Annotated in this window: 52 protein-coding genes, 1 tRNA gene and 2 pseudogenes (2 of these 55 running past the window's edge); 29 read left to right on the top strand and 26 right to left on the bottom strand. The window is 67.0% G+C overall.

Translation table 11 applies throughout. From position 1 onward, the window contains the following. The 3 genes from CVUC_RS11020 to CVUC_RS11010 form a co-directional block, all read right to left on the bottom strand. Positions 1-218, bottom strand: partial view of a 50S ribosomal protein L25/general stress protein Ctc gene (locus CVUC_RS11020; RefSeq protein WP_010918373.1) — the 5' end (the start) only. 376 nt of this gene lie to the left of the window's left edge; the window shows 218 of its 594 coding nt (coding positions 1-218); the start codon lies at positions 216-218; the stop codon falls past the left edge of the window. A 157-nt stretch (positions 219-375) separates the two neighbouring features. Further along, the gene (locus CVUC_RS11015; RefSeq protein WP_096032413.1) at positions 376-1,452 is read right to left on the bottom strand and encodes a hypothetical protein; all 1,077 of its coding nucleotides are present in this window, start codon (positions 1,450-1,452) and stop codon (positions 376-378) included. Between the two features lie 230 nt (positions 1,453-1,682). Further along, positions 1,683-2,621 (bottom strand): ribose-phosphate pyrophosphokinase, encoded by a 939-nt coding sequence (locus CVUC_RS11010; RefSeq protein ID WP_010918375.1) that lies wholly within the window; start codon positions 2,619-2,621, stop codon positions 1,683-1,685. 186 nt (positions 2,622-2,807) lie between these two features. Between CVUC_RS11010 and CVUC_RS11005 the strand changes: the two are divergent. Further along, positions 2,808-2,963 (top strand): annotated as a pseudogene (locus CVUC_RS11005) (hypothetical protein); the annotation flags it as partial. A 48-nt stretch (positions 2,964-3,011) separates the two neighbouring features. On the opposite strand, the gene CVUC_RS19725 reads toward CVUC_RS11005, so the two are convergent. Further along, on the bottom strand, positions 3,012-3,179 hold the full coding sequence (locus CVUC_RS19725; protein WP_125469915.1) for a CopG family antitoxin: 168 nt from the start codon (positions 3,177-3,179) through the stop codon (positions 3,012-3,014). A gap of 3 nt (positions 3,180-3,182) precedes the next feature. Further along, a pseudogene (locus tag CVUC_RS20415) lies at positions 3,183-3,275 on the bottom strand (polyphenol oxidase); the annotation flags it as partial. A gap of 117 nt (positions 3,276-3,392) precedes the next feature. Here CVUC_RS20415 and CVUC_RS11000 point away from each other — a divergent pair. After that, positions 3,393-4,031 (top strand): glutathione S-transferase family protein, encoded by a 639-nt coding sequence (locus tag CVUC_RS11000; RefSeq protein WP_096032414.1) that lies wholly within the window; start codon positions 3,393-3,395, stop codon positions 4,029-4,031. Between the two features lie 53 nt (positions 4,032-4,084). Here the strand turns inward: CVUC_RS11000 and pgeF are convergent, their stop codons facing one another. The 3 genes from pgeF to lgt are packed head-to-tail and all read right to left on the bottom strand — an operon-like array spanning position 4,085 to position 6,913. Next, positions 4,085-4,870, bottom strand: a complete 786-nt coding sequence (pgeF, locus tag CVUC_RS10995; RefSeq protein WP_096032415.1) for a peptidoglycan editing factor PgeF — start codon at positions 4,868-4,870, stop codon at positions 4,085-4,087. Then, complete coding sequence (locus CVUC_RS10990) at positions 4,867-6,018, bottom strand: class I SAM-dependent methyltransferase (RefSeq protein WP_096032416.1); 1,152 nt, start codon at positions 6,016-6,018, stop codon at positions 4,867-4,869. The genes pgeF and CVUC_RS10990 overlap by 4 nt, the downstream gene beginning before the upstream one ends. Next, entirely contained in the window at positions 6,005-6,913 is a 909-nt protein-coding gene (lgt, locus tag CVUC_RS10985) for a prolipoprotein diacylglyceryl transferase (protein ID WP_096032417.1), read from the bottom strand. The genes CVUC_RS10990 and lgt overlap by 14 nt, the downstream gene beginning before the upstream one ends. A gap of 114 nt (positions 6,914-7,027) precedes the next feature. Here lgt and CVUC_RS10980 point away from each other — a divergent pair, with 114 nt between their 5' ends. From CVUC_RS10980 to CVUC_RS10945, 7 genes are all read left to right on the top strand, one after another. Then, complete coding sequence (locus CVUC_RS10980) at positions 7,028-7,285, top strand: accessory factor UbiK family protein (RefSeq protein ID WP_012639990.1); 258 nt, start codon at positions 7,028-7,030, stop codon at positions 7,283-7,285. A 130-nt stretch (positions 7,286-7,415) separates the two neighbouring features. Beyond that, positions 7,416-7,922 (top strand): YbjN domain-containing protein, encoded by a 507-nt coding sequence (locus CVUC_RS10975; protein WP_010918381.1) that lies wholly within the window; start codon positions 7,416-7,418, stop codon positions 7,920-7,922. A gap of 180 nt (positions 7,923-8,102) precedes the next feature. After that, positions 8,103-8,885, top strand: coding sequence for a pyrroline-5-carboxylate reductase (gene proC / locus CVUC_RS10970; RefSeq protein ID WP_096032418.1), 783 nt, complete (start codon positions 8,103-8,105; stop codon positions 8,883-8,885). Positions 8,886-8,953: 68 nt separating this feature from the next. Further along, on the top strand, positions 8,954-9,490 hold the full coding sequence (locus CVUC_RS10965; RefSeq protein WP_010918383.1) for a TetR family transcriptional regulator: 537 nt from the start codon (positions 8,954-8,956) through the stop codon (positions 9,488-9,490). 349 nt (positions 9,491-9,839) lie between these two features. After that, entirely contained in the window at positions 9,840-10,358 is a 519-nt protein-coding gene (gene rplJ, locus CVUC_RS10960; RefSeq protein WP_096032419.1) for a 50S ribosomal protein L10, read from the top strand. Positions 10,359-10,403: 45 nt separating this feature from the next. Beyond that, positions 10,404-10,787, top strand: a complete 384-nt coding sequence (gene rplL, locus CVUC_RS10955; RefSeq protein WP_096032420.1) for a 50S ribosomal protein L7/L12 — start codon at positions 10,404-10,406, stop codon at positions 10,785-10,787. A 359-nt stretch (positions 10,788-11,146) separates the two neighbouring features. Then, a complete protein-coding gene (locus CVUC_RS10945; RefSeq protein WP_096032421.1) occupies positions 11,147-12,037 on the top strand; it encodes an RDD family protein in 891 nt (296 codons plus the stop codon). A 22-nt stretch (positions 12,038-12,059) separates the two neighbouring features. On the opposite strand, the gene hfsI is transcribed toward CVUC_RS10945, so the two are convergent. Beyond that, a complete protein-coding gene (gene hfsI, locus CVUC_RS10940; protein ID WP_010918387.1) occupies positions 12,060-13,382 on the bottom strand; it encodes a polysaccharide biosynthesis protein HfsI in 1,323 nt (440 codons plus the stop codon). 126 nt (positions 13,383-13,508) lie between these two features. On the opposite strand from hfsI, the gene CVUC_RS10935 reads away from it, so the two are divergent. From CVUC_RS10935 to CVUC_RS10915, 5 genes are all read left to right on the top strand, one after another. Continuing rightward, on the top strand, positions 13,509-14,531 hold the full coding sequence (locus CVUC_RS10935; RefSeq protein WP_164468267.1) for a WD40/YVTN/BNR-like repeat-containing protein: 1,023 nt from the start codon (positions 13,509-13,511) through the stop codon (positions 14,529-14,531). A gap of 42 nt (positions 14,532-14,573) precedes the next feature. After that, on the top strand, positions 14,574-14,732 hold the full coding sequence (locus CVUC_RS10930) for a hypothetical protein (protein WP_096032422.1): 159 nt from the start codon (positions 14,574-14,576) through the stop codon (positions 14,730-14,732). 466 nt (positions 14,733-15,198) lie between these two features. Continuing rightward, positions 15,199-19,269, top strand: a complete 4,071-nt coding sequence (gene rpoB, locus CVUC_RS10925; protein ID WP_010918390.1) for a DNA-directed RNA polymerase subunit beta — start codon at positions 15,199-15,201, stop codon at positions 19,267-19,269. Between the two features lie 113 nt (positions 19,270-19,382). Beyond that, positions 19,383-23,573, top strand: a complete 4,191-nt coding sequence (gene rpoC / locus CVUC_RS10920) for a DNA-directed RNA polymerase subunit beta' (RefSeq protein ID WP_010918391.1) — start codon at positions 19,383-19,385, stop codon at positions 23,571-23,573. Positions 23,574-23,791: 218 nt separating this feature from the next. Next, positions 23,792-25,588, top strand: coding sequence for a methyl-accepting chemotaxis protein (locus tag CVUC_RS10915; protein ID WP_096034722.1), 1,797 nt, complete (start codon positions 23,792-23,794; stop codon positions 25,586-25,588). 28 nt (positions 25,589-25,616) lie between these two features. Here the strand turns inward: CVUC_RS10915 and CVUC_RS10910 are convergent, their stop codons facing one another. From CVUC_RS10910 to CVUC_RS10900, 3 genes are all read right to left on the bottom strand, one after another. Beyond that, on the bottom strand, positions 25,617-27,077 hold the full coding sequence (locus CVUC_RS10910) for a DUF1593 domain-containing protein (protein ID WP_096032423.1): 1,461 nt from the start codon (positions 27,075-27,077) through the stop codon (positions 25,617-25,619). Between the two features lie 84 nt (positions 27,078-27,161). Further along, on the bottom strand, positions 27,162-28,034 hold the full coding sequence (gene hemF, locus CVUC_RS10905; protein WP_096032424.1) for an oxygen-dependent coproporphyrinogen oxidase: 873 nt from the start codon (positions 28,032-28,034) through the stop codon (positions 27,162-27,164). Positions 28,035-28,164: 130 nt separating this feature from the next. After that, positions 28,165-28,230, bottom strand: a complete 66-nt coding sequence (locus CVUC_RS10900) for a hypothetical protein (protein ID WP_024265562.1) — start codon at positions 28,228-28,230, stop codon at positions 28,165-28,167. A 63-nt stretch (positions 28,231-28,293) separates the two neighbouring features. Here CVUC_RS10900 and CVUC_RS10895 point away from each other — a divergent pair, with 63 nt between their 5' ends. Beyond that, positions 28,294-28,602 (top strand): DNA-binding protein, encoded by a 309-nt coding sequence (locus tag CVUC_RS10895; RefSeq protein WP_096032425.1) that lies wholly within the window; start codon positions 28,294-28,296, stop codon positions 28,600-28,602. Here the strand turns inward: CVUC_RS10895 and CVUC_RS10890 are convergent. Both CVUC_RS10890 and phaR read right to left on the bottom strand, forming a co-directional pair. Then, a complete protein-coding gene (locus tag CVUC_RS10890; RefSeq protein ID WP_010918396.1) occupies positions 28,599-28,922 on the bottom strand; it encodes a hypothetical protein in 324 nt (107 codons plus the stop codon). The two genes, CVUC_RS10895 and CVUC_RS10890, sit on opposite strands and share 4 nt — an antisense overlap. A gap of 48 nt (positions 28,923-28,970) precedes the next feature. Next, positions 28,971-29,621, bottom strand: coding sequence for a polyhydroxyalkanoate synthesis repressor PhaR (gene phaR / locus CVUC_RS10885; RefSeq protein WP_010918397.1), 651 nt, complete (start codon positions 29,619-29,621; stop codon positions 28,971-28,973). A 215-nt stretch (positions 29,622-29,836) separates the two neighbouring features. Here phaR and CVUC_RS10880 point away from each other — a divergent pair, with 215 nt between their 5' ends. From CVUC_RS10880 to CVUC_RS10865, 4 genes are all read left to right on the top strand, one after another. Continuing rightward, positions 29,837-31,012: an acetyl-CoA C-acetyltransferase gene (locus CVUC_RS10880; protein ID WP_096032426.1), complete on the top strand. Its 1,176-nt coding sequence runs from the start codon at positions 29,837-29,839 to the stop codon at positions 31,010-31,012. A 70-nt stretch (positions 31,013-31,082) separates the two neighbouring features. Then, positions 31,083-31,805, top strand: a complete 723-nt coding sequence (locus tag CVUC_RS10875) for a beta-ketoacyl-ACP reductase (protein WP_010918399.1) — start codon at positions 31,083-31,085, stop codon at positions 31,803-31,805. A gap of 123 nt (positions 31,806-31,928) precedes the next feature. Then, a complete protein-coding gene (locus CVUC_RS10870) occupies positions 31,929-32,711 on the top strand; it encodes a DUF4908 domain-containing protein (protein ID WP_012639994.1) in 783 nt (260 codons plus the stop codon). Positions 32,712-33,050: 339 nt separating this feature from the next. After that, positions 33,051-34,040, top strand: coding sequence for a LacI family DNA-binding transcriptional regulator (locus CVUC_RS10865; protein ID WP_205685765.1), 990 nt, complete (start codon positions 33,051-33,053; stop codon positions 34,038-34,040). 207 nt (positions 34,041-34,247) lie between these two features. On the opposite strand, the gene CVUC_RS10860 is transcribed toward CVUC_RS10865, so the two are convergent. The 3 genes from CVUC_RS10860 to gloB form a co-directional block, all read right to left on the bottom strand. Next, positions 34,248-34,688, bottom strand: a complete 441-nt coding sequence (locus CVUC_RS10860; RefSeq protein ID WP_096032428.1) for a hypothetical protein — start codon at positions 34,686-34,688, stop codon at positions 34,248-34,250. Between the two features lie 255 nt (positions 34,689-34,943). Beyond that, positions 34,944-35,414, bottom strand: coding sequence for a cupin domain-containing protein (locus CVUC_RS10855; protein WP_096032429.1), 471 nt, complete (start codon positions 35,412-35,414; stop codon positions 34,944-34,946). Continuing rightward, positions 35,411-36,160, bottom strand: a complete 750-nt coding sequence (gloB, locus tag CVUC_RS10850; protein ID WP_096032430.1) for a hydroxyacylglutathione hydrolase — start codon at positions 36,158-36,160, stop codon at positions 35,411-35,413. The genes CVUC_RS10855 and gloB overlap by 4 nt, the downstream gene beginning before the upstream one ends. Before the next feature lie 65 nt (positions 36,161-36,225). Between gloB and CVUC_RS10845 the strand changes: the two genes are divergently transcribed. The 3 genes from CVUC_RS10845 (at position 36,226) to CVUC_RS10835 (ending at position 39,051) form a co-directional block, all read left to right on the top strand. Continuing rightward, entirely contained in the window at positions 36,226-37,032 is an 807-nt protein-coding gene (locus CVUC_RS10845) for a class I SAM-dependent methyltransferase (RefSeq protein WP_012639996.1), read from the top strand. Positions 37,033-37,104: 72 nt separating this feature from the next. Further along, a complete protein-coding gene (locus tag CVUC_RS10840; RefSeq protein WP_010918409.1) occupies positions 37,105-37,449 on the top strand; it encodes a P-II family nitrogen regulator in 345 nt (114 codons plus the stop codon). An 84-nt stretch (positions 37,450-37,533) separates the two neighbouring features. After that, positions 37,534-39,051 (top strand): phospholipase D-like domain-containing protein, encoded by a 1,518-nt coding sequence (locus CVUC_RS10835; protein ID WP_010918410.1) that lies wholly within the window; start codon positions 37,534-37,536, stop codon positions 39,049-39,051. On the opposite strand, the gene CVUC_RS10830 is transcribed toward CVUC_RS10835, so the two are convergent. The 3 genes from CVUC_RS10830 to metX form a co-directional block, all read right to left on the bottom strand. Further along, complete coding sequence (locus tag CVUC_RS10830; RefSeq protein ID WP_096032431.1) at positions 39,008-39,787, bottom strand: endonuclease/exonuclease/phosphatase family protein; 780 nt, start codon at positions 39,785-39,787, stop codon at positions 39,008-39,010. The genes CVUC_RS10835 and CVUC_RS10830 overlap by 44 nt on opposite strands. Next, on the bottom strand, positions 39,784-40,449 hold the full coding sequence (metW, locus tag CVUC_RS10825) for a methionine biosynthesis protein MetW (protein WP_096032432.1): 666 nt from the start codon (positions 40,447-40,449) through the stop codon (positions 39,784-39,786). Before metW ends, CVUC_RS10830 begins: the two co-directional genes overlap by 4 nt. Before the next feature lie 127 nt (positions 40,450-40,576). Next, a complete protein-coding gene (metX, locus tag CVUC_RS10820) occupies positions 40,577-41,725 on the bottom strand; it encodes a homoserine O-acetyltransferase MetX (RefSeq protein ID WP_096032433.1) in 1,149 nt (382 codons plus the stop codon). A gap of 77 nt (positions 41,726-41,802) precedes the next feature. On the opposite strand from metX, the gene CVUC_RS10815 reads away from it, so the two are divergent. From CVUC_RS10815 to CVUC_RS10795, 5 genes are read left to right on the top strand one after another with little or no spacing between them, the layout of a single operon-like run. Beyond that, positions 41,803-42,315 (top strand): SixA phosphatase family protein, encoded by a 513-nt coding sequence (locus CVUC_RS10815; RefSeq protein ID WP_096032434.1) that lies wholly within the window; start codon positions 41,803-41,805, stop codon positions 42,313-42,315. Next, positions 42,312-42,656 (top strand): DUF952 domain-containing protein, encoded by a 345-nt coding sequence (locus tag CVUC_RS10810; RefSeq protein ID WP_096032435.1) that lies wholly within the window; start codon positions 42,312-42,314, stop codon positions 42,654-42,656. Before CVUC_RS10815 ends, CVUC_RS10810 begins: the two co-directional genes overlap by 4 nt. Then, positions 42,653-43,711 carry a quinone-dependent dihydroorotate dehydrogenase gene (locus CVUC_RS10805; RefSeq protein WP_096032436.1) on the top strand — a complete coding sequence of 353 codons (1,059 nt, stop codon included), beginning with the start codon at positions 42,653-42,655 and terminating at the stop codon, positions 43,709-43,711. Before CVUC_RS10810 ends, CVUC_RS10805 begins: the two co-directional genes overlap by 4 nt. Continuing rightward, complete coding sequence (locus CVUC_RS10800; RefSeq protein WP_096032437.1) at positions 43,708-44,445, top strand: TVP38/TMEM64 family protein; 738 nt, start codon at positions 43,708-43,710, stop codon at positions 44,443-44,445. Before CVUC_RS10805 ends, CVUC_RS10800 begins: the two co-directional genes overlap by 4 nt. 9 nt (positions 44,446-44,454) lie before the next feature. Further along, a complete protein-coding gene (locus CVUC_RS10795; RefSeq protein ID WP_010918418.1) occupies positions 44,455-45,960 on the top strand; it encodes a sensor histidine kinase in 1,506 nt (501 codons plus the stop codon). Between the two features lie 59 nt (positions 45,961-46,019). Here CVUC_RS10795 and ggt read toward each other — a convergent pair whose 3' ends face one another. After that, the gene (gene ggt / locus CVUC_RS10790; protein WP_096032438.1) at positions 46,020-47,762 is read right to left on the bottom strand and encodes a gamma-glutamyltransferase; all 1,743 of its coding nucleotides are present in this window, start codon (positions 47,760-47,762) and stop codon (positions 46,020-46,022) included. Positions 47,763-48,015: 253 nt separating this feature from the next. Between ggt and CVUC_RS10785 the strand changes: the two genes are divergently transcribed. After that, positions 48,016-48,092: transfer RNA gene (locus CVUC_RS10785), tRNA-Arg, on the top strand. 221 nt (positions 48,093-48,313) lie between these two features. On the opposite strand, the gene manD is transcribed toward CVUC_RS10785, so the two are convergent. The 5 genes from manD to CVUC_RS10760 form a co-directional block, all read right to left on the bottom strand. Beyond that, a complete protein-coding gene (manD, locus tag CVUC_RS10780; RefSeq protein ID WP_010918420.1) occupies positions 48,314-49,525 on the bottom strand; it encodes a D-mannonate dehydratase ManD in 1,212 nt (403 codons plus the stop codon). A gap of 122 nt (positions 49,526-49,647) precedes the next feature. After that, a complete protein-coding gene (locus CVUC_RS10775) occupies positions 49,648-51,960 on the bottom strand; it encodes a GH92 family glycosyl hydrolase (RefSeq protein ID WP_096032439.1) in 2,313 nt (770 codons plus the stop codon). Further along, the gene (gene nagA / locus CVUC_RS10770; RefSeq protein WP_096032440.1) at positions 51,932-53,095 is read right to left on the bottom strand and encodes an N-acetylglucosamine-6-phosphate deacetylase; all 1,164 of its coding nucleotides are present in this window, start codon (positions 53,093-53,095) and stop codon (positions 51,932-51,934) included. Before nagA ends, CVUC_RS10775 begins: the two co-directional genes overlap by 29 nt. After that, positions 53,095-54,171, bottom strand: a complete 1,077-nt coding sequence (locus tag CVUC_RS10765; RefSeq protein WP_096032441.1) for an SIS domain-containing protein — start codon at positions 54,169-54,171, stop codon at positions 53,095-53,097. Before CVUC_RS10765 ends, nagA begins: the two co-directional genes overlap by 1 nt. A 37-nt stretch (positions 54,172-54,208) precedes the next feature. Beyond that, the gene (locus CVUC_RS10760) at positions 54,209-55,114 is read right to left on the bottom strand and encodes a GntR family transcriptional regulator (RefSeq protein ID WP_096032442.1); all 906 of its coding nucleotides are present in this window, start codon (positions 55,112-55,114) and stop codon (positions 54,209-54,211) included. 79 nt (positions 55,115-55,193) lie between these two features. Between CVUC_RS10760 and ptsP the strand changes: the two genes are divergently transcribed. Further along, positions 55,194-56,163, top strand: the 5' end (the start) of a protein-coding gene (gene ptsP, locus CVUC_RS10755) for a phosphoenolpyruvate--protein phosphotransferase (protein WP_233279811.1). Its footprint extends 1,574 nt past the window's final position; the window shows 970 of its 2,544 coding nt (coding positions 1-970); it begins with the start codon at positions 55,194-55,196; its stop codon lies off the right edge, out of view.

The following is a 56,163-nucleotide window of genomic DNA, read 5'->3' as shown; positions in this document are numbered from 1 at the left end:
GATTGCTTCTCTTCGCCGTACTGCAGGGTGACCAGGTGACCCAGCAGCTTGCCGGTGTACAGCGACTTGCGGAATTCGTTGGCCTTCACGGCGATGTTCACCGGAGCCTTGCCGCCGCCGTACAGGACGCCCGGGACCTTGCCGGCGCGGCGGGTGGCGCGCGCATTGCCGGTGCCGGCGCCGTCGCGGACTTCAACGTTCAGAATGATCTCGGCCATGGTGGCGTTCTTTCTAGAGAGCCGGATGCTCTCTTCTGGGACCAGAGCGCCTATGGCTGGATCGCCACGCTCGCCCGGTCGTTTTGGGGTCGCGCTACATACACAAAAGGGCCAGGCGACGCAACGCCCGGCCCCTCGTGATGGAATGGGCGAAAGATCAGCCCTTCTTGGCCGGCTTCTTGGCGGGGGTCTTGGCCTTGCGCGAGTTGGAGCCCGCGCCCCTGGTCGCGATCGATTCCTTGACCGGCAGGACGCGCGGCGGTTCGGGCGGCACCGTAGCGCCGGCGGCTTTGATGACGCAGGCGCCGGTGTCGATCAGGATGTGCTGGCCCAGGCAGAAGATGTCCTCGTAGTGCGGCTTCGAGACGGCCAGGCACTGGTAGAGGTTCAACTTGGCCATGTTCAGGCAGCTGCCCGTGGCCGGATCGGCGCTGAGCGCGTCGATCGAGGTCAGGTTCTCGTCACCGGCGGCGCCGAGGGCCGCGAGAGCGGCGACGGCCAGGCCCCGGACCACCACAGGCGAGTAGGGCGCCTCGGCGGCGCGCGGGGTGAGGCCCAGCGATTGGCCGCCCGTAGAGGCTTGCTGCAGGACGGCGACGTCGGCGCTTTCCGCCAGCGCCGGGCTGGTCGACAGGGACTTGGTCGAGGCTAGGCGGCCGTCGCGGTCGACGACGGTCGCCTTCGACCAGGTGGATTTCTGAACGTCGTAGGCGGCCTGCTTGACGGCCTTGCCGGCCATGAACAGCTTCAGCCCATCGCCGCCGATGGTGTCGATGATCAGGCCCGCAGCGCTGTCGGCGCCCTTGAACATCGTGGCGTAGGAGGGGTTGGAGAAGATGTTGTTGACCATCTCCTGGCGCTGGGCCGGGTTGGCCGCGACCTCGCGCACCGAGGCGACGAAGGTGGGGTCCTGCAGGGCCAGAACGGCGGCGTAGGCCACAGCGCCGTTCATGAACGACTTGGTCTCGTAGGCCGCGCCGACTTTCAGCGAGGCCTGGATCTGCTCGCCATTCTGGAAGGTGGGCGAGACCTGGCTGGCGCGGGCCATGTAGCCGCGGAAGGCGCTGGCCCGTTCGACCACGCTGGCCGAGAGGGTGATCGGCGGCGGCGGCGGCGGCGCTTGCACCACGGGCGGCGGGGGCGGGGGAGGCGGAGAGCTACAGGCCGCGACCATAGCGGCCAGCGCCACGGCGGTCGTCGTCAGCACGACCCGCGTACGCGAGAAGGAACGCATTATCCGAATTTCCCCATCAAACTCTGGTGGCGCGCATAGCAGCTTGGGCAGGCGACATTGTGACTGTCGCCCTGTTAACCAAGCTTTTACAAGCGTGACCGTGCGTGAGGCGAATTCCTTACGGAACGCGCCGTTTCACGCGAAAAATAACCTTAACTTCGTCGTCGTGGTGTGCTCGGCGAGCGATATGCAGCCGCGCGATTAACCAAGACGCGCCAAGCCTGGGCTCGTTAGTCGAAGAGCTTGGACACAGACTCTTCGTTGGCGATGCGGCGGATGGCTTCGCCGATCAGCGGGGCGCACGAGACGTAGCGGATCTTCGGGCAGGCCTTGGCCGGGTCAGAGGCCTCGATCGAGTCGGTGACCACCAGCTCGGTCAACACCGAATTGGCGACGCGATCGGCCGCCGCGCCCGACAGCACCCCGTGGGTGATGTAGGCGCTGACCGACTTGGCGCCGTGGGCCATCAGGGCCTGGGCGGCGTTGCACAGGGTGCCGGCCGAGTCGGCGATGTCGTCGAACAGGATGCAGCGGCGATCCTTGACGTCGCCGATGATGTTCATCACCTCCGACTGGCCCGGACCCGAGCGACGCTTGTCGACGATGGCCAGGTCAGCGTCGTCCAGGCGCTTGGCCAGCGCGCGGGCCCGCACCACGCCGCCGACGTCCGGAGAGACGACCATCAGGTCATCGCCCATCGGATAGTGCCGACGGATATCCTCGGCCATCAGGCGCGAGGGCAACAGGTTGTCGGTCGGGATGTCGAAGAAGCCTTGGATCTGGCCGGCGTGCAGGTCCATCGTCAGGACCCGGTCGGCGCCCGAGCGGGTGATCAGATTGGCCACCAGCTTGGCCGAGATCGGCGTGCGGCCACCGGTCTTGCGGTCCTGGCGGGCGTAGCCGAAGTACGGGATGACGGCGGTGATCCGCTTGCCCGACGCACGCTTCAGGGCGTCGATGCAGATCAACAGCTCCATCAGGTTGTCGTTGGCCGGATAGCTGGTCGACTGGATGACGAAGACGTCCTCGCCCCGCACGTTCTCGTCGATGGTGACGAACACCTCGAGATCGGCGAACCGGCGCACCTGGGCGCGGGTCAGCGGCATGTCGAGATATTCCGCGATCGCCTGGGACAGCGGGCGGTTGGAGTTGCCGGACAGCAGCTTCATGGGATGGCTCGGGGCAGGGGGGTGCGCGTTGCGGGGCTTCTAGCAGCGATCGGCCCCGGGGCAAGACCTTAACGGCCGCCATGACGGATCGGTGACGTTTTGTGGCTTTCGGGTTGGGTTTGGGCCGACAGTTCCGGGCGATTGCGATCGCAGGGTCGGCTTGTTGCCAAGGCGCGCACGGTGAATTTCGACCCTGGGCGGACGGTTGGAAAATCCTCCCCCAGAGGGGGAGGAGGCCGAAGGCCGGAGGGGGAAGTTCTGCCGAGCCGGCTTCTTCCCCCTCCGTCGGCTTCGCCGACACCTCCCCCGCTGGGGGGAGGATTGGTCCGCTACCACCCTTCTCTGACTATCAGCATGTCCGCTATTGGCGCGAGAGTCCCCAGCGACGGCTTACTTCCGCTCGCTCATCTCGGGCGAGAACGGTGCTTTGCCCGCCCTCTCCGTCTCTGGCTCCAGGCGCATCGGCTTGAACTGTGAAAAGTCCAGATCCGACAGGTCCTGGGCGAGGAAGGCCTCGGCGTCCTCATCGGTGATGAGTTTGGGAACGCGCTTGGTCATGCCTCAGCACTCCAGAATGATCGCCGACAGCAGCCGTCCATAGTCGCCCTCGCCGTTCAGAAAGGCGCGGCTATTGGAGAACAGCAACGCTTCTTCGCCCGTCGGGATCGCAGATCTCGCCCCGTTCATACCCTGGGTCATCGGCCGCGAACGGCTGCTGCCAGAGATTGTCAGCAGCCTCGGGATAGGGTGTCGCAAACAACCGGAGCCACCATGTCCGACCTCGTCTTCTACACCAACCCCATGTCGCGCGGCCGCATCGTCCGCTGGATGCTTGAAGAGGTCGGTCAGCCCTATGAGACCAGAGTCCTGCGCTGGGAGACCGGAGACGCGAAGGCCGCCGAGTACCTCGCCATCAATCCCATGGGGAAGGTGCCGGCCATCGTTCACGACGGGGTCGTCGTTACCGAATGCGCCGCCATCTGCGCCTACCTCGCTGACGTCTTCCCAGAGGTCGGTCTGGCTCCCCCCGCGCACAGTCCGCTGCGCGGTCCCTACTATCGCTGGCTGTTCTTCGGAGCCGGCCCCATCGAGCAGGCCGTGGCCGCCAAGGCGGTGAACCTGGAGCCGACGACCGAGCAACGCCGCTCACTCGGTTTCGGCTGTATCGAGGACGTGCTGGGCGCCGTCGAGACGGCGATCAAAGACCGCCCCTATATCGTGGGCGACAGCTTCACGGCCGCCGACCTCTATCTCGCCTCTCATCTGTCCTGGGGGATGACCTTCGGCACGATCGAAAAGCGCCCGGCGTTCGAAACCTATGTGGCGCGCCACGTGCAGCGCCCCGCCGCTGAGCGCGCCAACGAGATCGACAACGCCCTCATTCCGACCGAGGCGCAGTCGATGTCCTGAACTAGGGTCAGCGACTTCCAAGGGATAGGACGTCTCGTCCAGGCCTTGCCGCCCTATCCCTCCAGCATGATCGCCGACAGCAGACGGCCGTAGTCGCCGTCGTTGTTGAGGAAGGCGCGGCGGTTGGAGAAGAACCATTCCTCCTCGGCGCGGGTGTCGCGGCCCACCCATTCGCGGCGCTCGACGCCGGCCGTCGCCAGACGGTCCAGTACGAAGGCGGGCAGGTCGAAGAAGCGCTTGTCCTCGCTGACGCCCGGCTTGAAGAACCGGCCCGAGCCTGGGCAGTCGGCCTCGAAGCGATGCAGGAACTCCAGCCCCACCTCGTAGGACTTCGGCCCGATGCAGGGACCGACGACGCCGGTGATGTTGGCGGGACTGGCGCCGAGCTCGACCATCCGGTCGACGGCTGATTGGACAACGCCATCCAGGGCCCCGCGCCAGCCGGCGTGGGCGGCGGCCACGATCCGCGCCTCGGGATCGACCAGCAGCACCGGCGCGCAGTCGGCCGCCATGGCGCCGCAGATCACGCCGGGGGTCTTGGACACCACCGCGTCGCCCTCGGGCCGCGCGTCGCCCCACGAGCCGTCGGCGACGATCGCGATGGTCGAGTGGATCTGGTAGCAGACGTTCAGATCCTCCGGGCCGCCGCCGAACCAGCGCGCGATGCGGGCGCGGTTCTCCTCGACATCGGCCGGCTCGTCCTGGCTGCCACGCCCGACGTTCAGGCTGTCATAGATGCCTTTCGAGACCCCGCCCTGGCGGGTGAAGAAGGCATGCTTGACGCCCGGCAGGCTGGACAGCAGCGGGGACTGGACGGTGGGCAGGGCGGGCGTCTTCATGTCGCGTCCTCGAAGAGGGGGGGCGAAAGGTCGGGGGCGCAGAGGCACGCAACCTTGAACAGATCGCCCATCTGCGCCTCTCCGATCAGGCGATCAAGCTGTCTTGCGATCTGGTCGCCGCGTTCGGGCTGGCGCGCGGCCAGGGCCTCGGCGCGTTGGATGATTCCCAGAGCGACCAAGAACGCCCCCTGGGTGAGGATCGGCCCCGCCTTCGCGCCGGTTTCCCGCGCCGCCGTTATCACCGACGGGAAGTCGGCCCAGACCGTCAGGTCGGCAAGGCCCGCCGTCTCCAGCGGATCGACCTTCCGGTGGTTTTGGATGGCCTGCAGCGTGTCGCCGGGCTCGAGCTCGGCGCGGCCATAGTCGATCAGCAGCGCCGCGCCGCCGTCGATGACCAGGCGATGGGCGATGTCCGAGGCCAGGGCGGCCTGGGCGGGGGAGGATTCGACGACGGCGCCCGCTTCCAGCTCTTCCCCCCAGCGGGGGAGGTGGTCCGAAGGTCCGGAGGGGGAAGGGGCGTGACCGACAGGGCTTCCCCCTCCGTCCGCTACGCGGACCCCTCCCCCTCTGGGGGGAGGATTGATGGCGCGAAGCCCGAACGCCAGCGCGCTATCCGCGCCCAGCCCGATCACCCGCTCGGCCCACCCGGTCCGGGTGCGGATGAACTGGCGCGCGGGCAGGCAGTCCAGGAGTTCATTGGCGACGAGGATCATCGGCGCGCCGCCGGGGACCTCGTCCAAGCGCGAGGCCCAGCGCGGCCCTTCGCCCAGCCGTGCAGCTTGCCGGGCCTTCAGGGGTTCGGAAACTTCGACCAGCCACACCTGCGCGGCCTCCAGGAACGCCGGATCCAGCCGCCCGGCCCGCAGCAGGTCGCTCATCAGCGTTCCGTCGCCCGGCCCCATCTCGACCAGACGAAACGGCGCGGGGCGGCCCATGCGGGTCCAGGTTTCCAGCACCCACAGGCCGATCAGCTCGCCGAACATCTGGCTGACCAGCGGCGCGGTGATGAAGTCGCCGCCGGCGCCCAGATCGGGCCGCGTGGCGTAGTAGCCGTCGCGCGGGTCATGCAGGCAGCGGGTGAAGAACTCCGGGACGCCGATCGGCCCGTCCTGGGCGATCTGGGCCTTCAGGCGATCAAGCAGGCTCATGCGCCTCGGCGTCGTCCCGGATCGGTTCCTTCAACGACTTCCACAGGAGCCAGCCGCCGGCCAGGATCATCGGGATCGACAGCATCATCCCCATGGTCAGGCCCAGCGGGAACTCGGGCATGCCGACGTCGGGATTGCGCACGTTTTCCAGCGCCAGCCGCGCCAGGCCATAACCCAGCAAGAAGGTCGCCACCAGCGCGCCGCGCCGGCGCAGCCACTTCAGTCGATAGATGGCGAAGGCCAGGATCAGGAACAGCACAAGACCTTCAAGCGCTGCTTCATAGAGCTGGCTGGGATGGCGGGGCAGAGGTCCCGCCGGACAGATGCGCTGAGGGTGATTGGCCTGGATCGTCTCGTTGCAGAAGATGATCCCGAAGGGGCCGTCCGTAACCCGGCCCCACAACTCGCCATTGATGAAGTTGGCGATCCGGCCAAAGAAGATCCCGATGGGCGCGACCGGCGCGATCAGGTCGCCCAGGCGCAACATGTCGATCTTCTGCTGACGTGCGAACAGGATGATGGCGGCGCAGACGCCCAGGAAGCCGCCGTGGAACGACATGCCGCCTTCCCAGATCTTGAAGACATCCATGGGATGGGCGGCGAGCCAGGCGCGCTGATCATCGTTCATCAGCATGTAGAAGACGATGTAGCCGAGACGCCCGCCGACAATGATGCCGAGCGTGATCCACAGCACCAGATCGTCGATCTGCAGAGCCGTAGCGGTGGGCGTGCGAGCGCCCCACACGCTGGCGGTGCGGGTCAGGCGCAGGGCGTAGCGCCAGCCCAGAAGGATACCGGCGACATAGGCCAGGGCGTACCAGCGCAGGGCCAGCGGGCCAAACTGCAGGGCCCAGGGGCCGATGTGAACCACGGGGTCGATGTTCGGAAAGATCACGCGCTCGGGCTCCGTGCGGGACAGATCGACGCAGTCCTATAGCGTTCGGGCTTCGCTTTCATCCACCGTTTCCCATATAAGATGCGCGCGCCCATTCGCGGGCATGGATTACCGATGCACAGCCAGAACCCTTTCCTCGACGAATTCGCCAAGCTGACCCAGGCGGCCATGGGCATCGCCCAGACGGCCGGCGAGGAGGCCAAGACCGCGATGCGGGCCCAGGCGGACCGTCTGGCGGCCGAGTTCGACCTGATCCGTCGCGACGATTTCGAGGCCCTGAAGGCCGAGGTCGCGGCGCTGCGCGAGGAAGTGGCGGCCTTGAAGGCGGCCAAGAAGGCGCCCGCCAAGAAAACCGCGAGTTCAGGCGAATAGCCGATCCGCCGCTCGCTTCCAGCGTGAAGCGAGTTGAGACGAACGCCGCGAAGCAGATTAGTGTCCCCGTACGTGAGCGATTCAGCGCGGGGCTAACCCCCGCCGTCGCCGGCGGGGACGTAGGTTTTTCATGGACACCCAACCGGAAGACGACGACGTCCTGATGGCTCTCGATCCCCTGGAGGTGGTCGAGCACGTGCTGTCGGCCGAGAACCTCACCTTTGATCGCACCGAGGACGGTGACCTGGCCTTCGCCCTGAAGGGCGACTGGAAGGACTACGAGCTGTGGTTCGCCTGGCGGCCCGAGGCCGACTGCCTGCAGCTGTGCCTGTCCCTGGATCTGCGCGCGCCCAAGTCCAAGCGCGCCAACGCCTATGAACTGCTGGCCCTGATCAACCAGCGCGTCTGGCTGGGCCATTTCGAGGTCTGGACCGAGGACGGCGAAGTTGTCTTCCGCCACGCCCTGGCCCTGCCCTCGGGCGAGCGTCCGACCATGGCCCAGGCCGCCTCGATGATCGATGCGGCGGTGGAGGCGGCCGACCGCTTCTTCCCGGCGTTCGAGTTCCTGCTGCAGGGCGCCAAGACCCCCGACCAGGCGATGGCCGCCTGCATGTTCGAGACGGTCGGCCAGGCCTAAGCACTGGACTTTCCTTCTCCCCTTGCGGGAGAAGGTGGCCTGCGAAGCAGGTCGGATGAGGGGTTTCTCTGCGTCCGGCGCTCGACAGGTCTGATGGTCGCCACCGTGCGACCCCTCATCCGTCGCTTCGCGACACCTTCTTCCGCAAGGGGAGAAGGGACAGGCTGAGAGGTAATCCGCATGACCCCCATCCTCCTTCTCGGCGCGGGCCGCATGGGCGGGGCCTTGATCCAGGGTTGGCAGGCGGCCGGCGCGTTTGACGCCGCCGATCTCATTATCCGCGACCCCCATGTCGACGCTGCGGCCTTCGCCGGCGCGGTGGTCAATCCGCCGCTCGAGACCCTGGGCGCCGCCAAGACCGTGTTGCTGGCGGTCAAGCCGCAGATCTGGCGCGAGGCGATTGCGGACGTGGTTCCGCACCTGGCGCCGGACGCGGTGATCGTGTCGATCGCCGCCGGCGTCCGCGCCGCGGACATCTCGCAGGCCTTCGGCGGCCGCCGCGTAGCGCGGGTCATGCCGACCACGGCCGTCGCCATCGGGCAGGGCGCGGCCAGTCTCTATGCGGACGATGTCGAGGCCCTTGATCGGGCCAAAGCCCTGTTCGCGCCGGTCGCCGCCGTGGCGGTGCTGCCGACCGAGGACCTGATGCACGCCGCTACCGCCGTGTCGGGCTCGGCCCCGGCCTATCTCTACGCCTTCATCGAGGCGCTGGAGGCGGCGGGCGCGGCCCAGGGCCTGGATCCTGCCGAGAGCGCGCGCCTCGCCCGGGCGACGATCATCGGCGCCGCCGCCCTGATGGCGCAGAGCGGCGAGGAACCGGCGGAGCTGCGCAAGCAGGTGACCTCGCCCGGCGGCACGACGGCGGCGGCGCTCTCGGTGCTGATGGGCGCCGGCGGTTTCGGTGACTTGCTGCCCAAGGCGCTGGACGCCGCCGTGGCGCGATCGAAGGAACTGGGGGGCTAGAGCGCTTCGACGTCCGAACGGGGGAGGTTTGTCTTGTCCGTGTCAAAGTCCGGGGCCATGTCTCTTCCATGACCGCCGATATTCTTGACCGCGCCGCCGCCGCCGCCCTGGCTCTCGCCGCCGACAAGCCCTGGCCTCAGGTCGCCCTGCGCGACATCGCCGTGAAGGCTGATGTTTCCTTCGCGGCGCTCTATGCGCTGGCCGACAGCAAGGCGGCGGTGCTCAACCACCTTTCGACCCGGTTCGACCAAGCGGCGCTGGGCGTCGATTATCCGGCGACCGCCGCCGTCCACGACCGGCTGTTCGACGCTGCGATGGCGCGGATCGAGGCGATGGAGCCCCATCGCGCGGCGCTGATCGCCATCGCCTCGGCCGAGGGCGTGCTGGCCTCGGCCGCCCGCTTCCCCCGCATCGCCCGCGCGATCCTCGAGGCGGCCGGGGTCGAGGCGACCGTCCCGCGCCTTGCGGCCATGGCGGCGGTCTGGGCGCGCGTGGTCCAGGTCTGGCGCGACGACGAGGGCGCGCTGAACCGCACCATGGCCGAGCTGGACAAGCGCCTGAAGCAGATGGCGGCGCAGCTCAGCAAGGTCGGCGCGGGCGTCTAGGCGGCTGTTCGCCTGGGGCCTGTTGAAATCTCCCCCGTCTTCGTCTATACGGCGCGCCTTCTCCGATGGACTCCGGTCCATTGGCGAACCTGTTTGAGAACAACGGGGCGTGGGGTCACCAACGCCATAACCGAGGAAGAGCCCTTCCTCGCCGTCGGGAGACAGGGATAGAGACGCCAAGTCTTCCTGCTCGTGACCCCCTTCCTCGTGTTGGGCCGGTCCGGGACCGGAACGCGGCCGACTTTCCTTGAAACAGGCACATGCGACTCGCACGCGGGAGCGATCCCGCTTGGGTTTCGCATCTGGCTGCCGGAATGGTCCGGCCGCTGTTATTGAGTAGGAGACCGCAATGGACCGCGCTCAAAAGCAGGAATCGATCGAGTCGCTGAAAAGCGTCTTCGCCGATGCCGGCGCTGTCGTCGTGACCCACTACATGGGTCTGACCGTTGCGGAAATGACCGACCTTCGTCTTCGCCTCCGCAAGGAAGGCGCCGCGATCAAGGTTGTGAAGAACACCCTGGCCCTCAAGGCTCTGGACGGCAAGCTCGGTGACAAGGGCGACAAGCTCTTCACCGGTCCGGTCGCCATCGCCTACGGCCCGGACGCCGTTTCGGCCGCGAAGATCGCGGTGCAGTTCGCCAAGGAAAACGACAAGCTCAAGCTCGTCGGTGGCGTTCTGGACCAGACCAACGTGCTGGACGAAGCCGGCGTGCGTGCTCTGGCGACGCTGCCGTCGCTGGACGAACTGCGTGGCAAGCTCATCGGCCTCATCCAGGCTCCGGCGACCAAGGTCGCTGGCGTCCTGCAGGCCCCGGCTGGCCAGCTGGCTCGCGTTTTCAACGCCTACGCGACCAAAGACGCCGCGTAACGGTCATCCCCGCAATCTATCCCAATCTCTCTAAGGAACTGACACATGTCGAAGCTCGAAAAGCTGGTCGAAGAACTGTCCACCCTGTCGGTGCTGGAAGCCGCTGAACTCTCGAAGCTGCTGGAAGAAAAGTGGGGCGTCTCGGCCGCCGCTCCGGTCGCCGTGGCCGTCGCCGGTGGCGCCGCTGCTGCTCCGGCTGAAGCCGCTGAAGAGCAAACCGAATTCACCGTCGTCCTCGTCGACGGCGGCGACAAGAAGATCAACGTGATCAAGGAAGTCCGCGGCGTCCGTCCGGACCTCGGCCTGAAGGAAGCCAAGGACCTGGTCGAAGGCGCTCCGCAGAACGTCGTCGAGAACGTCTCGAAGCAACAAGCCGAAGAGATCTCGAAGAAGCTCACGGAAGCCGGCGCCAAGATCCAAATCAAGTAATTCGGTCCCAGCGCTCGCTGGGAACCGGGTTCCTTTTGGACCTGCCGAAGCGGCCTCGGAGGGAAACCTCCGGGGCCGTTTTCTTTTGGCTGTTGATGGCGTCGGGGCGGCCGTCCTGGCCCTTCGACACGCTCAGGGTAAGGGCGACGGTCGGCCCCGGTTCGCCCAAGATCCTCATCCCCGGCGTATCGAAGGACCAAGATTTCCATCCGGACCCGCGCCGATCCGTGACGCGATCATAGCTTTTCCTTTCCGGCGCCTTCCCTCCGCGCATGAACCCGCACCCGTGGCGGGCGAACAGTTTCGGCCGCCAGAGGAGGCTCGCGTACAGGTAGCGGTCGGCCGGAGGGGGATCGCTTATGTTGAGCAGATATTGGGGATATCTTGGTCCGACGGGCGAGGGCGGACCTGTGTCCACGGACGAACTCGCCCTGTTCCTGCGAGAACGCCTGATCACCGTCGAGACGCCGGTGCGGCCGGCCGAGGGCATGCGATGGGAGCCTTTGGCCCACTGGCTTCCAGAGTTGGCGCCGTTCGCGGCGCGTCCTGATGATACGCGGGTGCGACCCGATCCTGGGCCGTCCAATAGCCCGCAGCCTTTCGCCGACCAACCCGTGGAGCCGCGCGCCCCCGCCGCGCTAGAAGAGCTTCCGTTTGTCCTTGCTCCCCCGCCGGGCCCCGCTGCGCCGTCCAGCCGGCGCGGCTGGACGGATCGCGCGCCCCACCCCTGGCGGCGCTACGGCGCGCGCCTGTTGGATGCGGCGGTGCTCGGATACCCGACGGCGCTCCTGCTGGGCGCGATCGGCGGCGTGGTGGCGCCGACGCAGACCCAAGGCGTGATCACGTTCCTGACGACCGACCTGTGGGGTCGGGTGGCCGACATCATGCTGAACGTCCTGCTGGTGATCCCCGCCCATGCGATCCTGCTGGGCCTGACGGGATCGACCCCGGGCAAGTGGCTGTTCGGGATTCGCATCGTCCGCCCGGACGGGCGGCCGATCGGCGTTTTCACGGCGTTCTGGCGGGAGCTGCGCGTCTGGTTCCAGGGCCTGGCGATGGGGATCCCGTTCGTGTCGCTCTTCACCCTATTCGCCGGCTTTTCCTGGCTGAAGGACGATGGCCATACGCCGTGGGACCCGCCCAAGCGTCGCGTGGCGTTGCATAGGCCTCAAGGCGCAGCGCAGGTCCTGTTGGCGCTGCTGGGCCTGGCTCTGCTGATTGCGGTCCGCGTCTGGGAAGCTCAGCCGTAAGGCGCCCGCCGGCTAGGACCCCTTAGCTCTGGGCGCGCTCGCCCCCGCCCGGCCGAAAGGGCATGGCCAGCTTGGTCACCGTCATCGAGAAGATCACCCAGCCCAGGTCGTTCTGGATCAGGGCGTCGGACTCGGTGAGGCTGTGCAGCGTGAAGATGGCCAGGAAGGGCAGGAAGAAATAGGCCGGGGCCGTCGCCAGACGGGACAGGCCCTTCAGCCAGGCGCCGACCAGCAGCATAAGCCAGGCGGTGACGCCGATGAGGCCAAGCTCCAGCCAGACGCCCAGAACCGTGTTGTGGGCCGAGAAGATCTTGAAGCCCTGGTCGTTGGAGATCCACGCGACGGGGCCCCAGCCCGAAAGGTCATCCCATACCGCGCCGTAGCCATAGCCTGTCAGAGGACGTTGTTCGATCTGGCGGCTGATGGCGTCCCAGATCAGGGTTCGGCCGGTGAAGGTCGCGTCGCGGCCGATCAGCTCGAAGACAAGCTCAGGCGCCAGCGCATAGACAGCGCCGACCAATGCTACGACACTGACGGCGGCGAGCAGCGCCGTGGTCCCGAGCGCGGGTCCGATCCGGCAAAGCGCGATCAGCGGCATGAACGCCAGGCCCGCCAGGCATGAGACCAAGGCGGTCTTGGACGTCGACAACACGATCAGCAGCAGCGCCGCGCCCGCAAAGCCCAGCCACAGGCGGCGGCGCTGGGGATTGGCGAGGGCGCAGGCCAGAAAGGTCGGGGTGGCCAGCGACATGGCCCAGCCCAGCTGGTTCTTGAAGCCATAGACGCCCCGCCAGGCGCCCGGGAAGTCGATCGACATCACCCCATAGGCCGGCATGAACAGGCCGAAGACGAAGGATAGGGTGACCACAACGGCGTAGGTGCTGGCCAGCACCTCGAGCGTCTTGGGCCATTCGAAGCGCTCGGCCAGAAGCACGCCGGTCAGGGTGGTGAAGACGACCGCCACCAGACGGCGGATGGTGACGTCGGGCTGCAAGCTCCAGAGCACCGAGCAGACGGCGATGCTCAGAAGCCCCAGCAGCAGCCAGGATCGCGTCAGCACCGCCAGGAAGCGCAATGGGCGCGCACAGATGACGAGCAGCACGATCAGGTAAACCGGTAGGAAGATCAGTCGGAGGAACGCGGACTGGCTGTTGGCCGCGCTGGACTGCGGACTGGCCCCTCCGGTGCCTGGGCCTGTGAGCAGCAGCAGATAGAACTGGCTGAAGATCAGCGTTGCGAAGACGCACGCCCAAAAGGTGATGTCGATGCGGGGCCGGTCGCCGCCGCCGACCAGGTCGAGCGGCACGGCCGTCGCCTGGTCGGGGTGGCGATAGGGCGTCGTCATGCCGAAGAGGCTCCGGTCCGATTTCGGCGCTATGGTTTATGGACGACTCATTAACGCCCCTTGAATTGCGCGGAGCGCTCTTTGCTCGCCAAGATTGAGAAGGCGCCGCAGTCGCAGCCTTATGGAGTGATCATGGCACTGTCCTCGACGACCCGCCGCGCTGTCCTAGTCGGCGGCTTCGCCGTGATCGCCACCCCGGCCGCCGCAGGCCTCATCATCCCGGCCTCGGTCACCGATAGCGAACTGCGCGGTCTGTCGCCGACGGGCGGCAAGACCTGGTGGGCGTCGGGCTCCAAAGGCTGGATCATCCGGGGCAGGGGCGCGCAGCAGGACGCGCTCCGCATCGTCGGCGCCGAGGCGCTGGACTTCCGGGGACTGCATGCTTTCCACGACCAGCATGTCCTGGCCATGAGCGCCGGGCCGGGCGAGGCCTCGCAGCTGTGGCGCACCCGAGACGGCGGCCAGTCCTGGGCGCGGATCGCGGCGAACCAGGATCCGGAGGGCTTCTGGGACTCGCTCACCTTCGTCGATGACAAGCGCGGCTACATCCTCGGGGACCCGACGCAAGGCCGGTTCACGGTGCTCTTCACCGATGACGCGGGCGAGACCTGGACCCGACTCGATCCCAAGGGCGTGCCGCTCGCCGCGCCGAACGAGGGCGCTTTTGCCGCCAGCAATGGCTGCGTCGCCATCGGCCCGCGAGGGCAGGTGGCGTTCTGCACGGGCGGTGCAGGCAAGGCGCGGGTCTATCTGTCGCGCGGCGGCGGGGCCTTCGTGGCGCTGGAGACGCCGATCCTGGCGGACGCCCCGTCGAAAGGGGCGTTCGCCGTCACCTTCGCCAATGACGGGACGCTGTGGGTTTGCGGCGGCGACTACAGGAGCCCTCAAGGCGAAGGCGTGAACCTAGCCCGACGGCCGCCAGGGAGCACGAGGTTCGAGCCCGTCGCCGCGCCGCCGGGTTATCTGTCGGGAATCTCGGCCAGAGGCGGCACGGTGATGGCCACCGGCCTTGCGGGAACCATCGTCAGCCGCGATGGCGGCGCGTTCGAGCGCGTCTCTGCAGCGCCGATGAACAGCGTGCGCCTGACCTCTGAGAAGGCGGCGGTGCTCTGCGGTCCGAAAGGATCCATCGGTCTCTGGAGGGGGTAGGGGCCGACGGGAACCCCCGTCCGTCGCCCGCGTTTATCCCCCATGCTTAAGCTCGCCGGCGTCCTTCTCGCGCTCATGATCCTGTTCGGGATCCTCGGCTTCGTCGTGGACGTGGCCGGGGCGATCACCAAGATCGCCTTCTTTGTCTGCCTGATCGGGCTGGGCGTCTCACTGGCCATGAAAGCTCTACGCAACGGCTGACTCCTCCGATCTCCCCGGCGAATGCCGGGGTCCAGATCAAAGCCACTGGGCCCATCGCTTGGGTGATGCTTTCGAGCGCGAACACCCCAGCCACTCCGGATGGATCTGGGCCCCGGCGTTCGCCGGGGAGGTCGGGTGAACGGGGCGGGAAACTGGGCTGAGGACAACCTGATCCCACGCATTTACGCCTGCGAAAGAATCCCCCTTTCCTTCCTCATCCTGTTCCCCTATATCTCCGCGTTCACGATGACATCGGCGGAGCGCCTACGCGCGTCCGTATTACGCCCCGAGGCGCGGTCAGCCGCCCTCCGACCAGCGCGAAGGGGCGCCCATCAGGCTTCCGGTCCCGGTCGCCCGACAGGGGAATTCCAGCGTCCGCAGCTCTCCGACCAGGGGAGCGGCGAGGGTGGACGCAGCGGATATTCGAATTCACGCGCGGACTCCGTCCGCGCCGCAGGGAAACAACATGGCGCAATCCTTCACCGGCAAGAAGCGGATCCGGAAGTCGTTCGGCCGCATTCCCGAGGCTGTGCAGATGCCGAACCTCATCGAGGTTCAGCGCTCCTCCTACGAGCAGTTCCTTCAGCGCGAGACCCGTCCGGGCCTGCGTCGCGACGAAGGCGTCGAGGCGGTCTTCAAGTCGGTGTTCCCGATCAAGGACTTCAACGAGCGCGCCGTGCTCGAGTACGTCTCGTACGAGTTCGAAGAGCCCAAGTACGACGTTGAAGAGTGCATTCAGCGCGACATGACCTTCGCCGCGCCGCTGAAGGTCAAGCTGCGCCTGATCGTGTTCGAAACCGAAGAAGAAACCGGCGCCCGCTCGGTCAAGGACATCAAGGAGCAGGACGTCTATATGGGCGACATCCCGCTCATGACGGACAAGGGCACCTTCATCGTCAACGGCACCGAGCGCGTCATCGTCTCGCAGATGCACCGCTCGCCCGGCGTGTTCTTCGACCACGACAAGGGCAAGACCCACGCCTCGGGCAAGCTCCTGTTCGCCGCCCGCGTGATCCCGTACCGCGGCTCGTGGCTGGACTTCGAGTTCGACGCCAAGGACATCGTCTACGTCCGTATCGACCGCCGCCGTAAACTGCCGGCCACGACCTTCCTCTATGCCCTGGGCATGGACGGCGAAGAGATCCTGACCACGTTCTACGACGTCGTTCCGTTCGAGAAGCGTTCGGGCGGCTGGGCCACCCCGTACAAGCCCGAGCGCTGGCGCGGCGTGAAGCCGGAGTTCCCGCTGGTCGACGCCGACACGGGCGAGGAAGTCGCTCCGGCCGGCACCAAGATCACGGCTCGCCAAGCCAAGAAGTTCGCCGATGGCGGTCTGAAGACCCTGCTGCTGGCGCCCGAAGCCCTGACCGGCCGCTATCTGGCCCGTGACGCCGTCAACATGGCGACCGGCGAGATCTACGCCGAAGCCGGCGACGAGCTGGACGTGACCTCGATCCAGGCCCTGGCCGATCAAGGCTTCTCGACCATCGACGTTCTGGACATCGACCACGTCACGGTCGGCGCCTACATGCGCAACACCCTGCGCGTGGACAAGAACGCCATCCGCGAGGACGCGCTGTTCGACATCTACCGCGTCATGCGTCCGGGCGAGCCGCCGACGGTGGAAGCCGCCGAGGCGATGTTCAAGTCGCTGTTCTTCGACGCCGAGCGCTACGACCTGTCGTCGGTGGGCCGCGTGAAGATGAACATGCGCCTGGAGCAGGACGTCTCGGACGAAGTCCGCATCCTGCGCAAGGAAGACGTCCTGGCCGTGCTGAAGGTCCTGGTGGGCCTGCGCGATGGTCGCGGCGAAATCGACGACATCGACAACCTGGGCAACCGCCGCGTCCGCTCGGTCGGTGAGCTGCTGGAAAACCAGTACCGCGTCGGCCTGCTGCGCATGGAACGCGCCATCAAGGAACGCATGTCGTCCGTCGACATCGACACCGTGATGCCGCACGACCTGATCAACGCCAAGCCGGCGGCCGCCGCTGTCCGTGAATTCTTCGGCTCCTCGCAGCTGTCGCAGTTCATGGACCAGACGAACCCGCTGTCGGAAATCACCCACAAGCGTCGTCTCTCGGCCCTCGGCCCGGGTGGTCTGACCCGCGAGCGCGCCGGCTTCGAAGTCCGCGACGTTCACCCGACCCACTACGGCCGGATCTGCCCGATTGAAACGCCGGAAGGCCCGAACATCGGTCTGATCAACTCGCTTGCGACCCACGCCCGCGTGAACAAGTACGGCTTCATCGAAAGCCCGTACCGTCGCGTGAAGGACGGCAAGCCGCAGGACGAAGTCGTCTACATGTCGGCGATGGAGGAATCCAAGCACGTCATCGCCCAGTCCAACATCAAGGTGGCTGAAGGCGAGATCGTCGAAGACCTGGTTCCGGGCCGCATCAACGGCGAACCGACCCTCCTGCAAAAGGAGACGGTGGACCTGATGGACGTGTCGCCGCGCCAGGTCGTGTCGGTGGCCGCCGCCCTGATCCCGTTCCTGGAAAACGATGACGCCAACCGCGCCCTCATGGGCTCGAACATGCAACGTCAGGCCGTGCCTCTGGTGCAGTCGGACGCCCCGCTGGTCGGCACCGGCATGGAAGCCGTCGTCGCCCGTGACTCGGGCGCCGTCGTGATCGCCAAGCGCACCGGCGTGGTCGAGCAGATCGACGGCACGCGTATCGTCATCCGCGCCACGGAAGAGACCGACCCCGCGCGTTCGGGCGTCGACATCTACCGCATGTCGAAGTTCCAGCGCTCGAACCAGTCGACCTGCATCAACCAGCGTCCGCTGGTGAAGGTGGGCGACCGGATCGTCGCCGGCGACATCATCGCCGACGGTCCGTCGACGGAGCTCGGCGAACTGGCCCTGGGCCGCAACGCGCTCGTCGCGTTCATGCCCTGGAACGGCTACAACTTCGAAGACTCGATCCTGATCTCCGAACGCATCGTCCGTGACGACGTCTTCACCTCGATCCACATCGAGGAATTCGAAGTCATGGCCCGCGACACGAAGCTGGGTCCGGAAGAAATCACCCGCGACATCCCGAACGTCGGCGAGGAAGCCCTGCGCAACCTCGACGAAGCCGGCATCGTGGCGATCGGCGCCGAAGTCCAGCCGGGCGACATCCTGGTGGGCAAGGTGACGCCGAAGGGCGAGAGCCCGATGACGCCGGAAGAAAAGCTGCTGCGCGCCATCTTCGGTGAAAAGGCTTCGGACGTCCGCGACACGTCCCTGCGTCTGCCCCCGGGCGTCGCCGGCACGATCGTCGACGTGCGCGTCTTCAACCGTCACGGCGTCGACAAGGACGAGCGCGCGCTCGCCATCGAACGCGCCGAGATCGACCGCCTGGGCAAGGACCGCGACGACGAGTTCGCGATCCTGAACCGCAACATCTCGGGCCGTCTGAAGGAACTGCTGATCGGCAAGGTCGCGCTGTCGGGCCCCAAGGGCCTGTCGCGCGGCGAGATCACGGCCGAAGGCCTGGCTCAGGTCGCTTCGGGCCTGTGGTGGCAGATCGCCCTGGAAGACGAAAAGGCGATGGGTGAGCTGGAAAGCCTGCGCCGCCTGTTCGACGAGAACCGCAAGCGCCTCGACCGTCGTTTCGAAGACAAGGTCGACAAGCTGCAGCGCGGCGACGAACTGCCTCCGGGCGTCATGAAGATGGTCAAGGTCTTCGTGGCCGTGAAGCGCAAGCTGCAGCCGGGCGACAAGATGGCCGGCCGTCACGGCAACAAGGGCGTCATCTCGCGCATCCTGCCGATCGAGGACATGCCGTTCCTCGCCGACGGCACGCACGTCGACGTCGTTCTGAACCCGCTGGGCGTGCCTTCGCGCATGAACGTCGGTCAGATCTTCGAAACCCACCTGGGCTGGGCCTGCGCCAACCTCGGCAAGCAGATCACCAACCTGCTGGAAGACTGGCAGCAAGGCGGTCAGAAGCAGGCCCTGGTCGAGCGTCTGACCGAGATCTACGGTCCGGACGAAGAGCTGCCGGACACCGAAGAGGGTCTGGTCGAACTGGCCCGCAACCTGGGCAAGGGCGTTCCGATCGCCACCCCGGTGTTCGACGGCGCGCGCATGGACGACATCGAGGGCCACCTCGAAATGGCCGGCGTCAACAAGTCGGGCCAGTCGATCCTGTTCGACGGTCTGACCGGCGAGCAGTTCAAGCGTCCGGTCACGGTCGGCTACATCTACATGCTGAAGCTGCACCACCTGGTCGACGACAAGATCCACGCCCGTTCGATCGGTCCGTACTCGCTCGTCACGCAACAGCCGCTGGGTGGTAAGGCCCAGTTCGGCGGTCAGCGCTTCGGGGAAATGGAAGTGTGGGCTCTGGAAGCCTACGGCGCGGCCTACACCCTGCAGGAAATGCTGACGGTGAAGTCCGACGACGTGGCCGGCCGGACCAAGGTCTACGAGTCGATCGTCCGCGGCGACGACACGTTCGAAGCCGGTATCCCGGAAAGCTTCAACGTGCTGGTCAAGGAAATGCGCTCGCTCGGCCTGAACGTCGAGCTGGAGAACAGCTGATCCGGACCTCCCTCCTCGCCTGCCCCTCTTAGGAAGGGTGGCCGGGGAGGGGCCTCCTTTCAGCCCGCTCTCCCTCAAGAATTTTCGCGGGAAACCCCGCAGAAGGAACCAAGATGAACCAGGAAGTCCTGAACATCTTCAATCCGGTCCAGGCCGCTCCGACCTTCGACCAGATCCGCATCTCGCTCGCTTCGCCGGAAAAGATCCGCTCGTGGTCGTTCGGCGAGATCAAGAAGCCCGAGACCATCAACTACCGTACGTTCAAGCCCGAGCGTGACGGCCTGTTCTGCGCCCGTATCTTTGGCCCGACCAAGGACTACGAATGCCTGTGCGGCAAGTACAAGCGCATGAAGTACAAGGGCATCATCTGCGAAAAGTGCGGTGTTGAAGTCACCCTGGCCCGCGTTCGTCGCGAGCGCATGGGCCACATCGAACTGGCCTCGCCGGTCGCCCACATCTGGTTCCTGAAGTCGCTGCCCTCGCGCATCGCCATGATGCTCGACATGCCGCTGAAGGACATCGAGCGCGTCCTCTACTTCGAATACTACATCGTCACCGAGCCGGGCCTGACGCCGCTGAAGCAGCACCAGCTGCTCAGCGAAGACGACTACATGCGCGCCCAGGAAGAATACGGCGACGACAGCTTCACCGCTGAAATCGGCGCGGAAGCCATCCAGAACCTGCTGAAGGCCATCGACCTCGAAAAAGAGGCCGAGCGTCTGCGCGAGGAGCTGTCCGGCACCGTTTCGGACATGAAGCAGAAGAAGTTTTCGAAGCGCCTGAAGATCCTGGAAGCCTTCCAGGAGTCTGGCAACCGTCCCGAGTGGATGGTGCTGACGGTCGTTCCGGTCATCCCGCCGGAACTGCGTCCGCTGGTGCCGCTGGACGGCGGCCGCTTCGCGACCTCGGACCTGAACGACCTGTATCGCCGGGTCATCAACCGTAACAACCGTCTGAAGCGCCTGATCGAGCTGCGCGCGCCCGACATCATCATCCGCAACGAAAAGCGGATGCTGCAGGAGTCGGTCGACGCCCTGTTCGACAACGGTCGTCGCGGCCGCGTGATCACGGGCGCCAACAAGCGCCCGCTGAAGTCGCTCGCCGACATGCTGAAGGGCAAGCAAGGTCGCTTCCGTCAGAACCTGCTGGGCAAGCGCGTCGACTACTCGGGCCGTTCGGTCATCGTGGTGGGTCCCGAGCTGAAGCTGCACGAGTGCGGCCTGCCCAAGAAGATGGCGCTGGAGCTGTTCAAGCCGTTCATCTATGCGCGCCTGGACGCCAAGGGCCTGTCGGGCACCGTCAAGCAGTCCAAGCGCATGGTCGAGCGCGAGCAGCCGCAGGTGTGGGACATCCTCGAAGAGGTGATCCGCGAGCATCCGGTTCTGCTGAACCGCGCCCCGACCCTGCACCGTCTGGGCATCCAGGCGTTCGAGCCGAAGCTGATCGAGGGCAAGGCCATCCAGCTGCACCCGCTGGTCTGCGCCGCGTTCAACGCCGACTTCGACGGCGACCAGATGGCCGTGCACGTCCCGCTGAGCCTGGAAGCTCAGCTGGAAGCGCGCGTCCTGATGATGTCGACCAACAACATCCTGTCGCCCGCCAACGGTCGCCCGATCATCGTGCCGTCGCAGGACATCGTCCTGGGCCTCTACTACCTGTCGGTCGCGCGTGACGGTGAGCCGGGCGAAGGCAAGATCTTCGCCGACCTCGGTGAAATCGAAGCCGCCATGGACGCCGGCGTCGTCTCGCTGCACGCCAAGATCAAGGCGCGCCACACCGAGATGACTCCGGAAGGCGTCCTGCTGCGCAAGGTGATCGACACCACGCCGGGCCGCATGAAGATCGCCGCCCTGCTGCCGCACCACCCCCAGATTGGCCACCGCCTGATCGAAAAGGCGCTGACCAAGAAGGAAATCGGCAATCTGATCGACATCGTCTACCGCCACTGCGGTCAGAAGGCGACGGTGATCTTCGCCGACAAGGTGATGGGCCTGGGCTTCAAGGAAGCCGCCAAGGCCGGCATCTCGTTCGGCAAGGACGACATCATCATCCCGGTCCGCAAGACCGCGATCGTGGAAGAAACCCGCAAGCTGGCTGAAGAATACGAGCAGCAGTACGCCGACGGCCTGATCACCAAGGGTGAGAAGTACAACAAGGTCGTTGACGCCTGGGCCAAGGCCACCGATCGCGTCGCCGACGAGATGATGGCCGAGCTTCAGATGAAGCATAAGGACGAGAACGGCCGCGAGAAGGAAATCAACGCCATCTACATGATGGCCCACTCCGGCGCCCGGGGTTCGCAAGCCCAGATGAAGCAGCTGGGCGGCATGCGCGGCCTGATGGCCAAGCCCTCCGGCGAGATCATCGAGACCCCGATCGTCTCGAACTTCAAGGAAGGCCTGACCGTTCAGGAGTACTTCAACTCCACCCACGGCGCCCGTAAGGGTCTGGCCGACACCGCGCTGAAGACCGCCAACTCGGGTTACCTGACCCGTCGTCTGGTCGACGTCGCGCAGGACTGCATCATCGTCGAGGAAGACTGCGGCACCACCAAGGGCATCACCCTGCGCGCCGTGGTCGAAGGCGGTGACGTGCTGGTCTCGCTGGGTTCGCGCGTCCTGGGCCGCTTCACGGCCGAGGACGTCAAGGATCCGGGCACCGGCGAACTGGTCGTTCCGGCCGACACCTATATCGACGAGAACATCGCCGACGCCATCGAGGCGGCGGTGGTTCAATCGGTGAAGGTCCGCTCGGTCCTGACCTGCGAAGCCAAGATCGGCGTCTGCGGCGCCTGCTATGGCCGCGACCTGGCCCGCGGCACCCCGGTGAACATCGGCGAAGCGGTCGGCGTCATCGCCGCCCAGTCGATCGGTGAGCCCGGCACGCAGCTGACCATGCGTACGTTCCACATCGGCGGCACGGCCCAGGTGGCCGAGCAGTCGTTCTTCGAAGCCTCGAACGAAGGTACGGTCCGCGTGATCGGCCCGACGGTCGTGGGTTCGGACGGCGCCCTGGTCATCATGAGCCGTAACACCTCGGTCAGCGTTCTGGTCGACGGCAAGGAGCGTGAAACCTACAAGCCGCCGTACGGCGCCCGCCTGCGGGTGAAGGACGGCGATCTGGTCAAGCGCGGCCAGCGCCTCGGCGATTGGGACCCCTACACCACCCCGATCATCACCGAAGTGGCCGGCAAGATCCGCGCCGAAGACCTGGTCGATGGCCTGTCGATCCGCGAGGAAGTCGACGAAGCCACCGGCATCGCCCAGCGCGTGGTCGCCGACTGGCGCACCTCGGCCCGCGGTTCGGACCTGCGTCCGGCCATGGGCGTGCTGTCGGAAGACGGTTCGTACAAGCGCCTGAGCAACGGCGGTGAAGCCCGCTATCTGCTGTCGGCCGGCGCCATTCTCTCCGTCGCCGACGGCGACGAAGTGAAGCCGGGCGAAGTGATCGCGCGTATCCCGACCGAAGGCGCCAAGACCCGGGACATCACCGGTGGTCTGCCGCGCGTCGCCGAACTGTTCGAAGCCCGTCGTCCGAAGGACTGCGCCGTCATCGCCGAGATGGATGGCCGTGTCGAATTCGGCAAGGACTACAAGAACAAGCGCCGCATCAAGATCACGCCGGACGTCGACGCCGACGGCAACCAGCCCGAGGCGGTCGAGTTCCTGATCCCGAAGGGCAAGCACATCGCCGTCCACGACGGCGACTACATCACCAAGGGCGAGTACATCATCGACGGCAACCCGGATCCGCACGACATCCTGCGCATCCTGGGCGTCGAAGCTCTGGCCAACTTCCTCGTCGACGAGATCCAGGAGGTCTATCGTCTGCAGGGCGTGCCGATCAACGACAAGCACATCGAGACGATCGTTCGTCAGATGCTGCAGAAGGTCGAGATCCTCGAGCCCGGCGACACCGGCCTGATCAAGGGTGACCACCTTGATAAGCCGGAGTTCGACAAGGAACAGGAAAAGGCGATCGCCCGCGGCGGCCGTCCGGCTGTGACCCAGCCGGTGCTGCTGGGCATCACCAAGGCCTCGCTGCAGACCAAGAGCTTCATCTCGGCCGCGTCGTTCCAAGAAACGACCCGCGTCCTGACCGAAGCCTCGGTGCACGGCAAGACCGACACCCTGGAAGGCCTGAAGGAAAACGTCATCGTGGGTCGTCTGATCCCCGCCGGTACGGGTTCCTACCTGCGCAGCCTGCAACGCGTCGCCGCCAAGCGCGACGAACAGCTGGCCCAGCAGCGCGAAGATGCGATGGAGCCGCTGCCGGCCGAGATCGCGCTTTCGGACGCCGAATAGGCGCCCGAAACAGTCGAAGACCCGGACGCCAAAAGTGTCCGGGGCGACGCCGAGCAAGGTTTTCGCCAATTGATTGAGGAAAGGCCCGGGAGAGATCCCGGGCCTTTCTTTTGGGTTGAGTAGATCGCCCACAGATTGGGTAACCGGTGGAACAACGTTTTCCTTGCGTTAAGAATCGACGCGCATCTTTCCTTAAGGGGAGAATGCAAACGATGTCATTGCGCATTTCGGGAACCTTGAACCTCTTCGCGATCGTCTTGATCGCGGCCTTCGCCTTGGCGACAGGCACGGCGACCTACGCCTTGATGACGCTGCGTGTCGGAGGGCCGCTGTCGAAGCAGCAGATGGAGGTCGACGCCCTGGTGGCGGACATCATGCCGCCGCCGCTCTTCATCGTAGAAGCGCTGCTCACGGCGCACCGTGGCCCGGACGAACTGGACATGGGCGCGGAGATCGACCGCGACCTGACCGCGCTCCATGCCAGCTATGAAGACCGGCATGCGCACTGGGCGACACGGCCGCTGACGCCCGAGGTCAAGGACGGCCTCGCGGCGTCGGACATCCAGGTCCGCAAGTTCTGGGATATCGCCGAAAAGCAGTTCAGACCCGCCCTTCGCGCCGGCGATGTCGCGGCCATGAACACCGCGCTTGACGCCATGACGATCGCCTACCGCGAGCACCGTCGGGTGATCACCGAACTGACGCCGCTGGTGGTGGGACTCTCGAAGGCCAAGGTCGAGGCCGCGGAGGCGCAATCCCAGCGTATCTTCATCGCGGTGGGGCTGGCCACGGCGCTGATGCTGATCGTGGCCGCCGGGGGCGTCTGGATCCTGCGCAGGAAGATGGTCAGGCCGCTGCTCGGCATGACCGGCTATATGGGCGCGCTCGCCGACGGTAACTATGACAAGGACGTCCCCTATCAGGGGCGGGCTGACGAACTGGGAGACATGGCCCGCTCTGTCGGTGTGTTCCGGACCGCCGTTCTGGAGCGCCGCGCCGCCCGCGAACAGCAGCTGGCGGCGGATGCGCGGGCCATGGACGCCCAGCAGCGTCAGGCCGCTCAGTCGCAGGCCGATGCTCTTGCGCGGGATCTGGTCGTGTCGGCCTTGGATCGCGGCTTGAACGGCCTGGCGCGCGGTGAGCTGCAACAACGGATCAATGAGCCGTTCCCGGCCGAGTTCGAAGACCTGCGGATCAACTTCAACGCCTCGGTTCAGATGCTGGAAGCGACCCTCGCCAAGGTGATCGCTCTGGCGGGCTCGGTCGGTGGCGGCGCGGGAGAGATCTCTTCGGCGGCCGACGATCTGTCCCGGCGCACGGAGCAGCAAGCCGCCAGTCTGGAAGAGACCGCTGCGGCCCTGCAGGAAGTCACCTCGACGATCCGTCAAAGCGCCGAGCGCGCCGCCATGGCTCAGCAAGCCACCTCGCGTAGCCGATCCTCCGTCACGCAGTCGGCCGACCTGGCCGGCGAGGCGATCGGGGCCATGGAGCGGATCGACACATCCTCGCGCCAGATCAACCAGATCATCGGCGTGATCGACGAGATCGCCTTCCAGACCAACCTCCTGGCCCTGAATGCGGGGGTCGAGGCCGCCCGCGCCGGTGAGGCGGGGCGTGGCTTCGCCGTGGTCGCCATGGAAGTCCGGGCCCTGGCCCAGCGTTCTGCCGACGCGGCCAAGGAGATCAAGGGCCTGATCGCGGAAGCCTCCTCCAGCGTGGACAGCGGCGTGGGTTTGGTCGGGCGGGTCGGGCAGGCGCTGGGCGCGGTCGTTGACGAGTTCTCCGGCATCGAGGCCTTGGTCAACGACATCGCGACGACGGCCAAGGAACAGGCCATCGGCCTTGGCCAGATCAACACCGCCGTCAGCCAGATGGATCAGGTCACCCAGCAGAACGCCGCCATGGTGGAAGAGACCACAGCGGCCAGCCACAGCCTCAAGCGGGAAGCTTCGGACCTGATGAACCTGGTCCGGGCCTTCTCGCTGAGCGAGGATGTGCGCCAGAAGGCGGCCTAGACAAGCTCCGAAACCGTCCGAAAGAGCGTCACGGCGCCGGGAGGAATGTCACAATCACGCGCCGGTACCGGGTCAGGGCCGGCGCGCCCTTGTCGCTGATCGCCACGATGAAGTGCGCGGTCTCGGGCTTGGTGACTGCGGGCGCTGTGAAGGACGCGCGATAGATGTTTTCGGCGCCGTTCGCGGGGATAGACGTCTTCCACGTCCCCGCCTCCGGATAGTTGAACCAGAGAAACGACAGGCTATCGCCATCGGGATCGTGGCTGCCGCGCGCGCTCAGGCTGAAGGTCTTCCCGGCGCGCACCGTCAGACGGTCGGCGTGATCAAGGACAGCGACGGGCGGATGATTGGCCTTGTCGCGGGGCAAGGTCGTCCATCCGATGCGCGCAGCGAGGTCGTTCTGGAAGGCGTCCCGCCAGCGCCAGACCGTGGCGCGATAGTCCTTGTGGACCCGGGCCGACACCTTCACAGCCCGGCCGAACGGGGCGGGTTCGTGCGGCGCCACCGTGTCGATCGCATTGGTCCAGATCGGGCGGGTCTCAGGTTCGATCGGCACCCCGCCGGTAAAGCCCTTCGGATCCGTATCGGCCAGGTTGGGCGTGTAGAGCGCATAGCGGCCGCCCCAGCCGCCCCAGTCGGGACGCTCAGGGTCGGCCAGGCCCGTGGGGATCAGGTTCAGAAAGGCGGGCGTGTCGCCCTCCATGCCGTAAGCCACGTCCGGATAGGCCGCGCCCAAAGGTCCGCGTCCCTGCTGGATGTTCTGCGCCAGCCACGCGTTCGAGACGGTGGTGTTGTCCAAGCCGTCCACGGCCTGGAACATGCCGCCCCAGGTCGCCGCGCCGTAGCCGCCGGGGCTCACGACGTAGAACAGCGACGGATAGGTCTTGCGGATCCAGGCGCCGGCGTCGTCCTGATCCGAGATCGTATAGACGCGAAGCTTGCCGATCAGGCGTTCGACCTCGGCGGCGGGGCGGGTGGCGCTCAGGGTCTTCAGGGCCTGGGCCAGGGTGTTGGCGCCGCCCCAGACCGAGACCCAGACCGGACGCGGGTCGGGGCTGTCCAGGGCCGCGATGATCGCCCGAGAGCCCTCGGTGTCCTTGCCGGGGCCTGTCGCCGCAAGGCCGTAGGCCGGCTGACCCGCGCGAACCCGGGCGGCGAGCGTCTCGGCGGTGGGATAGCCGTCGGCATGCAGCACAAGATTGGGCCGGACCTGGCCATAGAGCGACACCAGCCGCTTGATCGACTGCGGATAGATCTCGCCGCGCATGTGGGTCGAGGTCGTGGCGACCAGCGCCTCGATGTCGATCTCGTTGGCGTACAGCAGCAGGCGGACAAACGACTGCGTGTCGTCGGGCTCGTTCTCGATGTCGCTGAGCACGATCAACCGCACCTTGGCCGGGGCGGAGGCCTCAGGCGCGGCGTGCGCCGGCGCGATCCAGCCGAGCGCTATGGCCAAGACAAGGCCCGTCCAGGCTCGCATCGTTTCCACCCTCTAGAATGTTATCGCTACCATCGTAGGCGCGATCACATCGGAAGGAAACCGCAAGGCCGCCTTGGGGTGCAGGCCCGGCCCCTAGGGCCACTTCACCGCCGGCGGCATGGAGCTGAGGATCGACTCCACGTTACCGCCGGTCTTCAGGCCGAACATCGTGCCCCGGTCGTAGAGCAGGTTGAACTCGACATAGCGGCCGCGCTGGATCAGCTGCTGCTCGCGCTCGTCGGCGGTCCAGGCCTCGCCCATGCGGCGGCGGACCAGGGTGGGATAGATCTCCAGGAAGGCTCGGCCGACATCCTGGGTGAAGGCGAAATCCCGCGCCCAGTCGCCGCTGTCATGGTGGTCATAGAAGATGCCGCCGATGCCGCGCGGCTCGTTGCGGTGCGGCAGGAAGAAGTACTCGTCGCACCAGGCCTTGTACTTGGGGTGCCATTCCGGATCGTACTTGTCGCAAGTCCGCTTGTAGGCGGCGTGGAAGTCGATGGCGTCCGGGAAGTCCTGCTGGCGCTGGTAGCCGAGCAGGGGAGTGAGATCCCCGCCGCCGCCGAACCAGCTCTTGGTCGTGGCGATGAAGCGCGTGTTCATATGCACCGCAGGCACGCGCGGATTGGTCATGTGGGCGATCAGGCTGAGGCCTGTGGCGAAGAACCGGGGGTCTTCCGCCGCGCCCGGCATATTCTTGGCCATTTCGGGGGTGAAGGTTCCGAACACCGTCGAGACGTGGACGCCGACCTTCTCGAACAGACGACCATGCATCATGCCCATGACGCCGCCGCCGCCCGCCTGGCGATCCCAGGCCTTCTTCTCGAAGCGACCGGGCGCGCCGGGATAGAGATCGGCGGGGGCCTCGTCCTCAAGCTGCTCGAACGCGGCGCAGATCTGGTCGCGCAGGCTTTCGAACCACGCCCGGGCGGCGGCCTTCTGGGAGTCGAGGTCTTGATCGGTGCTCATACCCGCCGATTAAGCCCCTGCGCGCCCGCGTGCAAATGGGTCCGTGACGACAACGGGGATGCAGGCGTTCGACAGCGAACGTTCGGCGCGGCCATACTCGCCCCTTGGGCAGGCGTGACCGGCGTTCAGATCAGGTCAGGGCCGTGAAGATCAGGGCGACGACGACGATGTCGAAGATGCGGACGGCGATGGACATGGCGAGCTCACGGCGATCGAATTCACCTTCGATTAAGCAAGAACGGCGCCAGCCCGCGGCGGTTTGCTGATGGCGCTATTCTTCGACGCCGCCTGGTACGATCAGCGTCTGGCCGAGCGCGGGCTGACGCGCGGGATCCTGGCCGCGGTGGCGGGTATGAGCGAGGGCGATCTGGCCCTGGCCTTCAAGGATCAGCGTGAGCTTTCGATGCGGGAAATCAACGCCTTCGCCGAGCTATTGGGCGTTTCGGCGGCGGAAGCGGCGTCCCGCGCGGGTGTGCGTCCTGCGCCGCCCAGCGACCGAGACAGGATCGTGGCTCTGGAGGCCAGGGTCGCGGCGCTGGAGGCGGAGCTGGCGCGACTGACGCGCTAGATGTTGGTCTTTTTCAGCAGGCCCGTGGGCGGACGCCGGTCGGCGGGACCGGAGTATTCCGTGCCAAGATAGGTCGATCTGGCCGTGTCCAGCACTTCCTGCCCACCGCGCAGGCCGCGCTTCTGGCCCGACTGTCCCATGATATGGGCGGCGAAAGCGGCAAAGCCGTCGCGACGAGGGGGCGGCGGCGTCGGCTGGACGTCTTCCTCGACCACGAACACCACGTCCTCGTCGGCGTCGTTGCGAGCGGAATCACGCGGGCCCGGCAGGGCGCGTCGCGTGGAACCAGGGCGTCGAAGGGGATCGATCGGACCGCTCATGCCCAGACCCTAGGGCCAGGACGGTTAAGAACGGCTGGATCGGCTTGGTTAAGACTTGCTGGCCAGCTTGGCGATCTGTTCCTGCATCGCCTCCAGCTGGCGCTTGAGATCGGCCAGGGAGTCGTCGCTGGGCGGCGCGGGCGCCGGGGCCGGCGCGGGCTCGGCCGGCGCGGCGGCCGCATCCTCGGGACGGACATAGGCGAAGGGCGAGAACATCTTCATCGCCCGGTCGAACAGCGCCATGTTCTGGCGGATCTGCTCTTCGTAGACGCCCATGCCGGGCATCTTGCCCGGGGCCATGGTGCTGAGCTGCCCGCGCAGGCGCTCCTGCTGCTTGGCGAAGCTCTCGAGCGACATCTCCAGATACGACGGCAGGAAGGCCTGCATCGAGTTGCCGTAGAAGCCGATCAGCTGGCGGAGGAACTGTATCGGCAGCAGGTTCTGGCCGCCGCCGCGGTTTTCTTCCTCGAAGATGATCTGGGTCAGGACCGAACGGGTGATGTCGTCGTTGGTCTTGGCGTCATAGACCACGAAGTCGACGCCCTCCTTCACCATGTCCGACAGGTGTTCGAGGGTGACGTACGAAGAGGATGCCGTGTTGTAGAGGCGGCGGTTGGCGTATTTCTTGATGATCACGCGCTGACCGGACGATTTTTCGCCTCCGGCGGTCGTCTCGCCTTTTTCAGGGTTCTCGGACATTTCGTTCCCTAGAAGCGGTTACGTCCGCTTTTCGCATCGCACTATCGCGAATGCAAAGGCGTGACGCCAGTGTTCTGATGACTTGGAGGTGTCGCGAAGGCGTGAAAATGTGCGCGTGACGAACGCGGTCGTGGCGTGCATGCTGATGCTGCATTGCAAAAGAACGGGCGCCGCAACCGCGAAGCGTCACGTCAGAACGTCACGGGAGCTATCGCATGAGCGAGATTGTCATCGTTTCCGCCGCCCGCACGCCGGTAGGCTCGTTCAATGGGGCCTTGGCCAGCCTGCCGGCTTCGGAACTGGGCAAGGCCGTCATCGAAGCCGCCGTCTCGCGCGCGGGGATCGCGCCCTCCGACGTCGATGAAGTGATCCTGGGCCAGGTGCTGCAGGCCGCCGCCGGTCAGGGTCCGGCGCGCCAGGCCTCGGTGAAGGCCGGCATCCCGGTCGAAGCCCCGGCCTGGAGCCTGAACCAGCTGTGCGGCTCGGGTCTGCGCGCCGTGGCCCTGGCGGCCCAGCAGATCGCCGACGGCTCGGCCAAGGTTGTCGTCGCCGGCGGCCAGGAGAGCATGAGCCAGGCGCCGCACGCCCAGAACCTGCGGGGTGGCCAGAAGATGGGCGACCTGCAGTTTGTCGACACCATGATCAAGGACGGCCTGTGGGACGCCTTCCACGGCTACCACATGGGTCAGACCGCCGAGAACATCGCCAGCCGCTGGCAGATCACGCGCGAAGACCAGGACAAGTTCGCCGTCACCAGCCAGAATCGCGCCGAGGCCGCCCAGAAGGCCGGCAAGTTCGATGACGAGATCGTTCCGATTACCATCAAGGGCCGCAAGGGCGACACCATCGTCGACAAGGACGAGTTCATCCGCCACGGCGCGACGATCGAGAGCGTCCAGGGCCTGAAGCCGGTGTTCAACAAGGAAGGCTCGGTCACCGCCGCCAACGCCTCGGGCCTGAATGACGGCGCCGCCGCCCTCGTTTTGATGAGCGCCGAGGAAGCCGCTAAGCGCGGCCTCAAGCCCCTGGCCAGGATCGCCTCGTGGGCCAATGCCGGCGTCGAGCCCGAGGTCATGGGCACCGGCCCGATCCCGGCCTCGAAGAAGGCGCTGGAAAAGGCCGGCTGGTCCGTCTCCGACCTCGACCTGGTGGAGAGCAACGAAGCCTTCGCCGCCCAGGCCCTGTGCGTGGTGCGCGAGCTGGGCCTGGACCCGGCCAAGGTGAACGTCAACGGCGGCGCCATCGCCATCGGTCACCCGATCGGCGCTTCGGGTGCGCGCATCCTGACCACGCTGGTCCACGAGATGAAGCGCTCGGGCGCCAAGAAGGGCCTGGCCACGCTGTGCGTCGGCGGTGGCATGGGCGTGGCCATGTGCGTGGAAGCGGTCTGAGCCAACCTTTAGGCGGCCCGCCCATCGGCGGGTCGCCGCCAACCATAAGAAAAGCGATCGGGAGAGTTACATGACGAGAGTTGCGTTCGTGACCGGCGGCACCCGCGGCATCGGTCGAGCCATCTGCGAGCGGCTGATCGCTGACGGCCACAAGGTGGCGGCGGGGTATTCCGGCAATGAAGCCGCCGCCGAGGCCTGCGCCAAGGAACTGGGCGTGATGGTCGTGAAGGGCAATGTCGGCGTGTTCGAGGACTGCCAGGCGGCCGTGAAGAAGGTCGAGGCCGAGCTCGGCCCCATCGACATCCTGGTCAACAACGCCGGCATCACCCGCGACGGCATGCTGCACAAGATGACCTATGAGCAGTGGTCCGAAGTGATCCGGGTCAATATGGACTCGGCCTTCAACATGACCCGTCCGGTGATCGAGGGCATGCGCGACCGCAGCTGGGGCCGCATCATCAACATCAGCTCCATCAACGGCCAGAAGGGCCAGATGGGTCAGACCAACTATTCGGCGGCCAAGGCCGGCCTGATCGGCTTCACCAAGGCCCTGGCCCTGGAGAACGCCAAGAAGGGCGTGACCGTCAATGTGATCTGCCCCGGCTATATCGACACCGAAATGGTGGCGGCCGTTCCCGAGAACGTTCTGGCGCAGATCGTCGCCGGCATTCCGGTCGGTCGCCTGGGCCGCGGTGAGGAAATCGCCGACATGGTCTCGTTCCTCGCGGGCGAGCGCGCGGGCTTCGTGACCGGCGCCACCCTGACCCTGAACGGTGGCCAGTACATGGCCTAAGGACGCGTCCTCGAAGCCCGGACTTGACGGCCGCTGTTGCAGTTTGGCCTCATGTCCCGGGCTTCGGGTGATCGGCGTTCACGCGTCCAAGATTCGCCCCAGTCGACGGGCAGTACGGATCGCATGACATTCCACAAGGCGGAGTTTGGCGACTGGGGCGCCCGGGCGGCCCTGATGATCGCTGCTCTGATGCTCATGGGGGCGCCTGCGCACGCCCAACAGCTTCCGCACTCGCTGCGTGACGCCCTGCTGGGCCACAAGGGCCAGGGGGAGGCGCGCCGCGCGCCCGCGCCGCCTGTGGCGCGCTATGTTTCCGAAACCGGCGGCGCTTTCGTCTTCGACCAGGCTGCGCCGCGGCCGCTGATCAAGTTCGACAACAGCGCCGAAATATGGGTGCTTCAGGCCCAGCCCGCCTCGCGCGGCGACGTCATCTATCGCAACGATCTTGGCGAACCTGTCCTGCGGGTCACCAAGCTGGGCGGCATCATCCTCTTCACCGACGATGCGCCGATGGGCGCTGCGGTGGCCCTCTCTGGGCGAGCGCAGTCCATCCAGCCGCCGGCGATGCTGTCGTTCAACGTGTTCGTGCAGCGCGTCCGCATCGCCACGGCCCGCGCCAGCCGCGCTGCGCAACGCGACATCGAGTTCGCCACCGTGCAGGACGTGCGCCCCGAGACCTCGGTCCTGGCCGCCGACACGGCGACCATCGTCGCCGAAGCGTTCGAGCGCATGGCGCGGAAGGGCGACCGGTCGCTGATCTCGGGCATCGCCCGCGTTCTGCTGGCTGAGGGTCACAAGCCTTCGGCATCGCTGAAGGACGGGGCCCTGACCATCACCTACTCTCCGGAACAGGGTTTGGCGGGGCGCCCCTCCTCGAAACGGATCATCAAGGTGATCAATCGCTAGAGCCCTTTAGCTTTAGATGGAATCATCTAAAGCGTTTGAAAGGGCTCTAAGTGTTTGATTTTAGAGCCTGTTTATCTGGTTTAGATGGTTCCACCTAAACCAGACAGGCTCTAGGCGCGATTGGCGAACGCCGTTCTTTGAGTGTAACCATAAAGACTCAGCAGCGGTTTACTGGGCTTGAGTCGGGCGGTAGTCGATCCGTCCTCGAAGGTGTCGACACGCGAACTCAACCTTGCGTCATGCGACTCCAGCGGGCCTTTTCGCGCGATCGCAGGGTCTTATTGTCGTTTCATGGTGAACTCCGAGACTGCCCCGGCGCCCGATAGAGGCCGTCTGAAAATGGCCGACATCGCGCGCATGGCGGGCGTGTCGATCTCTACGGTGTCGCGCGCTCTGGCGGGCAACCCCCTGATCCCCAAGCCGTTGCGCGATCAGATCGTGGAGATCGCCCAGACGCACGGCTATGTGGTCAACCAGTCGGCGCGATCCCTGCGACTGCGCAAGACCGACACGATCGGGGTGATCATTCCTTTGGGCCACGAGACGGGTCAGCTGATCTCGGATCCGTTCTTTCTGGAGATGATCGGGCGACTGGCCGATGAGATCACGCGCAGAAACTACGCTGTGCTGCTGCACAAGGTGGTCGTGACCGAGACCGGCTGGCTGGAGCGGATCATCCAGGCCCATCGCGCCGATGGACTGCTTCTGATCGGGCAAAGCAACCAGCATGACGTGCTCAATGCCGTCGCCCAGACCTACAAGCCCCTCGTCGTATGGGGCGCTCAACTGCCGGGGCAGGCCTACTGCGCCGTCGGCAGCGACAATGTCGCCGGCGGTCGCCTGGCGGTCGCGCATCTGGCGCAGGCGGGGCGCAGGAAGATCGCCTTTCTGGGCGCCACCCATGCGCCGGAAGCCGCCCAGCGGTTCGAGGGCTATCGGCAGGGCCTTGCGGAGGCGGGGCTTGCCTTCGATCCCGCCCTGGTCGTGTCAGCCCACTACACGATGGACGAGGCCCGCGAGGCGATCGCCGACTTCATCGCCACGGGCGCCGACTTCGACGCGGTTTTCGCCTTCTCCGACGTCATCGCCCTGGCCGCGATCGCCGCGCTGACGGAAGCCGGCAGGAGCGTTCCGCGCGACGTGGCGGTGGTCGGATTCGACGACATCGTGCTGGCCCGCCACAGCGCGCCGCCGCTGACCACGGTGCGACAGGATCTGGAGTTCGCGGCGCGCCAGATGGTCGACCGGCTGTTCGCGCGCATGGCGGGCGAGCCGGCGGAGTCGACCCTGTCGCCCGTCGAATTGGTCGTACGCGGCAGCAGCGTCTAGAGCCTGTCTGGTTTAGATGGAACCATCTAAACCAGATAAACAGGCTCTAAAATCAAACATTTAGGGCTCTTTCCGATCTGACTGAATCAGTCAGATTGGATAAAAGAGTTTCTATTTCAGGCGGTTAGAGCGCTCTTCGACCCGATCGCCGTTTCACGCTGATCGGAAAACGCTCTCCCGCGCGTGAGGTCTGCAGCCGAGCAGGCTCTATGCCGCCTCGATGCCGATGCTCTTCAGGTCCTTGAGGAAGCGGGTCAGGCTCTGGTGCGATCGGCGCAGGCCCTGCAGAACTTCGGGCTTGGCCAGGGCGGACTGCGGAACGATGAAGCCTTCACGGCCCACGCGCTGGGCCATGCCCTTCTCCAGCATCTCGACGAAGCGGCGGCGCACCGTCTCGTAGGGAAGGCCCAGGGAATCGGCGACCTGCCGGACCGTCAGCGGTCGGCGCTCGTGATCGGGCGGCACCTCGTCGATCTCGGCATAGTGGCCACCGCGGATATGCGAGCAGTTGCCCGCCCAGAGCGTGGTGAACACGAGCGCGTAGAGAAGGTCCGAGCCGTGGACCTCGTTGGCGATCTCGACCCAGCGCAGAATGTAGTCGGTCGCGTAGCGCGATGCGGCGCGAGCGTTGGCGTACTCTTCAGACATAGGCGACTTGGTTCCCCCCAGCGTCGGCTCTTATCCAGAATCCAGAAAAGGATTGCATGGTCCCTGTAACGAGGCCACGTGACGGAGTTGCCCACAATGGGTACCCGCTTTGAGCGCCTGCGACACGCTGACGCAGGCGCGCGCGGCGGTTCAGCCCGGCATGCGGACCAACGCTCGGGCGCACGCTAGATTAGGCTGCAGGACGGCGTCGCGCCCTGATCTGGGACAAGGCGCGTGGCGATTGTCGCTGGGGAATCAGCCCGTCGACGGGGTCCAGTCCGGCGGCGCCATTTCGAAGCCCTCGAACCTGAACCCTGGCGCGACGGTGCAGCCGACCAGGGTCCATGCGCCCAGGCTGACCGCCGTCTGCCACCACAAGGTCGGGACAATCACCTGCGGGCGACATCCGGCGCGCAGGTCAGGGCCCAGCACATAGGCGCTGGCCCCTTTGCCGTCAGGCGGTGAGAGCGTCAGCGAGATCGGCGCGCCGGCGTAATAGTGCCAGGTCTCGACGGCGTCGACGCGGTGCCAGGCCGACATCTGCTCGGCTTCCAGCAGGTAGTAGATGCAGGTCGAGGCGGCGCGGCCGTCAGGGCCGGGCGCGTCCTGAAAGGTCTGCCGGTACCAGCCGCCCTCAGGATGCGGCTGCAGGTCCAGCATCCGCACGATCTCCTGGGCGCCCAGATCGCCAGAGAGTCCCAGGCCTGGCTTGGTCATGTCGTTCATCCTTTGAAACTGTCCTTGGCCGCGCGGATTTCGGCGAAAGCTTGAGCCGGCGATGGCGCGTCCGGTCTCAGCAGCGGCGCGCGCAGAAAGGGATTGGTGGCTTTCTCGACCCCGATCGTGGTCGGAACGGTCGCCTCATCGCGCGCGCGCGCGGCGAACACGGCCTCGGCCCGCGCGGCGAGGGCGGCGGAGCTGTCCACTGACAAGGCGAAGCGGGCGTTCGAGGCGGTGTATTCGTGGGCGCAGTAGACGGTCGTTTCGTCCGGCAAGGCGATCAGTCGACCGAGCGAATCCCACATCTGTTCGGCCGTGCCTTCGAACAGTCGACCGCAGCCCAGGGCGAACAGGGTGTCGCCGACGAAGGCGATGGCGTCCTCGGCGTCGTAGTAGCTGACGTGCCCCAGCGTGTGCCCGCCGGTGTCGATGACCGTGAGGCGCGTGTCGCCCAGCATCACCTCCTCGCCGTCGCGGACCAGTCTATCGAGGGGCGCGATGCGCGTGACCTCGGCGGGCCCCACGATCGTCGCGCCGGTGGCCGTCTTGAGCGTCTCGTTGCCGCCGGCGTGATCCGGATGCCAATGGGTGTTGAGGATCAGGTCCAGCGACCACCCCAGCTTGGCCAGTTCGGCGAGGATGGCCTCGGCGTCGGGGGTGTCGATCGTGGCGACCTTGCCGCTGGCCTCGTCGCGAACGAGGAAGCCGTAGTTGTCGGACAGGCAGGGGAACTGGTGGACGGTCAGGGCCATAGGGGTGCTCTGGTGCGGTGACGCGGGGGAGCCTACAACGAAGGCCTCGTGGTTCGGGAGACTCAATGCGTCGCGACGTGCTCGATCTCAGGGCCTTCTACGCCTCGCCGCTGGGCCGTGTGGCGCGGACCATGCTGACGCGCAAGGTCGAGGAGGCCTGGGGTGACACCCGCGACCTCGACGTATTGGGCGTGGGCTATGCGACGCCCTTCCTGGACGCGGCCCGCGCCAAGGCCCGTCGCGTGGTCGCCGCGATGCCGGCCCAGCAGGGCGTCGAGGTCTGGCCGCAGGGCGGGCGCAATCAGGCGTGCCTTGTCGAAGATGCGGCGCTGCCGCTGCCCAATGCGCTGTTCGACCGCGTCCTGGCGGTCCATGCGCTGGAGGAAGCCGACGACCCGGCCGCCCTGCTGGCCGAGATCGGGCGGGTCATGGCGCCGACCGGGCGCCTGATCGTCGCCGTCTCGTCCCGCGACGGGGTGTGGGCAGGCGCCGAGCGCACGCCGTTCGGCCATGGTCGCCCCTACAGCCGCAGCCAGTTGGAAAGCCTGATCCGCGAGGCCGAGCTGGAGCCGGCGGGCTGGACAAGGGCGCTCTATGTCCCGCCGCTGGCCGCCATGTCGAGCTGGGCCGAGGGCTTCGAGCAGGTCGGCGCCACCCTGTGGCCGCGCTTTGCCGGCGTGATCCTGATGGAGGCGATCAAGCAGACCTTCGCGGTCAAGCCCAGGGGGCACCGGGCGCGGGCCCGCGTCTTCGCGCCGGGCGTGCTGCTGCCAAGTCCGGCGGGGCCGACGCCCGCCCGCCAGACCGGCGAGCGCCCTGTTCCGGTCAACACGGCGCCCGTTCATAAGGCGCCGAGCGGTCTTGATCGCTGAACGCACTTGGAGCGAAGCGTCTCGACGCCTAGCTTGGACTCGTAGAAACCGTTCGCTCGCTGGAGCCGCGCCATGAAGATGATCGTCGCCGTGATTAAGCCGAGCCGCCTGGATGCGGTGCTCGAAGCGGTCACCGAGGCGGGGGCGTCTGGCCTGACCGTCACCGAGGTGCGCGGCTATGGCCGTCAGAAGGGCAAGACCGAGGTCTATCGGGGCGCCGAATACGAGGTGAAGCTGCTGCCCAAGGTGAAGCTGGAGATCGCGGTGCCGACCGACGTGCTCGAGCCGGTGATCGAGGCCCTGCAGCGCACCGCCAACACCGGCAAGATCGGTGACGGCAAGGTCTTCGTCATGGACCTGGAACAGGCCCTGCGGATCCGCACCGGCGAGCGCGACGCCGCGGCGATCGCCGGCTGACCCAAACAAGAGTTCACAAGACGGCGCGCTCAAGCGGAGCCATAACACCTTCACGCGCGTTCCTGCTGGAGTTGCGGGTTTAGGGTGGACATGGTCGAGCGCGCTTCCGTCTTTCAACCGGGTTACAACTGTTGGCGGGTCGAGCCCGCAGACCGCGTCGCCCTGCTTATCGACAATGACGAAGCCTTCGATGCGCTGAAGCCGCTGTTGCTGGCGGCGCGCAAGTCGATCTGGATCCTGGCCTGGGTGTTCGATCCGCTGACCCGGCTCGACCCTGATCGGGTGCGCAAGAGCGGGGATCCCCGGTCGGCCGATCGCATCGGTTTGATTTTGCGTCGACAGGCCGCCCTCAATCCGGCTCTGGATGTGCGGGTGCTGACCTGGGACATGCCGTTCCCGATCGCCGCCGCGCAGATGTTCGGGCCACACCGGGGCGCGGCCTTTTTTGCCGGATCGCGGGTCAAGTACAGGCTGGACGCCACCCTGCCGGCCAGCGCCTGCCATCATCAGAAGGCGGTGATCATCGACGGCGTGACCGCGCTGGTCAGCGGCGGCGACATCGGCGTCGATCGCTGGGATGATACCCGGCACCTCGACGAAAACCCGCTAAGGCGCCTGCCGACCGGTCGACGCTATCCCGCGCGCCACGAGGTTTCGATGCTGGTCGACGGACGGGCGGGCGAGGCCATGGCGGATCTGTTTGTCGATCGCTGGCGCGCGTCGGGCGGTGACGCCATCGCGCGGCCTGTCCGCCCTGACCAGCCGCCATGGCCGGCGGGGCTGGTTCCGGATCTGCGGCGCGCGCCGGTGGCGGTGGCTCGCACCTCCGCCGCCTGGCGGGGGCGGCCGGAGATCACCGAGTGCATGCTGCTGCACCTGTCCGCCATCCGCCGCGCCAAGCGCCTCATCTATCTGGAAAACCAGTACGTCACCTCGCCGCTGCTCGTCGAAGCCCTGGCCGAGCGTCTGGCCGAGCCCGATGGTCCCGAGGTCGTGACGATCGGACCCGCGCGCAGCCCCAGCTATTTCGACCAGATCACCATGGACAGCGCCCGCACGGCCGCCATCAACAGGCTGCGCGAGGTCGATCTCCATCACCGGTTCACGGCGTTTTCGGCCCATACGCCCAAGGGTGGGCCGATCATCGTCCATTCCAAGGTCTCGATCATCGACGATGAGGTGTTGCGGATCGGGTCGGCCAATCTCAACAACCGCTCGATCGGTCTCGACAGCGAGTGTGACCTGGCGTTCGAGGCCCGCGATGATCTGGAGCGTGAGACGATCAGAGGCTTCCTCGGGCGCCTGATCGGCCATTTCATCGATCGCTCGGCGCTCGACGTGCTTGAAGCGATGGAGCGCGAGGGCGGGCTGGCGGCGGCGATCAATGCGCTGGACGCCCATGGCGGTCCGCCGCGGCGACTTCGGCCCGTCCCGACGCGAAGACTGACCCGCGTGCAGCAGTTCATCGCCGATTGGAACCTGGGCGACGCGATGACGCCCGATGACGCCTGGCGGCCATGGGGGCGTCGCAAGCGTCTGCGTGCCGACCTTGCCCGCCTTACCGCGCCGCCGCCTCTGCCGCCCGGTCACCTGCGTCCGTGATTTCCAGATCGATCACCAGGGGGAGGTGATCTGAGGCTATGCGCGCCCGGGCGTCATAGGGCGAACTGACCGCGCGGGTCTCCAGGCCCTTGGTCACGAACACATGATCGATCCGCATGAACGGAAAGCTTGAGGGAAAGGTCGCGGTGGCGGGCCGCAACCAGGCCGGACTCGGCGCCTGGGCGTCACGCAGCGCGGTCCTCAGCATGCGATAGGTCGCCGAGTAGGGCGTGGCGTTGAAGTCGCCGAGCAAGACGCCCGGCGCCCTCCAGGCTTCATCGCCGATCCATTCGGGGCCCAGCAGCGCGGCGGCCTGGCGCTTCTGTTCCTGGGGCACGAGGCCTAGGTGGGTATTGATGATCTGGACCTTGGCGCCGCCGACCTCGACCTCGATCCACAGGGCGCCGCGCGGCTCAAGGCCCGGCACCCGGCGATAGAGCGGCAGGCCCTGGGCCTTGATACGGCGCTCAGGCAGCGCGGTCAGGATCGCGTCGCCGTAGAGCTCTTCCTCGACGGCCATGGCCGGATGGAAGTGGAAGCTCATTTTCAGAAGCTCGGCCAGACGGTGGGCCTGATCGACACTTTGCGTGCGGGCGCGGCCGACATCCAGTTCCTGCAGCGCGACCACGTCCGGCCGTTCGGCCGCGATCACCTCGGCCACCCGCTCGACATCGAGCTTGCGGTCCGTGCCCACGCAGCGGTGGACATTGTAGGTCATCAGACGAAACGTCTTCATCCGTCGAAGAGATCGCCCGAGCTTGGCGGAAGTTCCCGGATCGGCGGCGCGCTGTTGCGGCTGAGCATGAACAGGCAGGTTTCGCTGCGCCAGTTCTCCCAGGCGCTGGTCGGGTTCATCGGCCGCGCCGCGCCCTTGCCGGCGAAGGCGGCGCTGGCGTCGACCCGCAGGTTCAGATCCTGGGTCAGGGCCATGAAGTCGGCCAGGGTGCACAGGTGGATATTCGGGGTCGACCACCAGGGCAGGGGCAGGGCCTTGGTCTCGGGCATCCGGCCACGGCTCAGCAGCGACCAGCGCACGCGCCAGTGGCCAAAGTTCGGGAACGAGACGATGGCCCGATCAGCGATGCGCAGCAGCTCGTCCAGCACGTGACGCGGATTGCGCGTCGCCTGCAGGGTCTGAGACAGCACCGCATAATCGAACGAGCGATCGGGGAAGTGGTCGAGATCCAGGTCAGCGTCGCCCTGCACGACCGACAGGCCACGCGCCATGCAGGCGGCTACGCCCGAGGCGCTGAGCTCCAGGCCGCGGGCGTCCACCTGCTTTTCATGGGCCAGGAGGTCCAGCAGAGCGCCTTCGCCGCAGCCGACGTCCAGCACGCGTGAGCCGGGGCGCACCAGGCGCAGGATTTCGCGGAAGTCCTCGCGGATAGAGGTCATCAAAATCCTCTCCCCGTGGGGGAGGCGGTCCGCAGGACCGGAGGGGGGAGAAACCCCGCCGGCAGGACTTCCCCCACCGTCGGCTGCGCCGACACCTCCCCCGCTGGGGGGAGGATTGCAAAATGCGCCTTCAAACCAGCCCCCGATCGCGTTCGGCCGAGGCCAGGAAGCCCTCCAGCGCGGCGTCCATCACCGGTTCGTCCAGCAGGAAGGCGTCATGGCCCTTGTCGCTCTCGATCTCGGCGAAGGCCGCGCGGGCCCCGGCGGCGGTCAGGGCGCGAACCAGGTGGCGGTTCTCGGCGGTCGGATAGAGCCAGTCGCTGGAGAAGCTCAGCACGCAGAAGCGCACATTCCGCGCTCGGGTGAACGCCTTGGCCAGCACCCCGCCATGGCTGGCGGCGATGTCGAAATAGTCCATGGCCCGGGTGATGTAGAGATAGCTGTTGGCGTCGAACCGGTCGACGAAGCTGGACCCCTGATGGCGCAGATAGCTCTCGACCTGGAAGTCGGCGTCAAAGCCCCAGGACAGGCCGTCGCGCTGCAGCTCGCGGCCGAACTTTCGCTGCAGGGCGGGCTCGGACAGATAGGTGATATGCGCGGCCATACGGGCCACGGCCAGGCCCTTTTCGGGGCGTACGCCGTGGTCGGCATAGGCGCCGCCGCGCCAGTCGGGATCAGCCATGATCGCCTGGCGGCCCACCTCGTGGAACGCGATGTTCTGGGCCGAGTGGCGCGAGGCCGAGGCCAGCACAACGGCGCTGAACATGCGCTCAGGATAGTCCACGGCCCATTGCTGGACCTGCATGCCGCCCATCGAGCCGCCCACCACGGCGAACAGGGTCTCGACCCCGAGCGCCGAGACCAGCATGGCCTGGGCCCGCACCATGTCGGCGATGGTGATGACCGGGAACGACAGGCCATAGGTCTTGCCCGTGGCCGGATTGATCGAGGCCGGGCCCGTCGAGCCCATGCAGCCGCCGATCACGTTCGAGCAGATGATGAAGTGCCGCGCGGGATCCAGCGGCTTACCGGGACCAACAAGGCGTTGCCACCAGCCGGGCTTGCCGGTGGTGGGGTGGGGCGAGGCCACATGCTGGTCGCCCGTGAGGGCGTGGCAGATCAGGACGGCGTTGGACTTGTCCGCGTTCAGCTGGCCGTAGGTCTGGTAGGCGATCTCCAGACCTTCGATGACGCCTCCGGAGTCCAGCCGCAGAGGTTCATTCGCAGGAAACCGCCAGGTTCCCCCGCCGGCGGGCGTGATCGGATCGAGCGCAGCCATGCCGCCTTGGAGCGCTTGGCGAAGAAGGTGTCAACCGCCGGCTTCCTGACAGGGCGAGGGACGGCTATGGAGGGCGCATGGAGCGACTGATCCTGATGCGCCACGGCAAGGCCGAACGGCACGCCCAGAGCGGCGGCGACTTCGAGCGCGCCCTGGCCGAGAGCGGGCGCGCTGATGCGTCCCTGATGGGGCGGGTGCTGGCGGGTCTGGCCTATGAGCCGGATCTTTTCCTGGTCTCGTCGGCGCGGCGCACCCGCGAGACCGCCGAGCAGGTGGCCGCGCATTTCTCCAAGGCGCGCGTGGAGCACCTGCGTGATCTCTATCACGCCGATCCGGAAGAGATTCTTCAGGCCGTCGAGGATGCGGTGGACGCCGCCGGCACGGTGATGGTGGTCGGCCACAATCCGGGCATGCACGAGCTGGCCCTGCGGCTGGCGGTGCAGGCGGGCGCCTCGCCGATCCAGAGCAACAAGCTGCGGAGCCGCTTTCCGACCTCGACGGTCGTGGTGCTGGCCTGGGACGGAACCCAGACCCCGCGCCTGGAGCATCTGCTTTACGTCAACGAGAACGGCGGGATGGGCGGCGAATGACCCTGATCTACAAGATCCTGTCCCACGCCGAATGGGACGCCGCCAAGGCCCAGGGGCGTTTCGAGGGCTCGGCCGTCGATCTGGCTGACGGCTTCATTCACCTGTCCGCCGGCGATCAGGCGCAAGAGACCGCCGCCAAATGGTTCAAGGGCCAGGCGAACCTCGTCCTGCTGGCCGTCGAGGCCGAGCCGCTGGGCGAGGATCTCAAGTGGGAAGCCTCGCGCGGCGGGGCGCTGTTCCCCCATCTCTATCGTCCGCTCCTCGTTTCCGAGGTGACGCGCGAAGCCGATCTCGACCTGGACGCCGACGGCGTGCCGCAACTGGGCGACCATCTCGCATGAGCCTTCACGACATCGCCGCCCGCGCGCTCCATGCCTTCGATCCCGAGGACGCTCACGGCTGGGCCATTCGAGGGCTCAAGTGGGGCCTTGGCCCGCGTGATGCGCAGCCGGATGATCCGATCCTGGCGGTCAAGATCGCCGGCCTGGAGCTGCCCAACTGCGTGGGTCTGGCCGCCGGCTTCGACAAGAACGCCGAGGTTCCCGACGCCATGCTGGCCGCCGGCTTCGGCTTTGTGGAGGCGGGCACGGTCACGCCGCTGGCCCAGGCCGGCAATCCGCGTCCCCGGCTTTTCCGGCTGACCGAGGATCAGGCGGTGATCAACCGCATGGGCTTCAACAACGGCGGCCTGGAGCCCTTCGCCCAGCGCCTGTCGGCGCGTCAGGGCCGCGGCGGCGTGGTCGGCGCCAATATCGGGGCCAACAAGGACGCGACTGATCGCATCCAGGACTATGTGACCGGCCTGACCCGGCTGTGGGGCCTGTCGGACTATTTCACCGCCAATATCTCCTCGCCCAACACGCCGGGCCTGCGCGCGCTGCAGACCAAGGCGGCGCTGGAGGAGCTGCTCGGTCGTCTGGCGGAAACCCGCGCGGCGCTGAAGGTCGCGTCCGGCGCCGACTATCCGATCTTCCTGAAGGTCGCCCCTGACCTGGAGGACGGCGAGGTCGAAGCCATCGTCGAAACCGTGGTCGGCGCGGGGCTCGACGCCATCATCGTCAGCAACACCACCATCGCCCGGCCCGAGACGCTGAGGTCGCGCTTCGCCGGCGAGAGTGGCGGCCTGTCGGGCGCGCCGCTGCTGGAGGCCTCGACCGCCGTTCTGGCGCGCTTCCATGCGGCCGCCGCCGGCCGGGTGGCGCTGATCGGCGCCGGCGGGGTGGCCGACGGGGCGGGCGCCTACGCCAAGATCCGGGCCGGCGCGCGAGCGGTGCAGCTCTACTCGGCGCTCGTCTATGGCGGGCCGGGCCTGGTCACCCGGATCAAGCGCGACCTCGCCGCTCGTCTTCGCGCCGATGGCTTCGCCGCCGTCGAGGACGCGATCGGCGCTGCATGAGCCGTGACGAGGTCCTGACGCGCGTGCGTCGCTTCGGGCCCCTTGCGGTGGTCGCGGTTCTCTGCGCGGCCGCCTTCGCCAGCGGCTTGGTCGAGCACATCTCTCTGGAAGAGCTGCGGCTTCGCGGGACCCAGCTGCAGGCCTTCGCACATGAAAATCCGCTGCTCTGCGCAGCGATCTATCTGGCGGTCTATGTGGGCACGGTGGCGATTTCGTTGCCGGGCGCGCTGATCCTGTCGCTGACCGGCGGCTTCCTGTTCGGGCCCATCGGCGGCGGCTTGGCGGCGGTCACCGGCGCGACGGGCGGCTCGACCGTGACCTTCCTGGTGTTCCGCACCGCCTTTGGCGAGGCCTTGCCCTTCAAGTCCAGCGCCTTCATCGCCCGGATCGCCGAGGGCCTTAAGGGCGACGCCTTCAACTATCTGCTCACCTTGCGCCTGATCCCGGCCTTTCCGCTGCTGGCGGTCAATGTCGCGGCCGGCGTGATGAACGTCAGGGTGCGCACCTTTCTGCTGGCCTCGGTGCTGGGCATGATCCCCAGTTCCTTCGTCTATGCCGGAATCGGTGCGGGCCTGGGTCATGTGTTCGCCAAGGGCGGTCCGGTGACCGTGGAAAGCCTCTTGTCGCCGCGCATCTATCTGCCGATCATTGGCATGGGCGTTCTGGCGTTTCTGCCGCCGTTGTGGCGCCATTGGCGCAATGGGCGCGACGTCGCGTCACTGGACGAGAAGTAACCGCCCCGGATGGTCGAACCCGGCTCGCCCTCGGAAGACAAAACCCAGAAGCCCCGGAAGCGCTTTCCGTGGCCTGGCGGTCTGTCGGCGCGCCTGCTGTTGTTCACCGCCGTGGTCGTCAACTTCGGCGGCCTGCTGATCCTGCCGCCGGCTCTGGCGGCCTATGAGGAGCAGTGGCTCCTGGACCGGGTCCGCGCTGGGGAACTGGCCTCGACCATCGCCGAGTCCGATCCGGAGCTGCGGGTCAGCGACGCGGTCGCCAACCAGATGTTCGATCAGGCCGGCGCCGTCACGGTGGCGGTTCAGGTCGACGGCGCGCGTCGTCTCGTCCTGCCGCCCAAGCAGCCGTTCGAGACGCCCTACCTCGTCGATCTTCGCCGCCAGAACCCCGGCTCATGGCTGGCCGCGCCGTTCTACACCCTGACCAGCCCCAAGGGCTCCATGGTCCGTGTTATGGCCGAGCCGCGCTTCCGCAAGGCCGAGTTCATCGAGGTGGTGCTGCCCGACGCGCCTCTGAAGGCCAGGCTCGTGGCCTATTTCTGGCAGCTGGCGGGCGTGACGATCTTCGTGGCCACCCTGGCCGGCGTGCTGGTCTACGCCTTCCTCAACATCTTCCTGGTACGGCCGATGCAGCGCATCACCCGCGCCATGGAGGCGTTCCGCAGCGATCCTGACGACCCGGCAGCGCGCATCGTCCTCTCCAACCGGCGTGACGAGATCGGCCGCGCCGAGCTCGAGCTCGACCGCATGCAGGCCGACCTGCTGGCGGCGCTGTCCTCCAAGGCGCGCCTGGCCGCGTTGGGCGAGGCGGTCGCCAAGATCAATCACGACCTGCGCAACATGCTGACCAGCGCCCAGATGGCTTCGGACCGTCTAGCGGCTCTGGGCGACCCCAAGGTGGCCCAGGCCCTGCCGCGCCTGGAACGCGCCCTCGATCGCGCCATCAACCTGGCCTCCGACGTCATGGCCTATGGCAAGTCCAAAGAGCCCGAGCCGGTCATTCGGGTCATCCCGCTGCGTCCGGCCCTCGACATGGCCGCCGAGGACGCGGGGCTGTCGGCGCAGGGCGTCAGCCTGGAGACGGTGATCGGTCCTCGCGAGCAGGTGCTGGCCGATCCGGACCAACTGCACCGCATCCTCACCAACCTGTTGCGCAACGCCCGCGAGGCCATCGAGGGCGCGCCCGACCGGGGCGGCAAGGGCAAGGTGTTCGTCGAGCTGCGACGGGCCGACGGCTCGAGCGTCCTGCGCCTGTCCGACGATGGGCCCGGCGTGCCCGAGCGCGCCCGCGCCAACCTCTTCCAGCCGTTCGTGGGCTCGGTGCGTCGCGGCGGCACCGGCCTTGGCCTGGCCATCGCCCGGGAGCTGGCCCAGGGTCATGGCGGCGATCTGGCGCTGGTGGAAACCGGGCCCGGGGGCTCGGTGTTCGACCTGACGCTGTCCGGCGCGCCCGATCCCCTGCCGGAAACGCCGTCCGAACCGGGCGATCGGGCCGCCGACGCTCCAGCCGGCTAGAGCCTGTCGGGTTCAGATGGAACCTCTAAACCCGATAAACGGGCTCTGAGATCAGATATCTAGAGCCCTTTCGCCACGCCCTCGCGACGCGGGTCAGCGCCGCCTTCCAGCACATTGCCCGGACGTACGATCACGCCCTGCAGGCCTGAGGTCTCCAGCTGGCCGACCTTGACGGTCACGCCGCGCGCGTTCAGGGCCGCCAGCATCTCTGGTCCGAACAGGTCCGCATCGCCGGAGAAGTTCTCGCCGCGGGCCACCAGGTTGGGCAGCGACACCGCCTGCTGCATGTTCAGGTTCCAGTAGAACAGCCCGACCATGGCTTTCAGGTTGTAGGACAGGATGGCGTTGCCGCCCGGCGAGCCGACGGCGGCCAGGAACTTGCCCTTCTTGTCCAGCACGATCAGCGGGGCCATCGACGAGCGAGGCCGCTTGCCCCCGGCGATGGCGTTGGCCGCCGGCGCGCCGTCCTTTTCGACCGGCGAGAACGAGAAGTCGGTCAGCTGGTTGTTGAGGAAGAACCCGCCCACCATCCGGCCGTTGCCGAAGATGCTCTCCACCGTGGTGGTCATCGAGACGACGTTGCCCTGCGTGTCCGCCACCACGAAGTGGGTCGTGCCGCCCGGCTCGTGGGTCGCATCGACCCCCACCTTGGGCGCGCCCTTGGGCTGGCCGAACGACGGCGCCGGGCCGGCCTTGTCGGTGATCAGCTTGGCGCGCTGGGCGACATATTTCGGTTCCAGCAGGCCCTCGACCGGCACGGTCACGAAGTCGGGATCGCCCACATAGCGGTCGCGGTCGGCGTACATCACCCGCTCGGCCTGGGCCAGCAGGGTCCAGGCCACGGGATCGGTGGGACCGCGCTTGCCGATGTCGGTGTGCTCCAGCATCTGCAGCGCCTGGATGATGGCCAGGCCGCTGGACTGCGGGTTGGGCACGCAGACGGTGTAGACCTTCCACGGACGGCACAGCGGCGCACCGGCGCGCGGCTTGTAGCGCTTGAGATCCTCCAGCGTCATGCTGCCGGGCAGCTCGCCCTCGCGCAGGCGCTCGACGATGGCCTGGGCGATCGGCCCCTCGTACAGCGCCGAGGGCCCCTCAGCGGCGATCCGGCGCACCGTCTCAGCATAGGCCGGGTTCTTGAGCACGTCGCCGGCCTTGTAGCGGGTCCCGTCCGGCTTGGTGAAATACTTGACCGCGTCGGGCTGCGAGGCCTGGGGCGCGCGCGGGCTGTTGATCATGCCCGCCAGGCGCGGGCTGACCACGAAGCCGTCGGCGGCCAGGGTCTCGGCGTCCTTGAAGAGCGTGCTCCAGGCGACCTTGCCGTGATCCTTCTGCGCCTGGGCCAGCATGGCCACCGCGCCCGGCACGCCCGACGAGCGGCCCGACAGCAGCACCTTCACGAAGGACAGGGGCTTGCCCTCCGGCCCCATGAACATATCGGGCGTCGCGGCGCTCGGCGCGGTCTCGCGGCCGTCATAGGCTGTGATCTTGCCGGTCTTGGCGTCATAGGCCATCAGGAACGCGCCGCCGCCCAGGCCCGAGCTCTGCGGTTCAACCAGGCTCAGCACCGCCTGGATCGCCACCGCCGCGTCGACCGCCGAGCCGCCGTCGCGCAGCACGCGCAGGCCCGCCTCGACGGCCAGCGGATTGGCCGCGGCCACCATGCCCTTGGCCGGGGTGGAGGTCGCCGCCGGGCGGGGCGTCGGCATCGCCAGCGGGATCGACTCGGCCAGCGCGGCGACCGGGGCCAGGGAGAGTTGCAGCGCGGCGGACAGGGCGAGCAGGGAAGCCAAACGACGCATACGGATCCTCATGACGGGCGCTAGGGACGGCCTGCCCGCCGTCCTGGATGTTTCCATGGACACCAAACCTGTGGCGCTGTCACGCCCCGATAGGCCGCCCGCGACCCCAAACGCCGTCCCTGAACCCCCGCTGCGCAAGGCTTTGCGCTTCCGCGAACATCGGTGCGCGAAACTTTTCGAAATTATCCTTCAAACCGGGCTTGCGTCCCCGGAATGGCTGGGCTATCTCCCCCGCCTCGCCGCAAGGCAGTGCGCGCCCGTAGCTCAGCTGGATAGAGCATCAGACTACGAATCTGAGGGTCGGACGTTCGAATCGTTCCGGGCGCGCCATTCTTCCCAAAGCTCGAAACCGGACGAGCCCGGAAGACTTGGCGCATTTCCACAATAGAGTTTGCTGCGCTTATCGCACCGGTCTTGGTGTCGTGCGCATGCTTCGCCAGCCGCGGGTCTGGCGGGTCTGGTCGTGCGTGGGCGTCCGCTGAGCCTGCGGGTCAGGACGCGCAAGGAAAGCCGCCGGAGCGCGGCAAGGCCGCGCCCCGGCCGACAGGGGGTTACCAGTTGAACATGGTGCCGTCTTCGAGACGGTTCACCGGCAGGTAGGCGCGCTTGTAGGGGTGCTTGGCGGCCAGGTCCTCGTCGATGTCGACGCCCAGGCCCGGCTTGTCGCCCGGATGCAGCATACCATCGCTGAAGGTGTAGGCGTGCGGGAAGACCGCGTCGGTCTCCGGCGTGTGGCGCATGTACTCCTGCAGGCCGAAATTGGTGATCGACATGTCGAAGTGCAGGGCCGCGGCCATGGTCACCGGCGACAGGTCGGTGGCGCCGTGGCAGCCGGTCTTGACGTGGTGCAGGTCGGCGAAGGCGGCGATCTTCTTCAGGTTGGTGATGCCGCCGGCGTGCAGGACGGTGGCGCGCAGATAGTCGATCAGCTGCTCTTCGATCAGCTGCTTGGCGTCCCAGACGTGGGCGAAGATCTCGCCGACGGCCAGGGGCGTGGTGGTGTGCTGGCGGATCAGGCGGAAGCCGGCCTGGTTCTCGGCCGGAACCGAGTCTTCCAGCCAGAACAGGCGATAGGGCTCCAGGTCCTTGCCCAGGCGCGCGGCCTCGATCGGCGTCAGGCGGTGGTGGACGTCGTGCAGCAGGTGGACGTCCCAGCCCAGGACCTCGCGGGCCCTTTCGAACAGCTTGGGAACGCTGTTGAGATACTTGGCGGTCGACCAGATGTTCTCGGTCGGCAGGTCGTTGTCGGCCGGCTCGTAGAACATCTTGTCCTTGGAGACGCCGTAGGTGCTGGCCAGGCCCGGCACGCCCGTCTGCAGGCGGATGGCCTTGTAGCCCATTGCCTTGTACTTCACGGCCTCGGCGATGGTGTCCTCGATGGTCTCACCGTTGGCATGGCCATAGACGGTGACGCCGGTGCGGCAGGCCCCGCCCAGCAGCTGGTAGACGGGCAGGCCGGCGACCTTGCCCTTGATGTCCCACAGCGCCATGTCGACAGCCGCCAGGGCGGTCATGGCCACCGGGCCGCCGCGCCAGTAGGACCCGCGATAGAAGAACTGCCAGATATCCTCGATCTGGTGGGCGTCGCGGCCGATCAGGCTGGGGACCATGTGGTCCTGCAGGAAGCTGACCACCGACAGCTCGCGGCCGTTCAGGGTGGCGTCGCCGACGCCGGTGATCCCGTCCTCGGTCGTGATCTTCAGGGTGACGAAGTTGCGGCCGGGGCAGGTGACGATGACCTTGGCGTCGATGATCTTGAGCATGGACCTGGCGTTGCTGAGTGCGGCCTTAAGTGGCCTGACCAATTATAACGAGTTGTCTGACAAATTTCTAGGGGCTTGCGGCGGCCCGGCGCGGCGTTCGCAGCGACCGGGCCATCGCGCCCTCAAAGCCCCTGAGGCGGTTTGGGAAGGCTCTTTCCCCAAGCTCCGGGCGCAGGGGCAAGGGTCAGTTCCAGCACGCCGCCCCGCGCGAGTTCGTCGTGCGAGATCCAGGCGCGCTCAAGCGGTTTGCCGTTGAGCTTGGCGCCGACGATGTAGCGGTTCTCATCAGACGTATTGGGCGCGGAGACCACGAAGGTCTTGCCGCCCTCGAGGCTGATCTGGCTGCGCGCGAAGATGGGCGCGGAGAGGTAGTAGAAGGGCTGTCCGGCGTTGGGATAGAGGCCCATCGCGTTCCAGACGTACCAGCTGGACATGGCGCCGGCGTCGTCATTGCCGGGCAGGCCGGTGCGGCTGAGGCGGTAGTGCTTGGCCATCAGTCCACGAACGATCTCGTGGGTGCGATCGGGCCGCCCCGCATGGATGTAGAGATAGGGCGCGAGCAGATCCGGCTCGTTGCTCTGCGAATAGTGACCGTCGAACAGGTGGTCGAGCCATTTGACGAAGCCGTCCGGACCGCCGGTCTTGGCCATCAGGCCGGCGACGTCCTGCGGCACGAAGCTCGAGTACTGCAGCGAGTTGCCTTCGTAGAACACCGCATCCCACCATGGACCCGAACGGTCGGGATAGTCGTAGGTGCAGCTGTAGTTCTCGACCCATTCGCCGTTCGGATAGCGGGGGCGAACGCAGCCGATCGCGTCGTCCCACAGGTTCTTCCAGTTTCCGGAGCGGGCCAGATAGCGCTTGGCGTCCTCGGTCTTGCCCAGGGACTTGGCGACCACGGCGATGGCGAAGTCGTTATAGGCGTATTCCAGGGTGCGCGAGGCCGAGCGGGTCTCGGTGAAGGGCACATAGCCCAGCTTCAGATAGTCCTTGAGCACGCGGCCCTGCATGAACGGCTTGTCGCTGTCGATCTCGCCGTTCTTGAGGATCGCCTCATAGGCCAGGTTCACGTCGAAGCCGCCCAGCTTCTTGCTGACGGCGTCGGCGATCAGGATGTCGCCGTTCGAGCCGCCCTGGGTCATGCCGTTGGCGCCGGCGATGCGCGAGTCGGGCATCCAGCCGGTGTGCTTGTAGGTGTCCAGCAGCGAGCGGATCATGTCCCGCTGACGCTGGGGCTGAATGATGGTCAGCAGCGGGTGCAGCGTGCGGAAGGTGTCCCACAGGGTGTAGAAGTCTTCGTAGTGGGGCTCGTCGGACGTCCACCACACATTCTCGCCCGTCAGGTCGTGCGGCATGGTGTGGGAGCGATAGAGCGCGGAGTAGAAGATGCGCTGCTGCTCTTCGCGGCCGCCCTCGACGCGGATCTTGGCAAGGGCGTCGGACCATTGCGCCTCGGTGGTGCGGTGTGTGGCGTCGAAGTCCCAGCCCGGCGCTTCCTCGTCCAGATTGGCGCGGGCCTTTTCGGCGCTGATGAAGGACACCGCCAGCTTCATCTGGACCTGGCGGTTGGCGGTGGTGTCGAAGGTCAGGTAGGCCCCGAGGCGATTGGAGAACTCGCGCTCGGTGTCGTATTCGATCATCAGGCCCAGGCGATTGGCGGCGCTCTTGACCTGGACGCCGCCCTCGGAGCGGCCGGGACCCGGCTTGGTCTCCATCCAGCCCTGGCCGGCCTTCCAGGCGCCGAAGGCCTTGGCCGGGCGGTCGGTGACCGCGTGGAAATAGAGCGTGTAGGGCGTGGGGTTCCAGCCGCCCTCGACCGTGACCTCGCCGGCCAGGGTGTGGTCGTTGATCAGCTCCACCTTGGCCAGGCGCACGCGCTGGCCTCGGCCGCGCATGGCGATCACCGAGCTGACGTCGAAGATCAGGTGGCTCTCGGCGCTCGCCGGATAGGTCAGACGCTGGAGGCCGACCCGCCGCGTGGCGGTCAGCTCGACCTTGATCCGTTCGGCGTCGGTGTTGCCCAGGCCCACCGTGTAATAGCCGGGCGAGGCGCGCTCGTCGGTCTTGCCGAAGTGCAGATGATTGACGCGCAACGGGCCGACCGTCGGCGTCACCCGGAAGTTGCCGTACTTGCCCGACCCGCCCGTGCCGCTGACATGGGTGTAGCTGAAGCCCATGATCGGGCTCCTGGAGTCGTAGCCGTTGGTGTCGGCGTTGGTGGTGTCGGGGCTGAGCGACACGAAGCCGAACGGCGCGCCGGCCCCGGGCACGGTGTTGCCGCCGGTGACGCCGCCGCCGTCGACGCCGACGAACGGATCGACCTTGGCCAGCAGGTCGGTCGCGGGCTGAGCCCACGCGGCCTGTCCGCAGCCGATCGCCAATGTAAGGGCCAGCGCCAGGGAGCGCTTAGACCAGCAGAGCCTCTTGTCGGGCATGTGTTTCCTTCCCGTCGATCCAGGTGCTCGTGACGTTCAGGGCGTCATCGAGTCGGCAGAAATCTGCGGCCAGTCCCGGCGCGATGGCGCCGCGCCGCTGTTGAAGGCCCAGCAGGGCCGCCGGGGCGGCCGAGGCCATCATGACCGCGTCCTCCAGCGTCAGGCCCAGCATCGAGACGGCGTTGCGGACAGCGGCGGCCATGTCCAGGTCCGAGCCGGCCAGGGTGCCGGCCTCATCGACGCAGACCCCGTCGCGAACCACGATCTCGCGGCCTTGCAGGTTGAACCGCTTGTTGGTCAAGCCGACCGTGGGCATCGCGTCGGTGACCAGCATGAAGCGGTCCAGCGGACGGGTCCGCAGAGCGATCTTAAGGGTCACCGGATCGACGTGACGCCCGTCGACAATGATCCCGGCCCAGGCGTTCTGGTTTTCCAGCACTGCGCCGACCACGCCGGGCTCGCGGCTCGTGAGGGGCGACATGGCGTTGAACAGGTGGGTTACGCCTGTCAGGCCATGATCCAGCGCCCGCCGCATGGTCTCGTAGTGCGCGTTGGTGTGGCCCGCCGCGACGATGACGCCGGCGGCGGCCAGGCGCGCAATGATGTCGGGCGTCGTGCGTTCCGGCGCCAGGGTCAACAGCAGCTTGCCGCGCTTGAGCGATGAGAGCAGCGCGATCGCGTCCTCATCGATCACCCGAAACTTGGCTTCGTCGTGGATCCCCTTGCGCTTGGGGTTCAGGAACGGCCCTTCGATGTGCACGCCCAGAACGCCCGGAACGCCCTGGGCGATCGCGTCCTCGGTGGCGCGTAGCGCGGCGTCCACCACCTCGAGATCGTCGCTGATCAAGGTCGGCAGGAACCCGGTCGTGCCATAGGCGCGATGAGCTTCGCCGATCGTGGCGATGGTCTGCGCCGTGGGGGCGTCGTTGAACAGCGCCCCGCCGCCGCCGTTGACCTGGGTGTCGATGAAGCCCGGGACAAGGCGGTCGCCGCCCAGGTCGTGGCGCTGGGCGTCGGCCGGAACGTCCCTGGCGTCGAGCAGCGCTACGACCACGCCGTTCTCCACGAGCACCGCCTTGCCGCTGACAAAGCCCGCCGGCGTCAGGACCCGACCATTGACGAGAGCGATCGGCATCAGAGCGTTTCGGTGACCTTGTTGAGGTGCGGCGGGCTGTCGGGATCGTAACCGCGCGCCACCGAAAGGGCGTTGGCCATGCGGTAGAAGCTCTGGACCATCAGGATCGGCTCCAGCACCGGATGCGACAGGGGCGTGGGCAGGCCTCCGGGGGCGTCGTCGCCCGGGGCGGCCATCAGCACGCTGGCGCCGCGCTGGCGCAGCCCCTGGGCCATCTCGACCACGCTCTCGCGGCTCTCGTCGTTCTGGGCGAAGACCAGGGCGGGGAAGCCCTCCTTCACCAGGGCCATCGGACCATGCAGGACCTCGGCGGCGCTGAAGGCCTCGGCGTGCAGGCCGCAGGTTTCCTTGAACTTCAGGGCCGCCTCCAGCGCGACGCCAAACCCGACGCCGCGCCCCAGCACATAGAGATTGATAGCGTGGCGCAGGCCCTCGACAGCGCTGGACCAGTCCAGATTCCAGGCCGCCTCCAGCTGCAGGGGCAGGCCTTCGAGCGCCGCCGTCAGCGCCTCGTCCTGCGTCCAGGCTGCGATGAGCTGGGTGATGGCGGCGAGGGCGGCGATGTAGGACTTGGTCGCGGCGACCGACAGCTCCGGACCGGCGTGCAGCGGGATCACCACATCGGCGAGGGCCGCCAGGGGGGAGTCCTCGACATTGACGAACGCCACCGCATAGGCGCCCGCCGCCTTGGCGGCCTTCACCGAAGCCAGGAGGTCAGGACTCTTGCCCGACTGCGAGACCGCCAGGCAGAGGGCCCCCTCCAGATTGGGCGAGGCGTCATAGACCGAGCTGACCGACAGGCCGGCCGATGAGGTCAGCACCCCGGCCTTGGTCTCGATCAGATAGCGGGCGAAGGTGGCCGCATGGTCGCTGCTGCCGCGCGCGCAGGTCACCACGACCCGGGGCGGGTGGGCGCGCAGCCGCTCGGCCAGGGCCGCGACGCGCTCGGCGTTGGCGGTCAGAAGCGTCCGGACGACGGCCGCGCCTTCCCCGGCTTCCTGGAACATGCGCGTGTCTTCAGGCGAAAGCCGCGCCGGCGCGGCGCCCTCGGGACGGGTCAAGACAGTCGCCTCCAAGCTCGTGGTCCTTTGGCAAGATGCGCGTCAGCGCCGTTCAGGTTGCGTCGTTCAGTTCGGCGACGAAGTCGTAGGCGTCGCCTCGATAGTAGGAATGCGAGATTTCGACGGCCCGCCCGTCCCGCAAGTAGCCGCGTCGCTCGACCAGCAGCCCGGCGTCCTTCGGCTTCACGCCCAGCAGCGAGGCGTGCTCGCGCGAGATCAGCACCCCGCGCAGGCGCTGCAAGGCGCGGGTTGGTCGATGGCCCGTCGCGGCCATGGCCTCGTAGAGGGAGTCCTTGACGGCGTCGGCCGAGGGCAGGGCGAAGCCGGCGATGGTCGTATACTCGACCGCCATCGGCGCGCCGTCGGCGATGCGAATGCGGTGAAAGCGATAGACCGGCGTGTTGGGCGAGACGCCCAGCATCAAGGCCTCTTCCGGGGTCACCGCGCCCTCGGCGCGGGTGATCCACTCGCTGGCGGGCGCACGGCCGCGTGAGCGCATGTCCTCGGTGAAGCAGGTCAGCTTCGAAAAGTTCTTCTCGACCCGGGCGGCCACGAAAGTGCCCGCGCCCTGGCGACGGGTCAGCAGGCCTTCGCTGACCAGGCCCTCCAGCGCCTTGCGGACCGTGATCCGCGACACGGCGAAGTCCTCGGCCATGTCGCGTTCCGGCGGAAGGGCGTCGTCGGGCGCAAGCATCTTGACTTCGATCGCCTCGCGCAGCGCGCGCTGCAGTTGCAGGTATAGAGGAGCGGGCACCGCGCCGTGGGCGAAGCCTATGCGCTTGGAAAGAGACACGTCGCGCCGACTCCTGCGTTCGGGGGCTTCCGAAAGGTGGCTTCGCGGGATGCCAATATGAGACCAATCGACCATCGGTAGATCAAGACGGCTGACCTCGAAGCCTCGCGAACATATGCCGTTATAGCAGCAAATTCGCGGGCCATGAAAGGGTGTCCTTGCCAAATTGCAAAAGTGGCCTTGCCAAATGGTATTAAAATGGAATGTAGTGCGTCCCGCCGGTTGGACGCTGGCGGAAAGGGGGATTCAGATGTCAGCTTTGGTGCTCACGGCCCCCTTGCAGGGCTGGGTTTCGGCGCTGGAGGAGGCGCCGGATGCGGTGTTCGCCGAGCGTATGCTGGGCGATGGGCTGGCGATTGATCCGCTGGGCTCGACGCTGCACGCGCCGTGCGACGGGTCGGTGGTGAGCGTGCACCGGGCGCGCCATGCGGTGACGCTGCGGGCGACGAACGGCGCAGAGATCCTGATGCATGTGGGCCTGGAGACCGTGGCGCTGAACGGCGAGGGCTTTGAGGTCTTTGTCGAGGAAGGCCAGACGGTGAAGGCGGGCGATCGGCTGATCGGCTTCGACCTCGACCTCCTGGCTCAGCGGGCCCGCAGCCTGATCACGCCGGTGGTGATCACCAACGGCGAGGCCTTCCAGATCGTGCGCCGCGACCAGGACCGCCAGATCGGCGTGGGCCAGTTCCTGATGGAGCTGTCGCCGATCGCGGGCGCATCGCTCGCCGCTGCGTCCGGAACCGCAGACCAGATCACCCGCCAGATCATCGTGCCCCTGGCCCACGGGATCCATGCCCGCCCGGCCGCGCGGATCGCGCAGATGGCCAAGACCTTCGCGTCGGACCTGACCCTGGTGACCGGCCCGCGCCGGGCCAACGCCAGGAGCCCGGTGGGGCTGATGTCCCTGGCCATCCGCCATGGCGACACGATCCAGCTGCTGGCCTCGGGACCGGACGCCCAGGCGGCGGTGGCGGCCCTGGCCGAGCTGATCGAAGGCGGCATGGGCGAGGGCGCGCCGGTGGCCGCCAAGACCTCCCCGACCAAGACAGAACCCTCCGAACCGCCCCCGCCCGCGCCACTGCCGCGCGACGGGGTGCTGAAGGGCGTGCCGGCCGCGCCGGGCCTGGCCATCGGCAAGGCCGTGCGGCTGTCGACCGCCGAGATCGTGGTGCGCGAGGCCGGCGAGGGCGTCGCCCACGAGGAAGCGGCCCTGG

Origin of the sequence: Caulobacter vibrioides, from assembly GCF_002858865.1 — a bacterium.
Lineage (GTDB): Bacteria > Pseudomonadota > Alphaproteobacteria > Caulobacterales > Caulobacteraceae > Caulobacter > Caulobacter vibrioides.
Note: the sequence above shows the minus strand (reverse complement) of the source record. Positions and strands in the feature narration are given on the sequence as shown.

Coding starts and splice junctions, on each gene's coding strand:
- CVUC_RS10845 (WP_012639996.1), top strand. CDS start 36,226: ATGCGTCGCGACGTGCTCGATCTCAGGGCCTTCTACGCCTCGCCGCTG.
- rpoC (WP_010918391.1), top strand. CDS start 19,383: ATGAACCAGGAAGTCCTGAACATCTTCAATCCGGTCCAGGCCGCTCCG.
- metX (WP_096032433.1), bottom strand. CDS start 41,725: ATGGCTGCGCTCGATCCGATCACGCCCGCCGGCGGGGGAACCTGGCGG.
- CVUC_RS10875 (WP_010918399.1), top strand. CDS start 31,083: ATGACGAGAGTTGCGTTCGTGACCGGCGGCACCCGCGGCATCGGTCGA.
- CVUC_RS10975 (WP_010918381.1), top strand. CDS start 7,416: ATGGACACCCAACCGGAAGACGACGACGTCCTGATGGCTCTCGATCCC.
- CVUC_RS11015 (WP_096032413.1), bottom strand. CDS start 1,452: ATGCGTTCCTTCTCGCGTACGCGGGTCGTGCTGACGACGACCGCCGTG.
- ggt (WP_096032438.1), bottom strand. CDS start 47,762: ATGCGTCGTTTGGCTTCCCTGCTCGCCCTGTCCGCCGCGCTGCAACTC.
- CVUC_RS11010 (WP_010918375.1), bottom strand. CDS start 2,621: ATGAAGCTGCTGTCCGGCAACTCCAACCGCCCGCTGTCCCAGGCGATC.
- CVUC_RS19725 (WP_125469915.1), bottom strand. CDS start 3,179: ATGACCAAGCGCGTTCCCAAACTCATCACCGATGAGGACGCCGAGGCC.
- CVUC_RS10865 (WP_205685765.1), top strand. CDS start 33,051: ATGGCCGACATCGCGCGCATGGCGGGCGTGTCGATCTCTACGGTGTCG.
- rpoB (WP_010918390.1), top strand. CDS start 15,199: ATGGCGCAATCCTTCACCGGCAAGAAGCGGATCCGGAAGTCGTTCGGC.
- CVUC_RS10870 (WP_012639994.1), top strand. CDS start 31,929: ATGACATTCCACAAGGCGGAGTTTGGCGACTGGGGCGCCCGGGCGGCC.
- hfsI (WP_010918387.1), bottom strand. CDS start 13,382: ATGACGACGCCCTATCGCCACCCCGACCAGGCGACGGCCGTGCCGCTC.
- CVUC_RS10775 (WP_096032439.1), bottom strand. CDS start 51,960: ATGCCCGACAAGAGGCTCTGCTGGTCTAAGCGCTCCCTGGCGCTGGCC.
- CVUC_RS10880 (WP_096032426.1), top strand. CDS start 29,837: ATGAGCGAGATTGTCATCGTTTCCGCCGCCCGCACGCCGGTAGGCTCG.
- CVUC_RS11000 (WP_096032414.1), top strand. CDS start 3,393: ATGTCCGACCTCGTCTTCTACACCAACCCCATGTCGCGCGGCCGCATC.
- CVUC_RS10890 (WP_010918396.1), bottom strand. CDS start 28,922: ATGAGCGGTCCGATCGATCCCCTTCGACGCCCTGGTTCCACGCGACGC.
- manD (WP_010918420.1), bottom strand. CDS start 49,525: ATGCTCAAGATCATCGACGCCAAGGTCATCGTCACCTGCCCCGGCCGC.
- CVUC_RS10805 (WP_096032436.1), top strand. CDS start 42,653: ATGAGCCTTCACGACATCGCCGCCCGCGCGCTCCATGCCTTCGATCCC.
- nagA (WP_096032440.1), bottom strand. CDS start 53,095: ATGCCGATCGCTCTCGTCAATGGTCGGGTCCTGACGCCGGCGGGCTTT.
- CVUC_RS10810 (WP_096032435.1), top strand. CDS start 42,312: ATGACCCTGATCTACAAGATCCTGTCCCACGCCGAATGGGACGCCGCC.
- rplJ (WP_096032419.1), top strand. CDS start 9,840: ATGGACCGCGCTCAAAAGCAGGAATCGATCGAGTCGCTGAAAAGCGTC.
- hemF (WP_096032424.1), bottom strand. CDS start 28,034: ATGAGCACCGATCAAGACCTCGACTCCCAGAAGGCCGCCGCCCGGGCG.
- CVUC_RS10830 (WP_096032431.1), bottom strand. CDS start 39,787: ATGAAGACGTTTCGTCTGATGACCTACAATGTCCACCGCTGCGTGGGC.
- rplL (WP_096032420.1), top strand. CDS start 10,404: ATGTCGAAGCTCGAAAAGCTGGTCGAAGAACTGTCCACCCTGTCGGTG.
- gloB (WP_096032430.1), bottom strand. CDS start 36,160: ATGGCCCTGACCGTCCACCAGTTCCCCTGCCTGTCCGACAACTACGGC.
- CVUC_RS10860 (WP_096032428.1), bottom strand. CDS start 34,688: ATGTCTGAAGAGTACGCCAACGCTCGCGCCGCATCGCGCTACGCGACC.
- CVUC_RS10990 (WP_096032416.1), bottom strand. CDS start 6,018: ATGAGCCTGCTTGATCGCCTGAAGGCCCAGATCGCCCAGGACGGGCCG.
- pgeF (WP_096032415.1), bottom strand. CDS start 4,870: ATGAAGACGCCCGCCCTGCCCACCGTCCAGTCCCCGCTGCTGTCCAGC.
- CVUC_RS10815 (WP_096032434.1), top strand. CDS start 41,803: ATGGAGCGACTGATCCTGATGCGCCACGGCAAGGCCGAACGGCACGCC.
- CVUC_RS10840 (WP_010918409.1), top strand. CDS start 37,105: ATGAAGATGATCGTCGCCGTGATTAAGCCGAGCCGCCTGGATGCGGTG.
- proC (WP_096032418.1), top strand. CDS start 8,103: ATGACCCCCATCCTCCTTCTCGGCGCGGGCCGCATGGGCGGGGCCTTG.
- CVUC_RS10800 (WP_096032437.1), top strand. CDS start 43,708: ATGAGCCGTGACGAGGTCCTGACGCGCGTGCGTCGCTTCGGGCCCCTT.
- phaR (WP_010918397.1), bottom strand. CDS start 29,621: ATGTCCGAGAACCCTGAAAAAGGCGAGACGACCGCCGGAGGCGAAAAA.
- CVUC_RS10795 (WP_010918418.1), top strand. CDS start 44,455: ATGGTCGAACCCGGCTCGCCCTCGGAAGACAAAACCCAGAAGCCCCGG.
- CVUC_RS10930 (WP_096032422.1), top strand. CDS start 14,574: ATGCTTAAGCTCGCCGGCGTCCTTCTCGCGCTCATGATCCTGTTCGGG.
- CVUC_RS10965 (WP_010918383.1), top strand. CDS start 8,954: ATGACCGCCGATATTCTTGACCGCGCCGCCGCCGCCGCCCTGGCTCTC.
- CVUC_RS10945 (WP_096032421.1), top strand. CDS start 11,147: ATGTTGAGCAGATATTGGGGATATCTTGGTCCGACGGGCGAGGGCGGA.
- CVUC_RS10855 (WP_096032429.1), bottom strand. CDS start 35,414: ATGAACGACATGACCAAGCCAGGCCTGGGACTCTCTGGCGATCTGGGC.
- CVUC_RS10980 (WP_012639990.1), top strand. CDS start 7,028: ATGCACAGCCAGAACCCTTTCCTCGACGAATTCGCCAAGCTGACCCAG.